The sequence below is a fragment of the Bacillus sp. RC240 genome (assembly GCF_044907945.1).
Taxonomy (GTDB): domain Bacteria; phylum Bacillota; class Bacilli; order Bacillales; family Bacillaceae_G; genus Bacillus_A; species Bacillus_A mycoides.
Genome location: NZ_JBIYCT010000003.1, coordinates 173,015 through 229,594 on the forward strand (window position 1 = coordinate 173,015; position 56,580 = coordinate 229,594).

At 34.9% G+C, this 56,580-nt stretch carries 67 protein-coding genes, 3 pseudogenes, 1 riboswitch and 1 other annotated feature (2 of these 72 only partly in view); of the genes and pseudogenes, 22 read left to right on the plus strand and 48 right to left on the minus strand.

What is annotated here, in order from left to right; genetic code table 11:
* The 3 genes from ilvB to ABH955_RS12485 all read right to left on the minus strand — a co-directional run.
* Window positions 1–128 carry the 5' end (the start) of an acetolactate synthase large subunit gene (gene ilvB / locus ABH955_RS12475; RefSeq protein WP_404447591.1) on the minus strand. 1,573 nt of this gene lie to the left of the window's left edge, so only the first 128 of its 1,701 coding nucleotides appear in the window; its start codon is at window positions 126–128; its stop codon lies beyond the left edge, outside the window.
* 73 nt (window positions 129–201) lie between these two features.
* Window positions 202–430: a binding site (T-box leader), on the minus strand.
* A 15-nt stretch (window positions 431–445) separates the two neighbouring features.
* Window positions 446–1,342 carry a branched-chain-amino-acid transaminase gene (ilvE, locus tag ABH955_RS12480; protein WP_002011723.1) on the minus strand — a complete coding sequence of 299 codons (897 nt, stop codon included), beginning with the start codon at window positions 1,340–1,342 and terminating at the stop codon, window positions 446–448.
* A 141-nt stretch (window positions 1,343–1,483) separates the two neighbouring features.
* Window positions 1,484–1,699, minus strand: coding sequence for a hypothetical protein (locus ABH955_RS12485; protein ID WP_088292768.1), 216 nt, complete (start codon window positions 1,697–1,699; stop codon window positions 1,484–1,486).
* A gap of 59 nt (window positions 1,700–1,758) precedes the next feature.
* On the opposite strand from ABH955_RS12485, the gene ABH955_RS12490 reads away from it, so the two are divergent.
* Entirely contained in the window at window positions 1,759–1,998 is a 240-nt protein-coding gene (locus ABH955_RS12490; RefSeq protein ID WP_002011724.1) for a DUF3911 family protein, read from the plus strand.
* A gap of 86 nt (window positions 1,999–2,084) precedes the next feature.
* Entirely contained in the window at window positions 2,085–2,324 is a 240-nt protein-coding gene (locus ABH955_RS12495) for a YkuS family protein (RefSeq protein WP_002011725.1), read from the plus strand.
* A 428-nt stretch (window positions 2,325–2,752) separates the two neighbouring features.
* On the opposite strand, the gene ABH955_RS12500 is transcribed toward ABH955_RS12495, so the two are convergent.
* Both ABH955_RS12500 and ytfJ read right to left on the minus strand, forming a co-directional pair.
* A complete protein-coding gene (locus ABH955_RS12500; protein WP_000608225.1) occupies window positions 2,753–2,842 on the minus strand; it encodes a hypothetical protein in 90 nt (29 codons plus the stop codon).
* 108 nt (window positions 2,843–2,950) lie between these two features.
* Window positions 2,951–3,358 carry a GerW family sporulation protein gene (gene ytfJ / locus ABH955_RS12505; RefSeq protein WP_002030645.1) on the minus strand — a complete coding sequence of 136 codons (408 nt, stop codon included), beginning with the start codon at window positions 3,356–3,358 and terminating at the stop codon, window positions 2,951–2,953.
* 307 nt (window positions 3,359–3,665) lie between these two features.
* Between ytfJ and ABH955_RS12510 the strand changes: the two genes are divergently transcribed.
* Complete coding sequence (locus ABH955_RS12510; protein ID WP_002011728.1) at window positions 3,666–4,040, plus strand: hypothetical protein; 375 nt, start codon at window positions 3,666–3,668, stop codon at window positions 4,038–4,040.
* Between the two features lie 34 nt (window positions 4,041–4,074).
* Here ABH955_RS12510 and ABH955_RS12515 read toward each other — a convergent pair whose 3' ends face one another.
* A complete protein-coding gene (locus ABH955_RS12515) occupies window positions 4,075–5,418 on the minus strand; it encodes a TrkH family potassium uptake protein (RefSeq protein WP_002011730.1) in 1,344 nt (447 codons plus the stop codon).
* A gap of 1,230 nt (window positions 5,419–6,648) precedes the next feature.
* On the opposite strand from ABH955_RS12515, the gene ABH955_RS12520 reads away from it, so the two are divergent.
* Window positions 6,649–7,884: a dicarboxylate/amino acid:cation symporter gene (locus ABH955_RS12520; protein WP_002011732.1), complete on the plus strand. Its 1,236-nt coding sequence runs from the start codon at window positions 6,649–6,651 to the stop codon at window positions 7,882–7,884.
* A 17-nt stretch (window positions 7,885–7,901) separates the two neighbouring features.
* On the opposite strand, the gene ABH955_RS12525 is transcribed toward ABH955_RS12520, so the two are convergent.
* Entirely contained in the window at window positions 7,902–8,045 is a 144-nt protein-coding gene (locus tag ABH955_RS12525; RefSeq protein ID WP_113937003.1) for an imidazoleglycerol-phosphate dehydratase, read from the minus strand.
* Window positions 8,046–8,198: 153 nt separating this feature from the next.
* The gene (locus ABH955_RS12530) at window positions 8,199–8,618 is read right to left on the minus strand and encodes a MarR family winged helix-turn-helix transcriptional regulator (RefSeq protein WP_002166098.1); all 420 of its coding nucleotides are present in this window, start codon (window positions 8,616–8,618) and stop codon (window positions 8,199–8,201) included.
* A 162-nt stretch (window positions 8,619–8,780) separates the two neighbouring features.
* Between ABH955_RS12530 and ABH955_RS12535 the strand changes: the two genes are divergently transcribed.
* Together ABH955_RS12535 and ABH955_RS12540 are read left to right on the plus strand one after the other, a co-directional pair.
* A complete protein-coding gene (locus tag ABH955_RS12535; protein ID WP_113937002.1) occupies window positions 8,781–9,212 on the plus strand; it encodes a regulatory YrvL family protein in 432 nt (143 codons plus the stop codon).
* Between the two features lie 33 nt (window positions 9,213–9,245).
* Complete coding sequence (locus ABH955_RS12540; protein ID WP_113937001.1) at window positions 9,246–9,833, plus strand: thioredoxin family protein; 588 nt, start codon at window positions 9,246–9,248, stop codon at window positions 9,831–9,833.
* Window positions 9,834–9,863: 30 nt separating this feature from the next.
* Here the strand turns inward: ABH955_RS12540 and uppP are convergent, their stop codons facing one another.
* Window positions 9,864–10,655, minus strand: coding sequence for a bacitracin resistance undecaprenyl-diphosphatase (uppP, locus tag ABH955_RS12545; RefSeq protein WP_002086752.1), 792 nt, complete (start codon window positions 10,653–10,655; stop codon window positions 9,864–9,866).
* A 182-nt stretch (window positions 10,656–10,837) separates the two neighbouring features.
* Here uppP and ABH955_RS12550 point away from each other — a divergent pair, with 182 nt between their 5' ends.
* The 3 genes from ABH955_RS12550 (at window position 10,838) to ABH955_RS12560 (ending at window position 12,614) form a co-directional block, all read left to right on the plus strand.
* Entirely contained in the window at window positions 10,838–12,196 is a 1,359-nt protein-coding gene (locus tag ABH955_RS12550; protein ID WP_404491152.1) for an MATE family efflux transporter, read from the plus strand.
* Window positions 12,197–12,272: 76 nt separating this feature from the next.
* The gene (locus tag ABH955_RS12555; RefSeq protein WP_000343684.1) at window positions 12,273–12,446 is read left to right on the plus strand and encodes a hypothetical protein; all 174 of its coding nucleotides are present in this window, start codon (window positions 12,273–12,275) and stop codon (window positions 12,444–12,446) included.
* Window positions 12,447–12,464: 18 nt separating this feature from the next.
* Complete coding sequence (locus ABH955_RS12560; protein WP_000743737.1) at window positions 12,465–12,614, plus strand: hypothetical protein; 150 nt, start codon at window positions 12,465–12,467, stop codon at window positions 12,612–12,614.
* Between the two features lie 25 nt (window positions 12,615–12,639).
* Here ABH955_RS12560 and ABH955_RS12565 read toward each other — a convergent pair whose 3' ends face one another.
* Entirely contained in the window at window positions 12,640–13,149 is a 510-nt protein-coding gene (locus tag ABH955_RS12565; protein WP_404445613.1) for a biotin transporter BioY, read from the minus strand.
* A 99-nt stretch (window positions 13,150–13,248) separates the two neighbouring features.
* On the opposite strand from ABH955_RS12565, the gene ABH955_RS12570 reads away from it, so the two are divergent.
* A complete protein-coding gene (locus tag ABH955_RS12570; RefSeq protein WP_113936998.1) occupies window positions 13,249–14,157 on the plus strand; it encodes an aminoglycoside phosphotransferase family protein in 909 nt (302 codons plus the stop codon).
* Here the strand turns inward: ABH955_RS12570 and ABH955_RS12575 are convergent.
* From ABH955_RS12575 to ABH955_RS12595, 5 genes are all read right to left on the minus strand, one after another.
* Window positions 14,154–14,315 carry a hypothetical protein gene (locus ABH955_RS12575; protein WP_000651005.1) on the minus strand — a complete coding sequence of 54 codons (162 nt, stop codon included), beginning with the start codon at window positions 14,313–14,315 and terminating at the stop codon, window positions 14,154–14,156. The genes ABH955_RS12570 and ABH955_RS12575 overlap by 4 nt on opposite strands.
* A 96-nt stretch (window positions 14,316–14,411) precedes the next feature.
* Entirely contained in the window at window positions 14,412–15,185 is a 774-nt protein-coding gene (locus tag ABH955_RS12580) for a hypothetical protein (protein ID WP_404445617.1), read from the minus strand.
* Between the two features lie 24 nt (window positions 15,186–15,209).
* Window positions 15,210–15,656 (minus strand): flavodoxin, encoded by a 447-nt coding sequence (locus ABH955_RS12585; protein WP_113936996.1) that lies wholly within the window; start codon window positions 15,654–15,656, stop codon window positions 15,210–15,212.
* Complete coding sequence (locus ABH955_RS12590) at window positions 15,649–15,813, minus strand: hypothetical protein (RefSeq protein WP_181777915.1); 165 nt, start codon at window positions 15,811–15,813, stop codon at window positions 15,649–15,651. The genes ABH955_RS12585 and ABH955_RS12590 overlap by 8 nt, the downstream gene beginning before the upstream one ends.
* A gap of 223 nt (window positions 15,814–16,036) precedes the next feature.
* Window positions 16,037–17,215: an amidohydrolase gene (locus ABH955_RS12595; protein WP_113936995.1), complete on the minus strand. Its 1,179-nt coding sequence runs from the start codon at window positions 17,213–17,215 to the stop codon at window positions 16,037–16,039.
* A 359-nt stretch (window positions 17,216–17,574) separates the two neighbouring features.
* Between ABH955_RS12595 and ABH955_RS12600 the strand changes: the two genes are divergently transcribed.
* The 5 genes from ABH955_RS12600 to dltD all read left to right on the plus strand — a co-directional run bounded on the left by ABH955_RS12600 (window position 17,575) and on the right by dltD (window position 21,891).
* Window positions 17,575–17,721 carry a teichoic acid D-Ala incorporation-associated protein DltX gene (locus ABH955_RS12600; protein WP_002011626.1) on the plus strand — a complete coding sequence of 49 codons (147 nt, stop codon included), beginning with the start codon at window positions 17,575–17,577 and terminating at the stop codon, window positions 17,719–17,721.
* 12 nt (window positions 17,722–17,733) lie between these two features.
* Complete coding sequence (dltA, locus tag ABH955_RS12605; RefSeq protein ID WP_002086765.1) at window positions 17,734–19,248, plus strand: D-alanine--poly(phosphoribitol) ligase subunit DltA; 1,515 nt, start codon at window positions 17,734–17,736, stop codon at window positions 19,246–19,248.
* Window positions 19,245–20,411, plus strand: a complete 1,167-nt coding sequence (gene dltB, locus ABH955_RS12610) for a D-alanyl-lipoteichoic acid biosynthesis protein DltB (RefSeq protein ID WP_404491153.1) — start codon at window positions 19,245–19,247, stop codon at window positions 20,409–20,411. The genes dltA and dltB overlap by 4 nt, the downstream gene beginning before the upstream one ends.
* 68 nt (window positions 20,412–20,479) lie before the next feature.
* Complete coding sequence (dltC, locus tag ABH955_RS12615; RefSeq protein WP_002011622.1) at window positions 20,480–20,719, plus strand: D-alanine--poly(phosphoribitol) ligase subunit DltC; 240 nt, start codon at window positions 20,480–20,482, stop codon at window positions 20,717–20,719.
* Window positions 20,716–21,891, plus strand: coding sequence for a D-alanyl-lipoteichoic acid biosynthesis protein DltD (gene dltD / locus ABH955_RS12620; RefSeq protein WP_113936993.1), 1,176 nt, complete (start codon window positions 20,716–20,718; stop codon window positions 21,889–21,891). Before dltC ends, dltD begins: the two co-directional genes overlap by 4 nt.
* Window positions 21,892–21,908: 17 nt before the next feature.
* On the opposite strand, the gene ABH955_RS12625 is transcribed toward dltD, so the two are convergent.
* Entirely contained in the window at window positions 21,909–23,045 is a 1,137-nt protein-coding gene (locus ABH955_RS12625; RefSeq protein ID WP_002140949.1) for an NAD(P)H-dependent flavin oxidoreductase, read from the minus strand.
* A gap of 73 nt (window positions 23,046–23,118) precedes the next feature.
* On the opposite strand from ABH955_RS12625, the gene ABH955_RS12630 reads away from it, so the two are divergent.
* The gene (locus tag ABH955_RS12630) at window positions 23,119–24,039 is read left to right on the plus strand and encodes a S66 peptidase family protein (RefSeq protein WP_002011617.1); all 921 of its coding nucleotides are present in this window, start codon (window positions 23,119–23,121) and stop codon (window positions 24,037–24,039) included.
* Window positions 24,040–24,066: 27 nt separating this feature from the next.
* On the opposite strand, the gene ABH955_RS12635 is transcribed toward ABH955_RS12630, so the two are convergent.
* From ABH955_RS12635 to ABH955_RS12645, 3 genes and pseudogenes are all read right to left on the minus strand, one after another.
* The gene (locus tag ABH955_RS12635) at window positions 24,067–24,465 is read right to left on the minus strand and encodes an SseB family protein (RefSeq protein WP_002135134.1); all 399 of its coding nucleotides are present in this window, start codon (window positions 24,463–24,465) and stop codon (window positions 24,067–24,069) included.
* A gap of 63 nt (window positions 24,466–24,528) precedes the next feature.
* Window positions 24,529–25,096: pseudogene (locus ABH955_RS12640) on the minus strand (cysteine hydrolase family protein).
* Window positions 25,097–25,109: 13 nt separating this feature from the next.
* Complete coding sequence (locus ABH955_RS12645; RefSeq protein ID WP_170935223.1) at window positions 25,110–25,523, minus strand: carboxymuconolactone decarboxylase family protein; 414 nt, start codon at window positions 25,521–25,523, stop codon at window positions 25,110–25,112.
* A gap of 123 nt (window positions 25,524–25,646) precedes the next feature.
* On the opposite strand from ABH955_RS12645, the gene ABH955_RS12650 reads away from it, so the two are divergent.
* Window positions 25,647–26,099, plus strand: a complete 453-nt coding sequence (locus ABH955_RS12650) for an Lrp/AsnC family transcriptional regulator (protein ID WP_002011610.1) — start codon at window positions 25,647–25,649, stop codon at window positions 26,097–26,099.
* Window positions 26,100–26,199: 100 nt separating this feature from the next.
* Window positions 26,200–26,382 carry a DUF3913 family protein gene (locus ABH955_RS12655; RefSeq protein ID WP_000707108.1) on the plus strand — a complete coding sequence of 61 codons (183 nt, stop codon included), beginning with the start codon at window positions 26,200–26,202 and terminating at the stop codon, window positions 26,380–26,382.
* 29 nt (window positions 26,383–26,411) lie between these two features.
* On the opposite strand, the gene ABH955_RS12660 is transcribed toward ABH955_RS12655, so the two are convergent.
* The 19 genes and pseudogenes from ABH955_RS12660 to ABH955_RS12750 all read right to left on the minus strand — a co-directional run bounded on the left by ABH955_RS12660 (window position 26,412) and on the right by ABH955_RS12750 (window position 45,743).
* Window positions 26,412–27,425, minus strand: coding sequence for a CPBP family glutamic-type intramembrane protease (locus tag ABH955_RS12660; protein WP_404457299.1), 1,014 nt, complete (start codon window positions 27,423–27,425; stop codon window positions 26,412–26,414).
* Window positions 27,426–27,738: 313 nt separating this feature from the next.
* Entirely contained in the window at window positions 27,739–28,515 is a 777-nt protein-coding gene (locus ABH955_RS12665; RefSeq protein ID WP_088038202.1) for an ABC transporter permease, read from the minus strand.
* Window positions 28,515–29,417 carry an ABC transporter ATP-binding protein gene (locus tag ABH955_RS12670; protein WP_002030591.1) on the minus strand — a complete coding sequence of 301 codons (903 nt, stop codon included), beginning with the start codon at window positions 29,415–29,417 and terminating at the stop codon, window positions 28,515–28,517. The genes ABH955_RS12665 and ABH955_RS12670 overlap by 1 nt, the downstream gene beginning before the upstream one ends.
* A gap of 14 nt (window positions 29,418–29,431) precedes the next feature.
* Window positions 29,432–30,214 carry an ABC transporter permease gene (locus ABH955_RS12675; protein WP_088038200.1) on the minus strand — a complete coding sequence of 261 codons (783 nt, stop codon included), beginning with the start codon at window positions 30,212–30,214 and terminating at the stop codon, window positions 29,432–29,434.
* The gene (locus ABH955_RS12680; RefSeq protein WP_088038198.1) at window positions 30,211–30,909 is read right to left on the minus strand and encodes an ABC transporter ATP-binding protein; all 699 of its coding nucleotides are present in this window, start codon (window positions 30,907–30,909) and stop codon (window positions 30,211–30,213) included. Before ABH955_RS12680 ends, ABH955_RS12675 begins: the two co-directional genes overlap by 4 nt.
* A complete protein-coding gene (locus ABH955_RS12685) occupies window positions 30,906–31,286 on the minus strand; it encodes a GntR family transcriptional regulator (RefSeq protein ID WP_201055843.1) in 381 nt (126 codons plus the stop codon). The genes ABH955_RS12680 and ABH955_RS12685 overlap by 4 nt, the downstream gene beginning before the upstream one ends.
* 193 nt (window positions 31,287–31,479) lie before the next feature.
* The gene (locus ABH955_RS12690) at window positions 31,480–32,853 is read right to left on the minus strand and encodes a putrescine aminotransferase (protein WP_061675927.1); all 1,374 of its coding nucleotides are present in this window, start codon (window positions 32,851–32,853) and stop codon (window positions 31,480–31,482) included.
* A complete protein-coding gene (locus tag ABH955_RS12695) occupies window positions 32,854–34,347 on the minus strand; it encodes an aldehyde dehydrogenase family protein (RefSeq protein ID WP_201055840.1) in 1,494 nt (497 codons plus the stop codon).
* 390 nt (window positions 34,348–34,737) lie between these two features.
* The gene (locus ABH955_RS12700) at window positions 34,738–36,867 is read right to left on the minus strand and encodes a sigma 54-interacting transcriptional regulator (RefSeq protein WP_404491154.1); all 2,130 of its coding nucleotides are present in this window, start codon (window positions 36,865–36,867) and stop codon (window positions 34,738–34,740) included.
* 144 nt (window positions 36,868–37,011) lie between these two features.
* Window positions 37,012–37,260, minus strand: coding sequence for a biotin/lipoyl attachment domain-containing protein (locus ABH955_RS12705; RefSeq protein ID WP_002011502.1), 249 nt, complete (start codon window positions 37,258–37,260; stop codon window positions 37,012–37,014).
* A gap of 27 nt (window positions 37,261–37,287) precedes the next feature.
* Complete coding sequence (locus ABH955_RS12710; RefSeq protein ID WP_000762559.1) at window positions 37,288–37,578, minus strand: SAV0927 family protein; 291 nt, start codon at window positions 37,576–37,578, stop codon at window positions 37,288–37,290.
* Window positions 37,579–37,596: 18 nt separating this feature from the next.
* Window positions 37,597–38,877: a Glu/Leu/Phe/Val family dehydrogenase gene (locus ABH955_RS12715; protein ID WP_113936984.1), complete on the minus strand. Its 1,281-nt coding sequence runs from the start codon at window positions 38,875–38,877 to the stop codon at window positions 37,597–37,599.
* 183 nt (window positions 38,878–39,060) lie between these two features.
* The gene (locus ABH955_RS12720) at window positions 39,061–40,410 is read right to left on the minus strand and encodes an APC family permease (protein WP_016093021.1); all 1,350 of its coding nucleotides are present in this window, start codon (window positions 40,408–40,410) and stop codon (window positions 39,061–39,063) included.
* Between the two features lie 422 nt (window positions 40,411–40,832).
* The gene (gene nrdF / locus ABH955_RS12725) at window positions 40,833–41,801 is read right to left on the minus strand and encodes a class 1b ribonucleoside-diphosphate reductase subunit beta (RefSeq protein WP_002011508.1); all 969 of its coding nucleotides are present in this window, start codon (window positions 41,799–41,801) and stop codon (window positions 40,833–40,835) included.
* A gap of 94 nt (window positions 41,802–41,895) precedes the next feature.
* Window positions 41,896–43,281, minus strand: a pseudogene (locus ABH955_RS12730) (ribonucleoside-diphosphate reductase subunit alpha); the annotation flags it as partial.
* 401 nt (window positions 43,282–43,682) lie between these two features.
* Window positions 43,683–44,381: pseudogene (locus ABH955_RS12735) on the minus strand (ribonucleotide reductase N-terminal alpha domain-containing protein); the annotation flags it as partial.
* On the minus strand, window positions 44,368–44,727 hold the full coding sequence (nrdI, locus tag ABH955_RS12740) for a class Ib ribonucleoside-diphosphate reductase assembly flavoprotein NrdI (protein ID WP_105584136.1): 360 nt from the start codon (window positions 44,725–44,727) through the stop codon (window positions 44,368–44,370). The gene nrdI and the pseudogene ABH955_RS12735, both read right to left, overlap by 14 nt.
* Window positions 44,728–45,205: 478 nt before the next feature.
* Window positions 45,206–45,523 carry a hypothetical protein gene (locus ABH955_RS12745; protein ID WP_060750618.1) on the minus strand — a complete coding sequence of 106 codons (318 nt, stop codon included), beginning with the start codon at window positions 45,521–45,523 and terminating at the stop codon, window positions 45,206–45,208.
* Between the two features lie 25 nt (window positions 45,524–45,548).
* A complete protein-coding gene (locus ABH955_RS12750) occupies window positions 45,549–45,743 on the minus strand; it encodes an abortive phage infection protein (RefSeq protein ID WP_113936983.1) in 195 nt (64 codons plus the stop codon).
* A gap of 261 nt (window positions 45,744–46,004) precedes the next feature.
* Here ABH955_RS12750 and ABH955_RS12755 point away from each other — a divergent pair, with 261 nt between their 5' ends.
* Window positions 46,005–46,583, plus strand: coding sequence for a GNAT family N-acetyltransferase (locus tag ABH955_RS12755; protein ID WP_404445654.1), 579 nt, complete (start codon window positions 46,005–46,007; stop codon window positions 46,581–46,583).
* Between the two features lie 60 nt (window positions 46,584–46,643).
* Here ABH955_RS12755 and ABH955_RS12760 read toward each other — a convergent pair whose 3' ends face one another.
* A complete protein-coding gene (locus ABH955_RS12760) occupies window positions 46,644–47,246 on the minus strand; it encodes a histidine phosphatase family protein (protein ID WP_404445657.1) in 603 nt (200 codons plus the stop codon).
* Between the two features lie 81 nt (window positions 47,247–47,327).
* Window positions 47,328–47,486, minus strand: coding sequence for a hypothetical protein (locus ABH955_RS12765; RefSeq protein WP_002086806.1), 159 nt, complete (start codon window positions 47,484–47,486; stop codon window positions 47,328–47,330).
* Between the two features lie 253 nt (window positions 47,487–47,739).
* Between ABH955_RS12765 and ABH955_RS12770 the strand changes: the two genes are divergently transcribed.
* Window positions 47,740–47,925, plus strand: coding sequence for a YkvS family protein (locus ABH955_RS12770; protein ID WP_002064385.1), 186 nt, complete (start codon window positions 47,740–47,742; stop codon window positions 47,923–47,925).
* A 50-nt stretch (window positions 47,926–47,975) separates the two neighbouring features.
* Here ABH955_RS12770 and queF read toward each other — a convergent pair whose 3' ends face one another.
* From queF to queC, 4 genes are read right to left on the minus strand one after another with little or no spacing between them, the layout of a single operon-like run.
* On the minus strand, window positions 47,976–48,473 hold the full coding sequence (gene queF, locus ABH955_RS12775) for a preQ(1) synthase (protein WP_002086808.1): 498 nt from the start codon (window positions 48,471–48,473) through the stop codon (window positions 47,976–47,978).
* A gap of 18 nt (window positions 48,474–48,491) precedes the next feature.
* Window positions 48,492–49,208, minus strand: a complete 717-nt coding sequence (gene queE, locus ABH955_RS12780; RefSeq protein ID WP_002086811.1) for a 7-carboxy-7-deazaguanine synthase QueE — start codon at window positions 49,206–49,208, stop codon at window positions 48,492–48,494.
* Window positions 49,201–49,692 (minus strand): 6-carboxytetrahydropterin synthase QueD, encoded by a 492-nt coding sequence (gene queD, locus ABH955_RS12785; protein WP_002011526.1) that lies wholly within the window; start codon window positions 49,690–49,692, stop codon window positions 49,201–49,203. Before queD ends, queE begins: the two co-directional genes overlap by 8 nt.
* Window positions 49,692–50,354 carry a 7-cyano-7-deazaguanine synthase QueC gene (queC, locus tag ABH955_RS12790; RefSeq protein ID WP_404457288.1) on the minus strand — a complete coding sequence of 221 codons (663 nt, stop codon included), beginning with the start codon at window positions 50,352–50,354 and terminating at the stop codon, window positions 49,692–49,694. The genes queD and queC overlap by 1 nt, the downstream gene beginning before the upstream one ends.
* 93 nt (window positions 50,355–50,447) lie before the next feature.
* A riboswitch (PreQ1 riboswitch) is annotated at window positions 50,448–50,491 on the minus strand.
* Between the two features lie 208 nt (window positions 50,492–50,699).
* Here queC and ABH955_RS12795 point away from each other — a divergent pair.
* Window positions 50,700–51,908 carry an ATP-binding protein gene (locus ABH955_RS12795; protein ID WP_002126178.1) on the plus strand — a complete coding sequence of 403 codons (1,209 nt, stop codon included), beginning with the start codon at window positions 50,700–50,702 and terminating at the stop codon, window positions 51,906–51,908.
* A gap of 9 nt (window positions 51,909–51,917) precedes the next feature.
* Here the strand turns inward: ABH955_RS12795 and ABH955_RS12800 are convergent, their stop codons facing one another.
* The 4 genes from ABH955_RS12800 to ABH955_RS12815 all read right to left on the minus strand — a co-directional run bounded on the left by ABH955_RS12800 (window position 51,918) and on the right by ABH955_RS12815 (window position 55,110).
* Window positions 51,918–52,034 (minus strand): DUF6254 family protein, encoded by a 117-nt coding sequence (locus ABH955_RS12800; RefSeq protein ID WP_000038354.1) that lies wholly within the window; start codon window positions 52,032–52,034, stop codon window positions 51,918–51,920.
* Window positions 52,035–52,139: 105 nt separating this feature from the next.
* A complete protein-coding gene (locus ABH955_RS12805) occupies window positions 52,140–52,673 on the minus strand; it encodes a DinB family protein (RefSeq protein ID WP_002030551.1) in 534 nt (177 codons plus the stop codon).
* Window positions 52,674–52,812: 139 nt separating this feature from the next.
* Entirely contained in the window at window positions 52,813–54,507 is a 1,695-nt protein-coding gene (locus tag ABH955_RS12810; protein ID WP_113936979.1) for a M3 family oligoendopeptidase, read from the minus strand.
* Window positions 54,508–54,663: 156 nt separating this feature from the next.
* Window positions 54,664–55,110, minus strand: a complete 447-nt coding sequence (locus tag ABH955_RS12815) for a MarR family winged helix-turn-helix transcriptional regulator (RefSeq protein WP_002011538.1) — start codon at window positions 55,108–55,110, stop codon at window positions 54,664–54,666.
* A 194-nt stretch (window positions 55,111–55,304) separates the two neighbouring features.
* Here ABH955_RS12815 and ABH955_RS12820 point away from each other — a divergent pair, with 194 nt between their 5' ends.
* Window positions 55,305–56,580 carry the 5' portion of a DUF3149 domain-containing protein gene (locus ABH955_RS12820; RefSeq protein WP_113936978.1) on the plus strand. It continues 221 nt past the right edge of the window, so the window shows 1,276 of its 1,497 coding nt (coding positions 1–1,276); the start codon lies at window positions 55,305–55,307; the stop codon falls past the right edge of the window.

Consider the following 56,580-nt stretch of genomic DNA (forward strand, 5'->3'; position numbering starts at 1 on the left):
AGCGCATCATATAGAGGTAAAACCGCACCACCTGGATAACCAAAAATCACCTCTACTCCTTCCTTTTCTAGCGCTTCTAACAATAGCTGTGCACCAGTTGCCAGTTTCTCTTCCGTTTTTGAAGACATTTTTCTTATAAGCCCCCTTTTTTAAAACATTTATAAAATAAAAAAATCCTACGTCCACACTCCAGCTATGTGCTGAAGGGACGAAAGATTTCGCGGTACCACCCTTCTTCGCAAGATTACTCTTGCCTCAGTGACTCGGGATATGAGTCTAGCTAATAACGGAGCTACCGTCTAAGCCTAAACAAACGTTTCAGCTTAGCACTCAAGGGTGATGTTCGTCGACGTGAACCATCGGTTTCCAGCAACCACCGACTCTCTGTGAGGCTTCACAGTCAACTACTCCTCCCTATCAACGCTTTATCATGTCATAAGAGCTATTATCCAACTTTATTTTCTTCGTAAATTTTCTCTCCATCTTCTACAACTAATTTACGGAATTCTTCTAATAAACGATTCGTATGTGGCCCTGTTCTACCTAAACCAATCGTTCTTCCATCTACTGTCGTAACAGCAATTACTTCAGCAGCTGTTCCTGTTAAAAATACTTCATCAGCTACATATACATCATGCCTTGTAAATAATTCTTCTCTTACGTCATATCCAAGTTTTTCGCCGATTTCTAAAATCGCGTTTCGTGTAATACCTTCTAACGCTCCAGCAGAACTTGGTGGTGTAATTAATTTATTTCCCTTCACAATAAATACATTATCTCCAGAGCCTTCAGCTACATATCCTTGGTCATTTAACATAAGTGCTTCTTGTACTCCAGCTAATTTCGCCTCAATGCGAACTAAAATATTATTTAAGTAATTTAAAGATTTTACTTGAGGCGATAAAACATCCGGGCGATTGCGACGCGTTGCAACTGTTATAATCGGAATCCCTTTTTCATAATATTCTTGCGGAAATAAAGATAATTGCTCTGCAATTACTACTACATTTGGTTTCGTACAAGAATCGGGATCTAATCCCAAGTTCCCAGGTCCTCTTGATACAACGAGGCGGATATATCCATTAGATAGTTTGTTTTGTCGAATCGTTTCAACAACGATTTTCGTTGCTTCTTCTAACGTATATGGAATCTCTAACATGATGGATTTCGCTGATTCATATAACCGGACAAGATGCTCTCTCAAACGGAAAACATTACCGCTATATACCCTAATTCCTTCGAACACTCCATCGCCATATAAATAGCCATGATCATATACTGAAACCTTTGCTTCGTCTTTTGGAACAAATTCTCCATTTAAGAAAATCCACTGCTCGTTCACTTGAAAGCGCCCCCTATGTTCTATGAGTTTTTTATTGTTTCCTAGTCTACTCTCCTTTTCAAATAAATCAAGTGAATTTTTAGAAAATTTTTAATTTTTAATCGTACGTACATCTTTGTTTATATTGATTTAATAACATTGTTAACGTTTACAAAAAGTCAAAAATTTTTTTTCGTCAAATTCTACTAAAAAAAATATTTGTTTAAAAGAAGGGTTTTCGCCAATTGATACGAATCTATTGTATTCAATAAACGGACGTCCGATTTTATAAATCCGGGAATATACAACGACTTTTGGTGAAAAAGGGGGAAAATAACAAAAATAACGCTGTCTAAAAATAACATTCATATTTTTCATTTAGTAATCATAATCCTATTTTTAAAAAACAATTTGTCAAATTGAAGGAGGAAATAAAAATGGCGTGTGTACAAATTAAAGGAACGAGACAAGAGGTAGTAGAAATGCTACAACTATTTGATCTAATGGATACGAAAGGATTTTGTAAATTCGATAATTACGTTGAAGTAGAACCAAATAGTAGGAAACATAACAACTACACAGCTTCAATCGATATTCAGTCTAATAACAGTTCAGCACAAGATACATTAAATGATCAATTCGTTAGTCAAATGCTTACTGGTGTATATAACGACTAAACAAATATTCTCTTCCTACCATCTTTTCATAAATATATGCTATGGACTTGAGCATACTAGCAACTAGATGGTAGGAGGTGAAAATTATGGCTAGAATTGGTGTTGAGAACTCTTTAACAGATGTTCAACAAGCTCTTCAGCAACAAGGACATGAAGTCGTTTCACTTAACTCTGAAAATGATGCACATGGGTGTGATTGTTGCGTTGTAACCGGGCAAGATTCTAATATGATGGGCATTGCAGATACATCGATAAAAGGATCTGTAATTAAAGCACATGGTTTAACAACAGATGAAATTTGTCAGCAAGTTGAAAACCGCACTTAATCATTTTTATCACATTATTTGTGAGCTAACATGTAAAGGGAATGGAATGGTCCCACTGATTATAGTTTCAATTTATTTATAGAAAGAGGGCTCCTTTTCAAAAGGAGCCCTCTTTTTTATATTCACCTAACGGGAAAGTAACATATACTGGATGAAAGCCCTACCTCTCTCTCATCATTACGGTTCCACTGACCGCTCCTTGATTCACTAGTATACATATAAAGCTTACATATACAATTTATAGGGTTTGTTCACAAAAGTTGTTGGTAAGACTACCCGATCTTTCGCAAACTTTTCGTATTATATTCATAAGATTTATTTACTTTACACTAGCTTTAACCGAGACACGAATTAAAACTTTAACACCAATACAATAACTTGTCAACATTTTTTACAAATTAAAAACAGACATTAACGGTTTGTCTGTTTTAGAATGGAGCTTTTTCTTTTATTACATATACAACAAAACCGCTTACTAACATACACAAGCCAACTACTAAGTTTTTGATATTAATCATAAATTCCTCTCCCTTATTCCACACATCATATATATTTACAGTTCAATTATTCCGATCGTCATAAAGCGCACTTTTTCTAATATATCATAATTCCTAAAAAATGCAAGTTCACTTTTGGCGACCATTCACAAATTTATCCACAGTGCTTGGCACAGTATTTAACGCTTTTTCAATTAAATGTGTACTACTATTGAGATGCAACACTTGCACACCGTTAGAACCAACTACTAAAAAAGCAACTGGGCTAATAGAAACCCCAGCCCCGCTTCCGCCTCCGAATGGATGACTTTGCTTGTTCTCTTTATGCTGCCCTTGTCCGCCGTTATGTTTTTCAGAAATAAAATCCCCTTTAAAGTCACTTCCACCAGCTCCAAAACCAAAAGCCACTTGAGATACTGTTAATACTACATTTCCGTCAGCTGTTGAAACCGGACTTCCAACAATCGTATTTACATCTACCATCTCTTTTAAATTTGTCATTGCTGTTTTCATTAAATTTTCAATTGGATGTTCCATTATGTACTACACCCTTTCCTCATTATTCTTTTTTATACTTTCCAAAATAGAGGAAGTCATACTAAGTTTTCCTATTTTGAAAAAACATTTTCCACTTTCCAATTGGATATTACTCCCTGTACAAGTTCGGATAAAGTGAAACTTTAATCAGTGGAGGTTTTGTTCATCCCCCACTGATTATTAGCCCACACCAATCGGGCGTTTACGAGCCGCAGGGCTCCAGCCAAATTTTGAGGTAGGAGTCTTACTGCTCGCAAATAGCGGGATAAAAACAGTAAAGAGATACATACTACTATTGAACCTTGTTATGAAAGGAGTCCTTACTTTGACTGAGAAATTTGATGAATATAAAAAAAGAGATCGAATAGATAGTGATTATAAAGAAGAATACGCAGCTGAAGTTGCACCACAGCGTATCGATTATGATGATAAAGATAACGATGATGTAAGATCGTCTGCAGCTGGATCGACTGCTGGTTTCATTGCTCTTGCCTTAGCAATATTATCATTATTCACATTCCCAACACTATTTGGTCTTGTGTCTGTTCTACTTGGTATTTACGCTTATAATCGCGGGGCTACTGTAACTGGCGGTACCGCTGCCATTGTGGGTGGTATCGCTGCACTCATTGCGATTTTATTCCGAGTGGCGCTTATTGGTTTATTGTTCTCTCTTTTTTAAAAAGAAAAAGGTATCTCGCTTTATGCGGGATACCTTATCCTGTAAATACATCTTCTGATGGATATTTAATTTTTTGTTTTGCTGGTCGTGCCAAAGAGAACACAAGTGTTAACGGTCCGATTAATCCACAAAACATAACAAACATAATAATACATTTTCCAAACGCCGATAGCTTCGCAGTAATCCCCATTGTTAACCCTACTGTACCAAACGCTGAAATTGTCTCAAATAATAACTGAATAAAACTGAAGTCTTCTGTAAGCATTAATACAAATACCGCTGTAAAAATAAGTATTTGACTAGCAACGACAATTGCTAACGCTCTCGTTACTGTCGACATTTTAATCGTACGCTGAAATAAAACAAAATCCTCTTTCTTTCTAAAGAAAGAAAGAACTGATGTAATTAAAATAACGAATGTCGTTAACTTAATTCCACCGCCTGTCGATACACTTCCCGCACCAATAAACATTAATACCATTGTAAATAGTATCGATGACTCTTCCATCCCCCCATAATCTACCGTGTTAAAACCAGCTGTACGAGGTGTAATTCCTTGGAAGAACGAAGCCCATAATTTTTCATTTAAAGATAAGTGCCCCAAAGTCTTCACATTATTATATTCCAATACAAAAATCACAATCATCGCAATAACATTAAGTGCTATCGTTCCAACAATCATGATTTTGGAGTGCAGTGATAATTTTCGGAAACTACGGCTATACCATATATCAATTAATACCGTAAAACCTAACCCTCCTATTATAATTAAAGAACAAATCCCAATATTAATAATAGGATCTCCTACATATCTTGTTAAATTATCTGGCCAAAGCGCAAAGCCGGCATTATTATATGACGCAATAACGTGAAAAATACTATAGTATAAACCTTTTCCAAAACCAAACTCTGGAATAAAGCGAATCGATAAAAAGATAACTCCAATTAGCTCAATACAAATAGAAAAAATAAAAACACGTTTTACTAATTTCACAAGACCACCAATATTTGTTTGATTAAATGCTTCTCCAATTAATAATCGGTGGCGTAAACCAATTTTTTTCCCTAATACCCAAACAATTAAAATGGCTATCGTCATAAGACCGAGACCACCCGTTTGAATTAAAAACATAATAACAATTTCACCAAACATCGTAAACGTACTCGCAGTATCTACAACACCTAAACCAGTTACAGTCGCCGCCGACGTAGCTGTAAAGAAAGCATCTACCCAACTAATATGTACTTTCGTTGCAAACGGTAACTTTAATAACAATCCTCCGACCACAATTAAACAAAAAAAGCCTAATGCTAAAATTTGTGGTGGATTCAATCGTATAAAACGATTATACAACCCTTGTTTTTTTGCTACTTCCATATCACTAACTCCCTTTATCAAGTGAAGCTTTTATCCCCTCATAAATAAAGACTCTTTAAGAGCCTACAAGTAGCGGGATAAACCTTATATTCTCATAATATAGTTGAGCATAATCCTTTTTTTCATAGATTTCAACTTTTATTTATATTCAGACTCCTATCGTTTTACAAAAGAATATTTTCTATTATATCTCCACTTATACTATAACTCTTACAACAACTATTTTATCCCTTTTCAAATTCCCATATCTTTCACTCCAAGTTCACACGAGGGTCACACCTACCTTTTATAGTATATGTATCGGAGCTGTTCCTCCCTAATTTATAAGACATTCCCCAGTGTCTTGAACAGCTTTCCATCCCTAATTAAATTGACATAAATTGTCCCCTTCCCTAGGCCATCCTATATGTGATGGTCTTATTTTTTTATTCTTTCTATCTTTTATTTGAAACTCCCTCTCTCTTTCACTCCAAGTTCACACGAGGATCACATCCACCTTTTATAGTATATGTATCGAAGCTGTTCCTCCCTAATTTATAAGACATTCCCCAGTGTCTTTGAATAGCTTCCATCCCTAATTAAATTGACATAAATTGTCCCCTTCCCTTGACCATCCTATATGTGATGGTCTTATTTTTTTATTCTCTCTTTCTTCTTACTTAAAACTCCCTCTCTCTTTCACTCTATGTTCACATCTAGGTCACATCTATCTTTTATATTGTATGTATCGGAGCTGTTCCTCCCTAATTTATAAGACATTCCCCAGTGTCTTTGAACAGCTTTCCATCCCTAATTAAATTGACATAAATTGTCCCCTTCCCTTGACCATCCTATATGTGATGGTCTTATTTTTTTATTCTCTCTTTCTTCTTACTTAAAACTCCCTCTCTCTTTCACTCTATGTTCACATCTAGACCACATCCACCTTTTATAGTATATGTATCGGAGCTGTTCCTCCCTAATTTATAAGACATTCCCCAGTGTCTTTGAATAGCTTCCATCCCTAATTAAATTGACATAAATTGTCCCCTTCCCTAGGCCATCATGTGATGGTCTATTTTTTTTTCCAAACACATAACTTAACTCTCTTCGCTTATTTCAACAAAATTGGTCTATCTATATGCAAATAGATATTTTTATACAAAATATTCAGAAAATATTGTCAAAATAGGTATTTTTTCGGTACAATTAATTTAGAAAGCAATTTTACAAAAACAAGGAGGGATTTTATTGAAACAAACAAAAGCAATCTTAATTGCATTATTTCTCGGTCTAGTCGTTGGACTCACTTTAAATTTAGCTGCTCCATCCATTTTCGAGCCATTAAATCAATATGTGTTCAATCCACTTGGTCAATTGTTTATTCGACTCATTAAAATGCTAGTTGTTCCTGTTGTATTCATTTCTATCGTACTTGGGGCTGCTGGTCTTGGAGATCCGAAACAGCTTGGAAGAATCGGCTTAAAATCAATTTCATTCTTTCTCGTAACAACAGCAGTTGCCATCTCCATTGCGGTTACATTCGCACTTATTATAAAACCAGGGGCTGGCGGTAATTTTAAAACAGAAGGGCTTAAGTATGAAGGTGCAAAAACTGAAACATCTTTCGTCGATACATTGCTGAATATTGTGCCAGATAATCCAGCAAAAGCGATGGCTGATGGGAACATGCTACAAATTATTGCCTTTGCCGCATTGATCGGACTCGGTTTAGCTGTTTTAGGAAAACGAGTTCAAGGTGTCCATTCATTACTTGAACAGGGCAACGAATTAATGATGTATCTTGTTAATCTCGTCATGAAATTAGCTCCAATCGGAACATTCGGGTTGCTCGCTTCGTCCGTTGGTAAAATGGGTCTTGCAGGCGTCGCTGCGATGTTCAAGTATATGATTGTCGTTATGTTGGTACTCATTATTCACGGTGTCTTCGTATACGGCGGCTTATTAAAGGTACTAGCCAAAGAAAGTATTATTCGTTTCTTTAAACATTTCGGTCCGGTAATGGCAATTGGGTTTAGTACATCTAGCTCTAATGCCTCCCTTCCATTTGCCATGAAAACCGCCCAAGAAAAACTTGGAGTTCCAAAAGCGATAAGCTCTTTTGTACAACCACTAGGTGCAACGATTAATATGGATGGTACCGCTATTATGCAAGGGGTAGCAACTGTATTTATCGCTCAAGTATACGGCGTTGAACTTACATTACCACAATTAGCTATGGTCGTATTAACTGCTGTACTAGCTAGTATCGGTACTGCAGGTGTACCAGGTGTTGGACTAGTGATGCTTACGATGGTTTTAAATCAAGTAAATCTACCAGTAGAAGGCATTGCTTTAATTATCGGTATTGACCGCATTCTAGATATGTCTAGAACTGCTGTAAATATTTCCGGTGATGCAATTTGTGCAATGATTGTTGCAAAATCAGAAGAAAAATATAATACGGATCAATCTGCAGCATCTTAAATCAAAAAAGGAGTGAATCATTTCACTCCTTTTTTCGAACGATATTCTTTTCCTTTATTATCATTTCCCGTTTCAAATTCAGTACTAAACTCCTGCTGGAATTGCCCTGATTTTGGTGAACCTTGATTTCCACTTCCTTGACTACCATTACGATTCGTCATATTTCCGCCTCCTTCCTTTATTAGTAGTATGGCGCTCTATCTTTTTTCATACACATTTTATTTTTTATCATCTATTACACACAGAAGAAGACCTTCCATATATGAGGAAGGTCTTCTTTTTCATCAGGTAAGCGTTTTCTTATTTGTAATTATTTAAATAAGTTTTTTAGAAATAGATATCATTATATCCATTTCATCTTCTGAAAGTGCGGAAAATCTTTCTTGTAAATATTTCTTTTTCTCACCTTCCATTTTCGCCACTAAATCTTTCCCTTGTTCTGTAATCTCTAAATATACAACTCGGCGATCTGATGTAGAACGTGAACGAGTTACAAAGCCTTTATTAATTAATTTTTCTGTAACAGCTGTAATATGACTATTCGACACATTTAACTCATTCGCTACACGTGAGACCATTTCTTTATTCGTACGGTTCAATATTCTAAGGACAATGAACTCATTCCACGGTATGTAACCACCAAATATTTTTCCAATATCATTACGCAACGTGCGAAACATTGCAAAAACATTTGTCGATAGTTCTTCCATTAATTGTTCTCGATTTTGAGACAACTTTGACAGCCCCTTTTATTTAATTTAGTTAAATAAAAACCTTATTAATAATTTTACACGAAATCTTACTTTTTGTCACCTTATTTCCCCGTAATTCGTAGTTTTTTAATAGATATTTCATGGTACAATGAAATTGATTTTCCAGAAAAAGGAGTTGGGGCAATGAGTCAAGAAGACAAACTTTCTAATCTCAGTCTAAAAGATAAGACTATTATTATTAGTGTTGTTATTCTTATTCTCATTATATTCTTTGCATTTATATTTTTTGTATATGTAGGAATCTTTCATATTACAGGTATAGAATATTCATCAAGAACAGCTCTACTACTCTTTTTTTTACTCATTCTTTTATTAGACGGTATTACATATTTTATATTCATTTTCTTTAAAGTGCTCCTACATCCAATGATGACAAGTATGCCCAATTGGCTCTCAATTGCTCTGCTCTCTATAATTGAAATTACGTTAGATTGGTTTGTCATACATACCGCCGATGACTGGATAGAGAGTGTACAAATGTCCAACATAGCTGAATTATGTGTCGCACTATTCCTTTACACACTAAATAAATTATTTAGTGATAAGAAAGAGTAAGAATACAAGCTTTTCTATATAAAAATTGGTACAATAAAAATAAATCATACTAAAGAGGTGTTACTTATGAACTTACTACAATGGGCTGATAAAGGTATGTCCTTTGATACATATGTGAATGAAATGAAAGTAAACCAATACGAGCTACTACACATTTACAATAATTTTTTAATTCCAAATGAATTACTTCCTATATTAGAAGAACGCCAAAATGATGGCTGGCGTGTTATCGTATTAACAGCTGATTGGTGCGGCGATGCTCTTTTGTGTGTACCTGTTATGAAACGAATTTCTGAAGTTGCAAATATTGATATGCGGTTATTAATTCGCGATGAAAACTTAGAATTAATGGATCAATACTTAACAAACGGAACAGCACGTGCGATTCCAATCTTTATTTTCATTGATAAAGACGGAAATGAACAAGCCGTCTTTGGACCACGAGCTCCAAAAATACAAGAATTAGTAACTTCAATGCGCGCTACATTACCTGAAAAAGAAGATCCAACATTCGAAGAGAAACAAAAAGAAATGTATGCTAATTTCCGTGCTACATTAGCTGATGATACTTCTCTTTGGGAACATGTAATGGAAAGCATGATTGAGAGAGTAGTAAAATAAAAAACCTGCCGATTTCGGCAGGTTTTTTTATTACATAATGAAGAAATAGAATACCGCAGCTAAAATGAAACGGTAGTAAGCGAACGGTGTTAGTTTTACACGACCTAATAATTTTAAGAATGAAACAATTGCAAGCATCGCAACAACGAATGCTGTAATAAATCCAGTTGCAAATAATGGTATATCAGCCGCGCTTAATATATCCCAGCTTTTAATTAAATCTAAGGCACTTGCAGCTACCATCATTGGCACCGCTAGAATAAATGTATATTCCGCTGCCGCTGTATGCGAAACACGTGCTAATAAACCACCACTTATTGTTGATCCAGAACGAGAAAATCCTGGCCAAAGTGCTAAACATTGGAACATTCCGATTGTAAATGCTTGCTTATATGTGATTTCATCTAACGTTCTTGCTGTACTTGGTTTTGAAAACTTCTCAGCAACAATCATTAAAATACCACCAGCTACTAAGCTAATAACAACCGGTCCTGGACCGAATAAAACTTCTTTAATTGCACTATGGAATAATACGCCGAGTATGCCGGCAGGAATCATCCCGATAATAATATGTAATAAATTTAACGATGGTCCATCAGTTACTTTCCCTATTCCAACTAATGACCATAGACGTTTCCAAAATATAACAACAACTGCTAAAATCGATCCCAATTGGATTACAACTTCAAAAACTTTCGCTCTATCGTCTTCAAATCCAATTAAATGTCCTGTTAAAATCATATGTCCTGTTGATGATACTGGTAAAAACTCTGTTAACCCTTCAACAGCACCCATGATTAAACCAATTAACCAATCAGCCACAAGTAGTGCCTCCTTAATAACGAATATGTAATTTTTTCACACCTTATCATAATACCTTATCCCTTTTCAAAGTGCATCCTTTTTTTATTGATTTTATTTGTTGTATACGCTTATTTCTTTTCTATTTTTTGATTAAATTGTATGATAATAAGAGTTTGTTTTTTACGTTGAAAGGGGATTTTATGAAAGAAACTACTTCATTCTCACAAAAGTTAAAGCAATTTTCATTACTCTTTTTCCCGATTTTTGTAACGCAAATGTCATTATTTGCGATGAGCTTTTTTGATACGACAATGTCAGGACATGCGAGTCCTATTGATTTAGCGGGTGTTGCTATCGGAACAAGTATATGGCTTCCCGTTAGTACCGGCTTAACCGGAATTTTAATGGCTACTACTCCTATTGTTGCACAGCTCGTTGGATCAAAGAAAAAGGAGGACGTTCCTCACATTGTCATACAAGCAGTATATTTAGCAATTTGTGCTAGTTTCGTTGTTATCCTTATCGGATTCTTCGCTGTTTCACCTATTTTAAATGGCATGCAATTAGAAGAACCCGTGGAACGTATTGCAGCACAATTTTTAAGTATTATCGCGATTGGAATTATCCCTTTATTTACTTACACCGTCTTACGTGGATTTATTGATGCATTAGGAAAAACTCGAACAACGATGATTATTACATTACTATCATTACCAATTAATGTAGTATTAAATTACTTATTAATTTTTGGTCACTTTGGCTTTCCAAAACTCGGTGGTGTTGGTGCGGCAATCGCTTCTGCAGCAACATATTGGTGTATTTTAATTATTACCGTCATTATTATTCGTACGAAAGAGCCTTTCGCTTCTTTCAATATCTTTAAACAGTTATACCGCCCTTCCTTTACGAGCTGGAAGGAATTCCTGAAACTTGGCGTCCCTATCGGATTTGCTATCTTTTTTGAGACGAGTATTTTCGCTGCGGTAACACTTATGATGAGCAATTTTAGTACGACAACAATAGCAGCACATCAAGCAGCTATGAACTTTGCTTCCTTGTTATATATGACTCCTTTAAGTTTAGCAATGGCAATGACGATAGCCGTTGGATTTGAAGTTGGAGCAAAACGATACAATAATGCGAAACAATATGGATTTATCGGAATTGGGTTAGCCCTTGCTTTCGCTCTTTTATATTCAATCCTTCTTTATTTCTTTGATGATGAAATTGCTTCTATTTATACGACAAATGCAAATGTCCATCATTTAGCTAAAGAATTTCTTATATTCGCGATTTCATTTCAAATTTCAGATGCGATTGCAACTCCAGTACAAGGAGCACTTCGTGGTTATAAAGACGTAAATGTTGCCTTAATTATGACATTAATAGCTTATTGGGTAATAGGTCTACCTCTTGGCTACATGTTAGCAACTTATACTGACTGGGCAGCAAAAGGTTATTGGATCGGTCTTATTATCGGTCTAGCATTTGGGGCAATCTTCCTGCTTATCCGTCTCTTTCAAGTACAAAGAAAATATACAACGCAAAGCAGCCGCTAATGATATAGCGGCTGTTTTCTTCATGCATATTTTTTCTTGTAACGTGTAACATAATGAAAAAGAAAGGTGGATACATATGGACGAAAAACAAAAGAAACAATCATTCGATGAAGAATTCGCCCCTGAAATTTCACCTGGATATCGGCAAGATGTACATAAGCCACCTAAATATAAAAACACTTCTTTTTTAATGGGCATTACCATTTTCGCAGCTGTATTACTCGTGCTCATCATTTTCGTCTATTTTTAAGGAAGGGTGGTCTATTATATGAAAAAACAAGATTCAAATCGTTCAAAAAGAACTGTTAAAACAGAAAAAGGATATGCAGGAGATTCTGTTCATACACTGAAACAAGTTGAGCAAGGAAATTTATACATTGCTCAAAAAGAACTTGGTCAACAAAATGAAAATCTTTAAAGTCCCTCTGCTTCTAGAGGGTTTTTTATTGTACATATTGTTTTTGTTCTAACACCATGAATAAATTATTAACCTTTACAATTTTCATGTCATAATTTAATTTCATTTCACTTCTCTTGCCATTTTCAATACCAGTAACGTACGCTACAGCATGATAGCGAAAACTCTCATCTGTCTCTTCACGTATCTCTTCGTTTGTAAATTTATACTCTAAATCCCGAAAACGGTTTGGGTAATAATTTTCTATTAGCTGTTCATACCCTCTATTTACAAATATTTCTTCACCTTTTCGTTTCACATCTTCTTTATTATTAAACTCAAACACTGCTAGTTGCGCTGTCACAAAGTGTTCTCCTACATTTTTCTTTTCTTTATGAGTTAAAGTTTCTATACTTTTGTTCTTTAATTCCTTATTTAACTCGTAGCGATCTATCGGTTTAAAAGTGGAAAAAACCTCCTCTTTATATGACCAAAACAATCCAAAAGCGATACATAGAGAAATGATTAATATTCTTTTCTTCGTAATGCACCCCACCCTCCTCCATAATGATAGTTATATTTTAACATATAGAAAGAAAATTCTGATATCATAAAGTGGAATAACCTACCTTTAACTTAGAAACGAGGAACAATTATGGACTCTTACAAACAATATATAAAAGAAGCTCTGCCCGGTCTTTCTATACATTCATATAAACAAAATGAAGAAGGTTGGGATAATATAGCGGTTATTATAAATGACGAACTACTATTTCGTTTCCCGCGAAAACTTGAATATGCACAGCGAATTCCGTTAGAAAAAGAACTGTGCACTATTCTTTCTCATTCATTACAAGAAATTGCAGTCCCTAAGTATAAACTATTGTATAAGAATAATTGTAATACCGTTCCATTTTGTAGCTATTATCCTCTCATTCACGGTGAACCGTTAACAACTGAAATAGTTACCGAGCTAGAGAAAAAAGAATTGAAAGCAATCATTACACAATTAGCCACTTTCCTTGCGGCTTTACATAGTATTCCTTTAAAACGTACTGAAACGCTAGGGTTCCCTATCGAAAAAACACTTACCTACTGGAAAGAACTACAAACAAAATTAAATCAATATCTTACTAATAGTCTTACTTCATTACAGAAATTAGCCTTAAATCGTTTATTCGAAAGTTTCTTTACCTGTATAACTAAATCTACCTTTCAAAATGCAATCATTCATGCCGACTTTACACATCATCACATTTTATTTAACAACCTGCACAAAAACATTTCAGGTGTTATCGATTTTGGAGATGCTCAAATTGGCGATCCCGCTTTTGATTTCGCTGGGCTATATTATGATTTCGGTCATGAGTTTACTACATCTGTATATGAACAATACAGTGCAGTTATTTCTCACCGCGATCCATTACTCATTCACCGCATCACTACCTTTTATCAATACAGCCCTTTACTACATAACCTTATTTATAACATTGAAACAAACAATGAAATAACATTAAAGAAGAATGAAGAACAGCTTAAAGCAATACTACAGGGACGAGATTAAATTCTCTCCCTATACTCTCTCTCCTCATACATCATTAATTTTTTATCCATTTCAACAATAACTTTATACAATTGAAACGCCTGTAAAATTTGCAGTTGAATTCCAAAAGGAGCATTCTGTTCTTTTAACCATTGAAATACTTTCATTTCATCTTTCATTGATTATTCCCCCCTTTATTAATCTGCTACAAATATACGGTAAATGATGAAAAGCTTTTCATGTCAATAACAAAAAAGGATGCAAATTTGCATCCTTTAATGTACTATATTTTTCTTCTGCTTCGCTTCTTTCTTTACTTCTTCCCTTTGGCATTCACTACGAAACGCACAACTCATACACTCATAACGAAAATGACGCTCTGTATAGTGCTCAGGTTGCTGCAACATTTCTTTCATTCTAAATAAATCATCCATTCCAGTTATAATATCTTCCTGCTTTGGAATGTACTCATACTTAGTTCCTTCTATTAAATTAATAACTTCAATTTTCCCTGGAAGAATACCGAAAGCTTTATAACTGAATACTGTCATTAGCTTCTGACAAAGAGCAAGCATTTCCTCATCCGCATCGACAACATACTTTTTAATTACAAACGATTCAGTACTCCATTCACCAACTTCAAATGTCAATGACATGTGGACACCTAACTCTTCCATATATGTTTGAAACTTCTCATATAAAAATAACGGCGGTGCCTGACTATCATCCCTTTCAACAAACTGTAATAAGTGATCAGTTAGCTTCGCTAAAACAATATAGTACTCCGCCTTTGAAGCAAACATATTAATCCTTACTTTTTTCCAATACTTTTCTATTAATATTAAAAGTACAATTTTCGTTTGTTGGCCCGCAGGTAGCGTGTAATATTCATTAATAATTTGATTCACAATCATTTGCGCTATTTGTTGCCATTCAAATGAAGAAGGTTCTCTTCTTTTTATATGACGGAAATAAAATTTTTGTGGACAACGCATAAAATCATACAAATGGTAATCTGTCATCGTTTTGATTGAGATTTTTTCATGCAATTGCTCTTCATCTCCCTTCTGCCATTAAGAAAGGTGTTTTACGAATTCAGCTCCAAACTGTAAACATTTTTCTACATCTTCATCTTCTGGCGTTAATTCTACTTTCAATCCTTCTAACACAACTGCTGCCCCGCGCTCCTGTAGCTTTTCTATTAAAATATCAACCGCTAACCCGTATTTCGGATAAGCCGAATCACAAGAACCGAATGCAGCTGCTTTTTTACCAGTTAAGTTAATAGAATCCATTGCATCATAAAAATCTAAAAAATCATCAGGAAGATCACCATCTCCCCAAGTATAAGCACCTAAAATAATACCGTCGTATTGCTCTAATATAGAAGCTTCTGGTGTATCCATAATATCAATTACTTCAATCTCATTTTCTGTTTCACGAATCGCACTCGCAATATGGTCAGCCATTTCCTCTGTATTTCCACTCATACTTGCAAAAATCATTACTAACTTACTCAACTGAACCTCTCCTTTTACCTTGTATCTCTTTTTCTGTTTGAAGTGTACTCTTCTCACCTACATATTCAGAACGAATTATATTTCGTTGCCATTCAATATGCTTATCAACATCTTTATTTTTTAATTCCCTTCGTAAAAGGTGAAATGTTTTTCTCATTAAGGTTCCTCATCTATTTTATTGATAATAATTATCAATTTCAATTATACCATTAGATTAATTGAAATTGATTATCAAAGTCAATAACTATTTTTTTAAAAATAGTTAAAATGTACAAGCTTGTCCGTTAGCTATTCATATACTATAAATGAGCATAGTTCTTTCTCAGCCCTCTCTGACGGAAGAAATAAAAGCAACTGCAATAGAGTGCAGTTGCCTTTTTTTATGCTTTATCAATTTCTAGTAGTCTTATAGTTGCCTCTAAAAATAGTTCCACTCCATTAATTAAAGCCGATTCATCCACATCAAATTTCGGATGATGATGTGGATAACAAGTATCAATATTTTTATTCCCTGTTCCTAATTTAATGAAACAACCAGGTGCTTTTCTTAAATACGCTGAAAAATCTTCCCCTCCCATAGAAGGTTCAAGATGCACAATACGCTGATTTCCGAACAATTTTATCGCACTTTTTTCTACTATTTTCGTAATGTACTCATTATTAACAACTGGATCATATCCGTAACGATACGTATATGTATAATCTCCCCCATGTGCTTCTGTAATTCCTTTTACAATTTGCTCAATTTTCTCTTTTGCTTCCTCTCTTAATGTTTGATTAAAAGATCGAACAGTTCCCATTAAAGCTGCTGCACTAGGAATGATATTATCGGCCATCCCCCCATGAAATTGTGTAACTGACACTACTCTATGCATAAAAGCACTTGTATTTCTTGATACGATATGTTGTAAATTTGTAATAATTTGTGCTCCGATAGCAATAGGATCTATCGTTTCTTCTGGTCGTGCCGCGTGACCACCCTTTCCTAAAATTTCAATTGTAAATACGTCTGGTGCTGCCATCATAGGGCCATATACAATTCCTATCTTTCCACTTTCTAATCCAGACATAACGTGCAAACCTACTACATAATCGACGCCGTCCATAACACCGGCCTCCACCATTTCTTGTCCACCACCGGGATACACTTCCTCTGCGTGCTGAAAGAACAGACGGATTTCGCCTGCAAAATCTTCCTTCATATTTGCTAGCGTCTCTGCTGTACTTAATAAAATAGCTGTATGTGCATCGTGCCCGCATGCGTGCATTACACCTTTATTAACCGATCCATATGGCTTTAGTGTCTCTTCTTGAATTGGTAATGCGTCTATATCAGCTCGAATCGCAACTACTTTTCCTTGTTGCCTTCCTCTTTTAATTGCTAGCACACTGTACTGCGTTGGTCTCGTTACTTCAAAAGAAGAAAATGAGCATAATGTTTCATATATAAATTGCGAAGTTTCTTTTTCATGAAACGATAATTCCGGATACTTATGGAAATGCCGTCTCCATTTAATGATATTTTCCTCTGAAATAACACTCCTCCACTCTCTTTTCATAATAATTACCTCCTTTTAAAAGGCTCTATACCTTGAAAATGTACTAAGTACCCAGTGATTATTAACCCACTCCAATTCAGGAATAACAAAACAAATATTATATTTTCTCGCCTTCTCACAATCCACTTTTATACATTCACACAATCCACTTCCTATTTACATGTCAAACCCATTACAAATTCATGCTGAATGTAATATAATTGCTAAGTTAGGGATTTTCTTTTTTAGTATTTAGTGCTAATATCAGAAAAGAGCCTTTTGACTTATTTTTACCTAAAATGTGGGATTTTGTTTTTTTCACAATCATGTAGGACATGATACCTACAAAGAGCTATTATTTCATTAAGCGAGGGAAAGACATGGAAAGATTAAAAGAGATATGGTCTCAACCACTCACACAATGGGTTGCAAAGACGGTTTATTACCTTGCAATTTTATTTGCATTACTTTGGTTGTATGGATTCCATGATACAAACACAAGTACATTTATTTACAATGAATTCTAGGGTGGGAACGTTATGAAGTTATTAGAACAAATTGAAAAGTGGGCTGTAGAAACGCCTGATCAAACCGCTTTTGTTTGGCGAGATGCGAAAATTACGTACAAACAATTAAAGGAAGATTCTGATGCGTTAGCACATTGGATTTCTTCTGAGTATCCAGATGATCGTTCACCAATTATGGTTTATGGCCATATGCAACCTGAAATGATTATTAACTTTTTAGGTTGTGTAAAAGCTGGACATGCTTACATTCCTGTAGATTTATCTATTCCAGCTGATCGTGTACAACGTATTGCTGAAAGTTCTGGTGCGAAATTACTGTTATCAGGGGCAGAAGTAACGGTAACGGACTTACCAGTTCGCATTACAAGTGAAGATAACTTAAAAGATATTTTCTTTACTCATAAAGGGAATACTCCAAATCCTGAACATGCGGTAAAAGGTGATGAGAACTTCTACATTATTTACACATCAGGAAGTACAGGTAATCCGAAAGGGGTTCAGATTACTTATAACTGTCTTGTTAGCTTTACAAAATGGGCTGTAGAAGATTTCAACTTACAAACAGGGCAAGTATTCTTAAACCAAGCACCTTTCTCATTCGATTTATCTGTAATGGATATTTACCCATCATTAGTAACAGGTGGTACACTTTGGGCAATCGATAAAGACATGATTGCACGTCCAAAAGACTTGTTTGCTTCTTTAGAGCAATCGGATATACAAGTATGGACTTCGACACCATCTTTCGCAGAAATGTGTTTAATGGAAGCCTCTTTCTCTGAAAGTATGCTACCAAACATGAAAACATTCTTATTCTGCGGTGAAGTGTTACCAAATGAAGTAGCTAGAAAATTAATTGAGCGTTTCCCGAAAGCAGCAATTATGAATACGTACGGTCCAACAGAAGCTACTGTTGCTGTAACAGGCATTCACGTTACAGAAGAAGTGCTTGATCAATACAAATCACTTCCAGTTGGCTACTGTAAATCAGACTGTCGCCTTCTTATTATGAAAGAAGATGGTACAATTGCACCTGACGGTGAAAAAGGTGAAATCGTAATTGTCGGTCCAAGCGTAAGCGTTGGCTATTTAGGAAGCCCTGAATTAACAGAAAAAGTATTTACCATGATTGATGGTGAGCGCGCCTATAAAACAGGTGATGCTGGCTATGTAGAAAATGGTCTTCTATTCTATAATGGTCGTCTTGATTTCCAAATTAAGCTTCATGGTTATCGAATGGAATTAGAAGAAATCGAACATCATCTTCGCGCGTGTTCTTACGTAGAAGGTGCAGTTGTTGTTCCAATTAAAAAAGGTGAAAAATATGATTACTTATTAGCGGTTGTTGTTCCTGGAGAGCATTCGTTTGAAAAAGAATTCAAATTAACATCTGCAATCAAAAAAGAACTCAATGAGCGATTACCAAATTACATGATTCCACGTAAATTCATGTATCAATCTTCTATTCCAATGACACCAAATGGAAAGGTAGATCGCAAAAAATTATTGAGTGAGGTTACAGCATGACCGCATATGGATCATTTTATTTTTTCGCTATAGTAGGCATTTTATTAATACCTACTATCATAGCTGGATTAAAAGGTAAAATGTTGCGTAAATATAATGCCGTTTTAACATTAGTAATGCTCGTTATTATCTTCTCTGATAAACCGAAGCAAGCAATCATGTTAGCCGCATTTATTATTTGGCAATATGCCCTTATTAAAGGCTATTTAATTTTAAGAAAACAAAATAATAGTACATTCACGTTTTGTATAGCTGTTATTTTATCGATTTTACCGCTTATTTTGGCAAAAATCGCACCGTTTGTACCTGAATTGCATTTTATTGTTTTCGCAGGTATGTCTTACGTAACATTTAGAGCTGTACAGATGGTCTTTGAAGTTCGTGATAATTTAATTAAAGGACTTTCCTTCTTTAATTTCTGGGAATTCGTTTTATTCTTCCCTGCGATTTCAAGTGGACCTATCGATCGTTACCGTAGATTCCAAAAAGATATTCAAAAGCCGCCTAGTGCTGAGGAATATCAAAAGTTACTATATACAGGGATTAACCGTATTTTCCAAGGTTTTCTGTATAAATTTATAATCGCGCACTTGATAACAACATATCTTGTAAAGGCAGTATTCGCCAATCAAGATACACTTTTATCTAATGTGATTTTTATGTACGCTACTAGCATGCAGTTATTCTTTGACTTTGCAGGTTATAGTGCGTTCGTAATTGGTATCAGTTACATGATGGGAATTAAAACTCCAGAAAACTTTAATAAGCCATTCCTTAGTCGTAACATTAAAGACTTCTGGAACCGCTGGCACATGAGTTTATCATTCTGGTTCCGTGATTTTATTTACATGCGTTTCGTCTTTTTTGCAACGAAGAAAAAGTTAATTAAGAACCGTTACACAATTTCGTATATCGGTGCATTTTTAAACTTTTTCATTATGGGAATTTGGCACATCCAAGGAAGCGCTGTTGCGCAGTATGTTATTTATGGTCTATATCATGCCGCACTGTTTATTTTATTCGATATTTTCGAACGAAAAAACAAGAAGCATAAGTTTTGGCCAAACAATAAATTTACACACGTCCTTGCGATTGTAATTACGTTCCACGTTGTATGTTTCGGTTTCCTGATCTTCTCTGGACACCTTAACAGATACTTTTAATGCACCCTTCTTATCCCATTAAGAAGTTGCACATATAATATATTTCGGATATAAAGGAGATTTTAAAAATGGCAGAATTCAAAGAGCAAGTATTAGATATTTTAGAAGAAGTATGTGAAAACGATATTGTGAAAGAAAACTTAGATGTTCAATTATTTGAAGAAGGTATTCTTGATTCTTTCGCTGTAGTATCTTTATTAGTAGAATTCCAAGAGCGTTTAGAGATTGAAGTTTCTATTTCTGATTTTGACCGCGATGAATGGGCTACACCAAATATGGTTATTAAAAAGTTGGAAGAAATCCGATGAACAAAGTAAAATTTGGTCCGATGCTTTTAGCATTGGCCCTTTTTGCTGTATTCTTACTTATTCCAACGCGCTTCCTACTTCCACTTTTAAGTGATGAGAAAGTAGAACAAGCTGCGACTTCTTTAAAAGAAGAAAAGATTCAAAGTATGATTTTACAGCAAAAGATGTTAGCAGACCCGAAATATCTTCCGATGTACGGTTCATCGGAATTCGCACGTATGGATGCTTTCCATCCATCGAATTATTTCAAAGTAAAGCCTGAAGGATTCACACCATTCCTACTTGGGCGCGGTGGAACACAAGACCTTGTACATGTATTAAACTTCGCATCTACAATGGATCAATTGAAAGATAAGAAAATGATATTCGTTCTTTCTCCGCAATGGTTTGTACCACAAGGTATTGATGAGACACACTTTGCACCTAACTTTTCAAAACAACAAGGTTACCACTTCATTTTCAACGATGATTTAAAACCTGAAATGAAAAAACAAATTGCAAAACGCTTATTAAACTTTGAGATTGTTAAAAAAGAAACTTTATTAAAAATTTCACTTGAAGGTATCGCCTACGATGATACAAAGTATAAAGTAAAAGCACTTGCTGCTAAACCTTTCGCTTATATTTATCGTAACATTCTAGATCGTAAAGACTTATTTACAGCTATGTTTAATATTAAGCCACATAAAGAACAGCTTGATCCATCATTGAAACAAATGAACTGGGAAGAAGCTCGTAAGCATGCTGATCAAACAGGTGCAGTAGAATCAAGCTCTAACGAATATGGTATCGAAGATGATTACTTCAATAGCAAAATTAAGAAGAAATTAAAACAACGTGAAGGTTACTTAAAAAATGATGCTTATGACCAATCACCAGAATATGAAGATTTACAAATTGTACTTGATTTATTAAAACAATCTGGCGCAAAACCGCTCTTCATTTCTGTTCCTGTAAAAGGTCCTTGGTATGATTACGCTGGCTTCCCGAAAGAAAAACGCGAATTATACTACAATAAAGTTCATGAGCAAATTAAGCAAGCTGGCTATCCAATTGCTGATTTCTCAAATCATGAATATGATAAGTACTTCTTAAAAGATCATATGCACTTAGGTTGGAAAGGCTGGGTTTACATCGACGAAGCTATCCAACAATTTTATAAAGCAAACTAACGAAAAGACCGCTTGAATTATTCAAGTGGTCTTTTTTTATATACATCTTGTAATTGTTCAATTACGTTCTCTGCTTCTTTCATGACACGTTTCACTACGTGCTGAGCTGATTCCGTTCGTGCTAATGATGATGCTTGTCCCGCCCAAAGCGACATATACTCTTCCTTATTTTGCTTCGCTGCTTCTTGACGTATTTTTGAAGTTAATACGTTTTGCACTGGATACATCGGTAAATTCTCTTCTCTTCCTTCATGTTTCTCTATAAATTCATTACGAATACCCCGTGCATATTTCCCGGAAAACGCACGGGTTACCGTTGTACTCGTATCTGTACTATGTAAAATCGCCTCTTTATACACGTCATGCGTAATACTTTCTTCACTCGTTAAAAAGGCTGATCCCATTTGAACAGCCTCTGCCCCTAACGCAAATGCCGCAACAAGCCCTTGCCCATTCATTACACCACCTGCTGCAACAATCGGGATATGAGGTACTTCCGCTACTAATTGCGGGATTAATGCAAATGTACCAATCATCGCATCTTGTTCTTTCCCAATAAACGTTCCTCTATGCCCTCCTGCCTCGCTACCTTGCCCGACAATAATATCTACCCCTAACTTAGCAAGTGCTTTCGCTTCCGCTACATGGGTAGCTGTTCCGATAACTTTTATCCCTTCCTTTTTCAAATCATCTATTTCTTCTTTTTCTAACGTTTGAAATGCAAAACTAACGACTGGTACCTTTTCCTCTAATAATACTTGTAATTGTTCTTTATAGCTTTTTGGAAGTTTTAAAGTCTTTTCTTCCTCTATACCTAATTCTCTATTCACTCCACTAAGTAATACTTTCGCCTCGTTTACCTTCTCTTCTTCTATCTGTATCTCTTTCGTTAAAAGTAAATTAACACCGAAAGGCTTATTTGTTAGTTCCCTTATTTTATAAATCGCTTCACGGATTTGTTCTGGACTCATATACCCTGCTCCAAGCGTACCTAATCCTCCGCTATTACTCACAGCTGCAACAAGTTCTGACGTTGTAATCGCTCCTGCCATACCTGCTTGAATAATCGGATACTTAATTTGTAATATATCTATTACTCGACTTGTAAACATCATTTTCCCTCCTACTTTCCCTATACCTTCTTTATATGACATGCTTTCCCCTTCTTTTACAAGGATTGAACTTTCGCTCAAGCGAATATATTGAAAGAGAAGGAGGCTGAGAACAATGATTTATCCAAATGCGTTGCAAAAAGGTGATACAGTAATGGTTATTGCACCGTCTGGCCCACCAACACTTGAGAATATATTAAAAGGTGTGAACGTATTACAAGAGATGGGATTATCCGTAATAATTGGAAAGAGTGTTTATGAAAAATATGGATATTTAGCTGGAAGTGATCAAGTTCGTCTTGATGATATACATGAAGCATTTACAAATACTGAGGTCAAAGCAGTCTTTTGTGCACGAGGTGGTTACGGCAGTGCTCGTCTCCTCCCTTACATTCAATATGAAATCATTCAACGGAATCCAAAGATTTTTTGGGGATATAGCGATATTACGGCTTTACATACTGCCTTTTCACGTTATGCGGAGCTGGTTACTTTTCATGGTCCAATGATTGAAGAATTAGGAAAAGGTATAGATTCTCTCTCCTTATCTTCTTTCAATCAACTATTCCATCCGTATTCATCTATCTTATATGCATCAGAATGTATCGTACCTACCTCTCCATGTACAGTTACAGGCACATTAGTTGGAGGGAATTTAACTGTGTTAACAAGTATAATTGGCTCGCCCTATGAAATAAATACATCAAATAAACTTTTATTGCTTGAAGATATTGGTGAAGAACCGTACCGCATTGACCGGATGTTAAATCAACTACTTTTATCTGGACAGTTTAATGAATGCAGCGGCGTTATTTTTACAAGTTGTCACGACTGCAACCCTTCTAAGCCATCTCAATCATTGCAAACAATATTATATGAATATTTCACGCCATATAATATACCTGTGTTATTCGGTTTACCGATTGGACATATAAGTCCAAATATCGGTATTCCCCTCGGAGCTACAGCAACAATAAATACAACTAACAAAACTGTTTCTATTTCTTCTGGTATAGCCACTCCATGTTCAAATTAAAAAGGAAAAGCTGCTAAGCTTTTCCTTTTACTTATAATAATTAAAAATCCGTCCAGATGAGATATCTGAAATCTCTTCTGGAATAAATGTTTTACTTATATCAGTACCAACATTTAATACAGCTGTTGCATCCTTCTCAATGCCACCAAATAATTCTTTTCCACGTATCGTAATAAGGGGCGTACCTTCTGGCAACACATCTTTTACAAATTTCAATTGTGTAAAGAACGGAACGATCCATCTACCCTCTCCTTGGAAATGACGCAAACGAAGTGTTCCTTCCGTTGCCCCGTCTTCTGCTTCAAGTGAACCAGCAACATAAAACTCCGTTGATAAGAGCAATTCATAAAATTCCTTTTGCTTTTGTTTATCCTCTCCTGCTAAAACGAGTACTTTTTCTATTTTCTTTACTGAAATTTGCTCCATATGATGCCACCCCTATTTTCAAAATGATTATACTTAGATTATACGAAATATTCTTATTTTTTTCTACATAATTCCACAATTATTTTCTTGAAATAATTTTAAAACACCTTCAATCGTAACGATTTTGGCAAATTCATCATGTAAGTTTACAAGTGTCATATTGTGAATGTCCTCTGCACTATACTCTGTCCCGTCCAGACCTTTACGATTGAATGTAGCCGTCGCATCGCTCACTAAATACGTTGTAACCTGCCATCCGTGTTGTAGTCTCCACACAATGATTTGTTGTTAATCCTACAATCACTACCGTATTACATTTTTGTTGTCTTAATTGTTCTTCCAAATTTGTCCCAATGAACGCGCTATTAACGGATTTCTGGATAATTATTTCATCTGGCATTGGTTGCACTTCTTCTTTAAAGTTTACCGTTTCCGCATGTTGATAAAACATCGATTGAACATTTTCTTTATTTACATGTTGAATATGAAAAACTGGTAGTTTTCTTTTTCTCCATTCTTCTAACAAACTTTTCATATTTTCTTCCGCCAAAAGGTTATTCCTCACGCCCCAGTATGGTAAGTTAAATGCTTCCTGTACATCAATGATTATAAGTGCTGCTTGATTAAGCATAATATCCTCCTAATTAATTGGGCTGTAATTGAAACAGAAAACCAAGTTGCTGCGAAGCAGTAATAAAACAAATATAGGCACAAAGCTCTACAATTTCTTTTTCAGTCCAATATTGTTTTAATATATGAAACATATTATCATCTATCGCCTTTTGGTCATGAACAAATGCATGTGCAAAAGTAACGGCTACGCTAATTTCTTCTATTTTTTGTATATCATCCGGCTTTCCCTTTGCCATACAGTACGGACATTCATTCCCAAACGCTAATGTTCTTCTTACTTGCTCCTTTAACTCTACGGAAAGGGCCCCTGTACTATACAGTGTATTCTCTAACGTACTCCACGAATTTAATATATCTGGATTATGACCTAATAATTTTTGAAACTTTGTATCTCCTACATTTGATAATGTAATTCTCTCCATCATTTCCCCTCCTATTTCCTTCTTTTTTATTGTAAAATAAATAAAGTTCACTTTACATTTCATATGAATCTTAATTTTTAATTTTTCTTTACAAAAATTATCATTTTACTGGAGGTATATTTACAAATGCAATTAGACCGTGTTGATCGAAAAATTTTAAATGAATTATATAATGATAGCCGCCTTTCGATGCGTGAATTAGCAAAACGAGTAAACTTATCGGCTCCGTCTACTACAGAACGTGTACGTAAACTTGAAAGTGAAGGGATTATTCAAAAATACACAATCGATATCAATTATAAAAAAGCAGGACTTGTTTTAGATTGTATTTTAGAAATCACTTTAAAAAATGGTGATACAACACGTATGCAACAGTTTATTCAGTCTTATCCATCTGCAAGTTTTTGTTACCGAGTAACAGGAAGCTTGTGCTACATTGTAAAAATCTCTGTTCCTTCACTCGTTGAACTTGAAGAATTTATCAATGATGTTTCTTCATATGCAACGACAGTTTCTCATATCGTATTATCAGAAGTAGCTCTTACTCCGGACATTGAACATATATTCCCAGAAGATTAATTCATCTTTATTCACAAAAAGAGTAAAAACCCCTTACATTAAGAATAAAAATGATATATCATGTATTAAAATACATAAAGTTCGAGAAAGGGGCTTTACATTGAAAATCTGGTTTTATGAAAAAACGGCACAATTAGATGACTTGCTTGGTATTTGGGACAATGTTCCGACCATCCCTCGAATTGGTGAAAAAGTTGAACTTCTAAAAACCGTTCGGATCGTTACAGATATTAAATATGTAAAGAACGGTAATAATTTTCGTGTAGAGATTATTACAAATTAAAAAGTAGCTCTTTAGGAGCTACTTTTTAATTATCTATTATGCGCTTTCTTTATAACAATTTTATCTTCTTCTACAGAAACTGTTACATAATCATTTTCTTCTAACCGAAGCTTATTTACAGCTTCATCAGGTAATTCTACAGCCATCAATCTATCTGTTACTATCACTTGGCTATATATTTCATTTTCTTCTGATGTATTCACTACTTTTTCTTCATTTATGAAACGAATCGGTGGCACACCAACTTCTTTTACTGTACGCCACTGGTTCCAAGTAAAAGGAATGAACCATAATAAACCGATAATCACAAGACCAATGCCGATCCATAAATTACTTTGTGCTTGTAATTCAGTAATCGAGATTGCGTCACTTCCATCTCCACCTACAAATTGCATACTCGTTGCAATCAAATTATTTAGAGCATGCACAGCAATATTCGTCCATATATTTTTTGTCTTTATGTATAGAAGGCACATAATAACACCGAACATGAAAGCACCGATAACATCAAAGTGTCCTAGTCCAAAAATAAGAGAGGATATAATAACCGCTCGTTTAATCCCCCATTTGTAAGCCATTCGCTGCAAGAAAAAACCTCTAAAAATAACCTCTTCCATTATTGGGGCTAATACACATGCTGAAATGAAAGTAAATACCGTCATGTATATGTTACTCGTATTAATTACATTTCCATCTTCTAACATGGTAACTAAGAAATCAGGTAAAGTATGTGCTAAAATATAAAATTGAATTTGGGATATACCGACTGCAAAAACCATTCCCATGATCGTTGCTAATACAATTAACCCCCAATGTAAACGTCCAGGCTTATCAAAAAAGCTTTTAAAAACAACATTATTTTTACTTGTTTTTAAATATAGCCACAATAGTGGAAATGCAAAAAATATTGATATTTGTGACAGCAACTCTATCGTATTGTCAGAAGCACCTGATAAACTTAATGGAATCATCGTCAGGAACATCCCTATAATCATCCATCCAAAAAAACTACGTAGCCTTATACGTGAAAATGCATGTTGCATATGGAACACCTCCAGAGATGATATAAAGTGAAACTTTATTCAGTATTTTATGGGTAGCCCTTCTCCACAAATGGCCGGATAACTAAATTATAATATGAATATAGTTGAAAATCTTCCTATTTTTCTCACTTTATTCCGAATAATATACGTATTAAATTACATAATAACAATCCTATTTGATATACCATATCAATGTTCTTCAACTTAGTTATAATTATGTTCCTAAGTAAATATGTATCTGCCACACTTAAAAGCTACATAAATCAAAAAAGCTGGTTAATAAAAATCCCCGTTAACACGGGGATTTTTTCTACTATAATACGTCACGTTTTTGGAATAATACACTTGATGCTACAAGTAATACAGCAAAATATGCAACCACAAGTAATAATGAAGTTGTAAACGTAAATTCTGTAAATGGTGGTTCTACTCCGCCACTTACTAATTTATTACTGTCGTAAACACTTAAATTTAAATGGAAAAACACCACAAATTTCGCTACACCTTTTGCAAACATCATTAGTACCATATTAATTGGTCCTTGTAAGAAAAATAGGAACATCGTAATAATTAATGGTAATACAGAATTTCTAAATACATTAGCTAAGCAAAATGAAAGAGTTGCAAAGAAGAACGGTGAAAGTACTTGATATAAAATGGACTTCATTACGATTCCTAACGTTACTCCTGTTTTACTACCATCCATTACAATCCCGCCAATAATCATTGCGATTAACGTGCTAGCAAATATGATAAATAATATAGTAAGTAACACTGTAATATATTTAGAGAACAAAACTGTAATTCGTTTTCTCGGACGGATTAATAACTGCTTAATTGTACCTTTTTGGAACTCATCAGTAATTGTACGAGACGCAATCGTAATTCCAAAAATTGTTGCAAATAAGGTAATTAAACCAATCTCTGAACTTACAAAATCTAAATATGATCCTTTAAACTCATTTCCTCCTCCCCATTTCAGCATCGCTAAAACTCCCAAAATCTCCAATGCTGCAATTACACCTATTAAAATGTACATACCTTTTTTCGCATGTAACTTTAAAAATTCATTTTGAATTAATTTAAACATTACGCTTTCACTCCCCCTGTAATCGCTAAGAACTCATCCTCTAACGTTTTATTTTGAACAGTAACACCGTATACGAGTACATCAGCATTCACTAACTGTTTTACAATTTGCGGAATCTCTTCTTTCATTACAGATGCCACAGCTACATTTCCTTGTACTTTACCTTTAATAATTTCGTTCGCTTTTTGAACTTGATCTACTTCAAATGCAACTACAACTGTTTCATCATGCTTCGCTTGTTCATGTAAGTTATACTCTTGTACAAACTCACCTTGCTTTATAATAACTACACGATCACACATTAATTCAATTTCACTTAATAAATGACTTGATACAATGACTGCAATATTTTCTTCTTTCGCTAATCGTTGTAAATAATCACGAATTTGGCGAATACCAGCTGGATCTAATCCATTTGTCGGTTCATCTAAAATTAAGATTTTCGGCTGATGAAGTAACGCCTGCGCAATTCCTAAACGCTGTTTCATACCAAGTGAGTATGTTTTCACCTTTTTATGAATCGCATGCTCTAATTCAACAAGCTTTACAATTTCAGCGATGCGCTCTTTACTAATTGGGGTAATCGCCATGTTCGCAAAATGCTTTAAATTTTGCATTCCAGTCATATAATCATATAGCTCGGGATTTTCTACAATCGCTCCAATTTGCTCTAGCGCCTTTTCACGCTCTGTGCGAATACTATGACCACAAATTGTAATATCGCCTTCTGTCATAGAAATAAGACCTGTCATCATACGAATTGTCGTTGTCTTACCGCTACCGTTCGGTCCAAGGAATCCGTATACCTCTCCTTCTCGAACCTCAAATGATAAGCCCCGAATAATTTCTGTTCTACCGATTTTTTTTCGGACATTTTCTAATTTCACTACTACATTTCCCAATGATGATTCCTCCTTTAAACTTCTAGTTTTTTGTCGATAATATAAGCGATTAAATAAACGATTAAAATACTAGCAATTAGCATAAAACTTATATTAAGAGCATTAAACCCATTATTATTAAACATATCTATAAGCAGATTTCCGCTTTCACTCTTATATTCATCTCTCCGCAACCATTGGAAAGTTGGGATTAATTTCCCTAACAATACGGAGACTAAAGTAAAGGCTATATTTATTACTAAAGAAATAATTACTATCAGTATATTTTGTGCCTTTTTCTTTTTAGTCAGCAATTTAACTAAAGTAACTACTAATAAAATTTGTAACACCGCAAATAAAAACTCAAATAAATCACTCATTGTATATATTAAATTATTAATAATGCCTGCTTGCAAAATCTCTTTTGCATCTATATATACATACGTCGTAGGAAATGCTAATACATAACCTACGTAGAAAAGAATCCCAACTATTCCATACCACATAGCCATCACAATATAAAAGAAGATAAGCATAGAAAACACATATTGTTTCCCAGATAGTGCTGTAAGACGTAACATTGGATTAGTCAGTAAGCGTGAATATGATTTCATTGTTTGTATAAACATATAAATGGCATAAAAAATAAATATAATCATAATGATTCCAAATATGCCCTCTTGTCTATCGATAGCCGCATCACTCTTCCTTACAATCATTTGTGAAAACAAAACAGCTTCAATTAGCACAAAAAGTAAAAAAGCGACAATGTATCTTTTCTTATTCACATTCCACAAATAGGACAATATTGACTTCACTTACTAAACACCTCCTTAAACAATTCATGAACTGCTTTTCCTCTCTGAAAACGAAGTTCTTCTACATTTTCATACAATACAATTTCTCCATCTTTTAAAAAGATTACCTCATCAAAAATATTTTCAACTTCATTTATTAAATGAGTTGAGATTAGTATGGTACAATCTTCTCTATAAAATTGTAGAATGAGATCTAATACGTGTTTTCTAGAAACAAGATCAATCCCGCCAAGTGGTTCATCTAGTACATATAACTTCGCTTTTCGAGAAAATGTTAAAATAATTTGAAGCTTTTCAATCATCCCTTTTGATAATGCTATAATTTTTTCTTCTAACGGTATTTTAAATTCTGCAATCGTATCTACTGCTCTTTGAATATCAAAGTCTTTATAAAAATCTCGATAGAAAAATAGGGCATCTTTTACAGTCATCCAATCATCAAAGACTGGCTTATCAGACATAAATGAAACGATTTCTTTCGTCTCTAACCCTACTTTTTTACCGTTAATTACTATGCTGCCTTCAGAAGGATGCTGCAATCCTGCAATCATTTTTAATAACGTCGTTTTCCCGCTTCCGTTATCTCCAACAAGCCCAACGATTTTTCCTTCTGTAATCTCTATGTTTAACTCACGGATCACTGCTTTTAATCCGTACCGCTTCCATAGATTTTCTATTTTTAATAACTCTGTCATTCGCTCTCCTCCCTTTTCTCATGTAATGAAGAACGAAGGATTGTAAGAATTTCTTCTTCTGAAAAACCTAAATTGTCCATTCCATCTATAAAAGAATGAAGTAATTCTTTCGCCATATCTTTTCGCAGCTCCATAATCTTCTCCCCTTCATTCGTTACATATCGTCCCATTCCTCTACGTGTTACTACAACTCCATCCCGCTCTAACTCTTGAAATGTACGTTGAATCGTATTTGGATTTACTTGTAATTCACTCGCTAATTCACGTACAGAGGGAATTTTATCACCAGGCGATAAATGACCCGTTACAATTTCTTTCTTTATGTATTCCATTACTTGAATGTAAATTGGTGTATTTGGAGAAAACTCGATTTTCATTTCTCCCCTCCTGTCTTAGTGTGTTAGTTAAATAGTACACTAAGACAAATTACATGTAAATACTTAAAACAAAAAATGTAATAAAAAGGCAGTGTAACTTTTCGTTACACTGCCTTCCTGTAATACAATATAAGTAAATCTATTCTAATTATAGTTTCAATCGTTTGAATTCACATATAATCTTATGCGAAATTTATTTTACTTTTACTTGAGTTAGCACAGATTTAAACGTATTAATAACTGTATCTACTTCTTCATAGCTAATTGTAAGGGATGGTTCAATACGAATTGTTTTTGAATTAATTAATGTTCCCGCAACAAGAATACCTTGATCAAACATCGCCTTTGACACTTCATAACCAATCTCGTCTTTATGGAATTCAATCCCAATCATTAAACCTTGACCACGGATTTCAAAGATTTTATCTTCATGTCCTTCTGCTGCTTGTTTCAATCCATTTAAGAAATACTCCCCAACTTCCATCGCTCGTTCCGGTAATTTCTCTTCCAATAATACATGAATTGTTGCAATTGCAGCAGCGCATGCAAGAGGATTCCCGCCAAACGTTGTTGTGTGCATAAATGGATTTTCAAACCAACTTTTGAATACTGTTTCTTTCGCAACAATAGCTCCCGCTGGCATTACACCTCCACCAAACGCCTTCGCAAGACAAATAATATCCGGCACGACATCATATAATTCTGCAGCAAACATTTTTCCTGTACGTCCCATTCCAGTTTGTACTTCATCAAAGATAAGGAGTGATCCAAACTCATCACAAAGCTCTCGTACTTGTTTCAAATAATTTTCTGGAGGTAAAATAATACCGCCCTCTCCTTGAATTGGTTCTAAAATAACTGCTGCAACATCTTCTCCCACTAATGCACATGTCTCAAATGTTTTTCTCATCATATCAATATCGCCAAACGGAACATGACGGAAACCCGGAATTAATGGTAAAAATGGCTTACGGAACATTCCTTTTGCCGTCCCAGATAAAGCACCAAGGCTCTTACCATGGAAAGCACGCGTTGTAGCAATGAAAGTTGTTCGTTCACTATACATTTTTGCTAGTTTTAATGCTGCCTCTACGCTTTCTGTTCCACTATTTGTGAAGAAGGCGTATTTCAAATCACCAGGTGTAATATCCGCTAAAATCTTTGCAAGCATTGCTCGAAGTGGATCCAGTAAATCCTGACTGTGTAATGCTTGACGTTTTAATTGATCTGTCACAGCTTTTACCACTTTCGGATTACGGTGACCAACATTATAAATTCCAAATCCACCTAAACAGTCAATATATCTTTTACCGTTAATATCCATGAAACAAGATCCTTCATCTGACCACTCTACTGCTGCAAATTGTCCATCTTTTGTTACTGTTTTTCTATAAGCAAGAAAACCAGGGTTTACATGCTCTCTAAATCCGTCTACTGTTTCTTTTTGAATCCAGTTTGCCTCTTCTTCAGTAACCTTTTCTTTTTCAATTAACTGTAGTACTTTCGTAATATACTCATTTACATTTGATTCTTTCTCATTCAATTTATTTTTCACGTTCGTTTCCATCTAATTCACTCCTACATTTTTTTTATTTGCAAACCAACCTATTGGCTCTACTTCTAGATTTATATTAATCTGCTTAATTTCTTGAAATTCTTCTAACCCAAACGTCCCTAGACTACGACCTATACCACTTTGCTTATATCCGCCCCAAGGTGCCTCATTGTATGTTGGATGATAACTATTAATCCACGTAATTCCTGCGCGAAGTTTGCGAATCACACGCATTGCTTTTGCACCATCAACTGTAAATACTCCTCCAGCCAAACCATAGTCTGTACCGTTTGCCAACTCAATTGCTTCCTGTTCGTCTTTAAACTTTTGAATTACTACAACAGGACCGAAGATTTCTTCCTGGACAATACGCATATCAGGTTTTACATTGACAAAGACTGTTGGTTCAATAAAGAAACCATCACCTTTTCCATCCTCCATTATTCGTCTACCTCCGCAAGCAACGTTTGCACCTTCGTCTTTCCCGATTTCAATGTAACGCAATACTTTTTCCATATGTTCTTGACTTACAAGTGGCCCCATTTCTGATTCTGGATTATCACCAGGCCCAACGTTAATTTGCTGTGCTCGCTCTACAAAACTATTAACAAATTTATCATAAATATTTTCTTCGACAAGGATTCTTGATCCTGCTGAACATACTTGTCCGCTACCTGCATAAATACCGAATAGAGCATAATCAATAGCGGTCTCAAAATCTGCATCTGCAAAAATAATATTTGGAGATTTCCCTCCAAGTTCTAACGAAATCTTTTTCATATTATCTGCCGCTGTTCTCATAATGTGCTTACCTGTTTTTGTTCCACCTGTAAAGGAAATCATGTCCACTTTATTACTCGCTGCAATTTCATTTCCTACTATTGGACCGGCCCCCATTACCATATTGGCAACACCTTTTGGTAGCCCTACTTTTTCAATGATTTCGAATAGTTTTGTTGCAGTGATTGGTGTCACTTCAGAAGGTTTAAACACAATGGTATTTCCAGCTGCTAAAGCAGGTGCAATTTTCCATACACTCATCAATAGCGGATAATTCCATGGAACAATTAATCCACAAACACCAACTGGCTCTCTTACAACCATCGCTTGCATCGGATCGGCTACATGATATGTTTGACCATCTGGCTTTGTAATCAATCCGGCATAATAGCGAAAACAAGCCGCTGCATCTCCAATATCTCCTTCTGCCTCACGGTACGTTTTTCCATTATCCATTGTTTCAAGGTATACTAATTCTTCCATATTTTTATCAATTTCATCTGCTATTTTAAATAAATATGATGCCCTTTCAGCAGTGGATGTTGCTGACCAAATTCCGCTATCGAAAGCCGTTCTTGCCACTTCTATCGCGTATTTTGCATCCTCAATCGTTCCCTCAGGTGCATATGCTATACCCTTGCCATTCGCAGGGTTAATAATCGTTCTTTTTTCTTGATCACTAGAGTCTCTCCATTCACCGTTTACATACATTTTTAAATCTAGCACTATATTGAATCCCCCTTCATCGATCGTTTATATATTTATAAGCAATTTCCATGCCAATATTTAAAATTCAAAAGAATCATACATAAAGTGAAACTTTAATTAGCCCTCACCAATCGGGCATTTACGGACAGCAGGGCTTCCACCTAACTTCTTTGCTCCATCTGAATTTTGAGGTGGGAGTTTTACTGCCCACAAATAGCGGGATAAACTGACTATTTTCTTAAAAACAACAAACATTTTATGCATTTCCGCATACACTATTCCATTTTGCATAAAGTGAAACTTTAATCATTTCCGCTACCGCCTTCACCACTCGGGACTTGAATCCCAGAGAATATGTACATGCTGAGCACACACAAAAAGGAGAAGTCTATGTGACCTTCTCCTTTTTTAGGAATATGAGATGATATCAGCCGCTATCTCTTTTTCACTAACAATCTTTTGATATTTGCGACTCACTGAAGATTGGCTGATTCCAAGAGCTTTTGCAGCCTTAGTCGTTGTTTTGTACTGCTTCATTGCAAGTAAAATCAATTGTTCTTCTACAGAATGTAGTGCTTCTTGTAATGGTAATACTCTTGTAATAACTGGTTTTGATTTTTTAAAGTCATAACCAGTTGTTAAAAACTTACTAACAAACTCCGCTTCAATTACTGGATCGTCTGCTGATACTACTAAACGTTCAATCATATTTTGTAATTCACGTACATTTCCTGGCCATGAGTAAAACTCTAGTAAGCTAAGCGCATCTGGAGTTAAATGATAATTTTTATTATATTTTTCATTTAACTGTTGTAAGAAATGAAAGGCAAGTACCGGAACATCTTCCATTCGCTCTCGTAGAGAAGGAACTCGCAGTGGAATTACATTTAGCCGATAAAATAAATCTTCACGGAATGTTCCAGATTCGACCATCTTTTCAAGGCTCTTATTTGTAGCAGCAATAATTTGTACATTTATTTTCATAGGTGTTGTACTTCCAATAGGAATTACTTCTTGTTCCTGCAGGACTCTAAGCAATTTTACTTGCAAATGTAAAGGCATTTCTCCAATTTCATCTAAAAATAAAATACCTTGATCCGCCCGCTTAAAATATCCTTCTTTTCCATTTTTATCGGCTCCTGTAAAAGCACCTTTCGTATAACCAAATAGTTCACTTTCTAGCAAAGTTTCTGGAATTGCACCACAATTTAATTTTAAAAATGGCTTTGAAGATCGGTTTCCAAGTTGATGAATTGCCTGAGCAATTACTTCTTTTCCGACGCCAGATTCTCCAGAAATAAGAACATTGGAAGAAAAATCTGCTATTTTTTTAGCTTGGTTAATAATTTGCTCCATTTTCGGACTACAGTAGATAAGCTTCTTAAGAAAACGATCTTTATTTTTAAAGTCATCTAACTCCTTCTTATATTGCTCTGATATCTTCTTTATTTCATGTAATTCCGTCTTCAATCTCGTTGCTTCGGTAATATCCCTGGAGGCAATAATAATACGATGAAGCTCTCCGTTTTCATTAAATACAGGGTTTCCAACTGCTAATATTTTTCTTCCGCTTTTTGTTTCTTGTACAACTGATACCTTTTTTTGTTTTTCCAACACTAATCGCGTAACCGATGGACTAAATAATCCTTTCTTTTCTAGGTCTAAAAGATTTTTCCCTAACAAGTCCTTCAAATTACTCCCCCAAAAATCATTGATAACAGTTTCACTATAACGAATTAATTCCCCTTTATGATTAACAACTAATATTTCATCATAAATGCTAGACAAAATTGCATGTAAATCTTTATTTAAATCCTTTATATATTCAATTTCCATCGCCATGTCCTCGACCATCGGCAAATCTTGCACAATAATAACCATTCCTTCAATACTTTGATCAAAGTTTGGAATTGGACTATAGTCAACTAATACACCCATCTCATTTGTGATTTGTAATTGATTCAAGATCGTTTTTCCCGTTGTAAATACGTTATTAATGTGCTCTTCGTTAAAAATCAGTTTTGCTGGTACATTCATAACTTTTTCAGGAGTCGATTTAATCATCTTCAAACCAGACTCATTGCAATTTACAATTTTCTTTTCACGATCTACTACAAAAATCCCCATTGGAATAGACGTTAAAATAATTTTTAATATATCAACACTCTGATTTTCTTGTTTAAATAGTTCTGCAAAAACATCCTCTCTTCTTATATATCCTGTTAGCTCATCCACTTCATTTTTTACTATGGCAATCGGCGCTCCAATAATTTGAAAAAGAGCTGTTAAAGAAATATCTTTACTAAGATGACATATTGTATCTAGTGAAACAGCATTTGAAAGTAATAGCTTAGAAGTTAATTCCTTACTATTTGATAGCAGATCCTTCACATGAACGTATGCAAATAATTTCTCTCCTCTTTTTAAAAATAGAAACGATTCTTTTATATTTTTAACATCTATATTCCATTCCTTTTCAGATTGATCGATAGTTAGAGAAACTATGGGTCTAATTTTTGTATGAGCGATGGAAAACATTCTGCTATTCCTCCTTTGAACTATTTAATTTGTATTGTATCATTAAAAACAGATTTTTTTAATTAATCTGAAAATAAAACATTTCTTTCTTTATTTAATAAAAAAAGGAAGATGAGTGCCTCCATCTTCCTCATAGTTCTATTATTAATCACTACCACTAACGAAAAGATCTTCTTGAATATAAGCTAATACCATACCTGGAATTACTTTATCTCCCGCTTCTACTTCTAAAGATTGAACTTCTCCACTACATCCCATCTTAATTACTTCCAGTTTACCATTCATATCTTTAATAGCGAATAATGGCTCCCATTCATAAATTCGAGAATCCTTATCGATAGACACTTTTTCAATTATTCCATAACACGGACTCGTAATAATATCATAATACATACTCAATCATCCCTTTCTTTTATTCTATTAATATTGTTCTTCTAACCTTTGTGACTGAAGAATCATATAGAAAAAGCTTTGAAACTCTTCTATGTCCTCTACCTCAATGCCTAACCTTGTTGCCCAATATTGTTCCTCTCCAATATCTTCTTGGCTTAATAAAACCATTCTCCCATTTTGAATTGAGGTAACCATTGCTTTTCCAAGAAACTGTTGCGAATACGTAACAGCTATATCGTAACGATGACTATTCGACACAATACAGTAATAACCGATTTGTTGTCTCTCCACTTCTTCTAATAAAATATCCAGTTTCATTTTAGCCCTCCCTTTAGGTTAAAAATGCAACCAACCTCTTAGACGCGATGCTTCTACAATCTTGCGAACCCCTTCCATATAAGCAGCAATTTTCATATTTACTCCAAAGCGTTTAGAAGTATCAAGTACGTTAGAAAAACTAGATGTAATTTTCTCCTTTAAACATTGATCAACATATTGCTCTGTCCAGTAATATCCTTGGTTATTTTGACACCATTCAAAATATGAAACAATCACGCCACCAGAGTTTGCTAAAATATCTGGAACAACCAAAATTCCTTTTTCTTCTAACATGGTTATCGCCTCTTTTGTTGTTGGTCCATTTGCAGCCTCAATGATAATCTTACATCCAAGCTTTCCTGCATTATGTTTTGTAATGACTCCTCCAATTGCCGCCGGAATGAGTACATCACATTCTTTTTCTAACAACTCCTGATTAGAAATTATTTTACTAAAGAGATTCGATACTACACCGAAAGAATCTCTGTTTTCTAGTAAATAAGGAACATCTAGACCGTCTGGATTATAAATTCCTCCTATAGCATCTGATACCCCGACTACTTTCACACCAATATCATATAAATATTTTGCCAAATAACCTCCAACATTCCCAAACCCTTGAATAATAACTCGCATATTTTGTAGCGGAATTTGTTTTAACTCACTTACTAACTGAAGTGTATACAATACACCTTTAGAAGTTGCTGTTTCCCGCCCTTGTGATCCTCCTAGCATTAATGGCTTCCCGGTTATAAAGCCTGGAGAGTCAAACTCCCTGATATGGTCATATTCATCTAGCATCCAAGCCATAATTTGCGCATTTGTATACATATCAGGTGCTGGAATATCTTTCGTCGGCCCCACAATTTGACTTACTGCTCTTACATACCCACGACTCAGTAACTCTAGTTCTCTAAAACTCAACTCCTGTGGATTACAAATAATCCCGCCCTTTGCGCCTCCATATGGCAGTCCTGTCACTCCACATTTCAAGCTCATCCAGCCAGCAAGTGCTTTTACTTCTTCTGCCGTAACATCTGGATGAAATCTAATACCACCTTTTGTTGGCCCTGCTGCGTCGTTATGCTGAGCGCGATACCCTTGAAATACCTTTGTTGTTCCATCATCCATTCGAACAGGAATGCTTACTTCTAAAAAACGCATCGGTTTTTTCAGAAATTCGAATACTTCGTCTGGATAACTTAAAAAATGAAGCGCCTCTTTTAATATAGCTTGAAATTCCTCTAAAGGATTTTCAACTTCAACTGTATTTGTATGTTTTTCTGATTGAATCGGCACGATAACACCCCTCTTTATATTTTTACTAATTGTACAAAGCAATAATCGTGCCAAGTGAAAATACTACGTTAATCATATCGTGTCATCCCCTTTACTTATGAATCTTTGAATGACTTATGCAATGCTGCATGATTATCAAATATAAAAAAAAGACATCGGAACTTATCCGATGCCTTTTTCTTTTTATATTTCCTGTGCTTCTTCAAAATGCATTTGCGGAGGAGCTGAACGGAACATATTTGTAACATATAGAAGGTACCCAATTCCAATAGCAGCCCAGCAAAGTCCCAAAATAAGTGAATGGATATTGAGATTAAACCATAGTACGGCTACAGTAGCAGCACCCAAAATAGGCATAACTAAGTAATTTAAGAAATCTTTTATCGTCTTATATCTTTTTTTCTTGATTATATAGTAAGAAATTACAGACAAATTAACAAATGTAAATGCAATAAGCGCTCCAAAGTTAATAAGAGATGCTGCTGTTTCTAAATCAATGAATATAGCGAAGAGCGAAATAATTCCTACAAAAATAATATTATATACTGGGGTTCTCCAGCGAGGATGAATGTATCCGAATATTTTCTTCGGAATTACATTATCTCGCCCCATTACGTATAATAACCTGGATACACTTGTTTGAGAAGCTAAACCAGACGCAAGTGTCCCCATAAGGGTTCCTACTAAAAAGAAAGCTTGAAATAATTTCCCGCCAACATATAGCGCAATTTCTGGGGATGCTGATTCTTGATTTTTAAATACAGATGTATCTGGAAACATAGATTGTGTAAAATACGTTGTAGTAATGAATAAAACTCCGCCGATTAAAGCAGTAAGAAAAATAGCTCGAGGAATTGTTTTTTTGGCGTTTGGTGTCTCTTCTGAAAATGTAGTTACTGCATCAAAACCTAAAAATGAGAAACAAAGAATTGTTGCACCTGCAACTAACGGTGATATTTGTATATCTGATTGAAAAAACGGCTGAATGGAAAAAACTTCTCCTGTTCCCTCTCCCGCTAATAAGCCTTTTATAACTAGAAAAACAAATACGGCCATTACTAACACTTGAAATATTACTAAGAACGTATTGAAATTAGCAGTAACATTTACGCTAATCATATTTATTAATGTAACCAGGAGAACAAAGCCAATGACCCATACCCAACTAGGAACACTTGGGAAAAATGCTGACATATAAATTCTCGTTAATAGTGCGTTCACCATTGGTAGAAACAAATAATCCAATAACGCGGACCATCCAACAAGAAACCCAAGCCTTGCACTAATTGTCTTCTGTGTATACGTATAAGCAGATCCTGCGGTAGGAAAAGCCTTTACCATTTTGCCGTAGCTTGCAGCGGTAAACAACATCCCCGCTAATGCAATAAGATAAGCTCCTGGAACATGACCACCCGTTTTTTCAGAAACGATTCCAAATGTATCAAACCCAACCATCGGTGTCATATACCCGACCCCTAGCATAACAATTGACCAAAGCCCTAATGAACGTTTTAAACCAACTACTTTCCCCACCTATCATTCCTCCTACGTTCTCTATCTAATTTCCATTTAAAAATCGACAATCAAAAGGAAGCGTTTTCAAATAACTATATATCACACCGAGTATTACCTCCCTTTTTGTTACTTTTTAAATATTCATGCAATTTTCAAGCCAAAATTTCTAGCATTTGAAAATTCAATACTAGAAAGAACGTATAGGTGGAGTTGGTCCTCATTTCTTCTCATTTTTTATTCATTTTGACATAAGTTATTCAATCTCTCATACGACTAAATATGAAAAATACAACTTTAATCCTTGTTTTTTCATTCTCACTTCCTAAAAAATTGGGCTTTTACAAGATTAAAATATTTCCATGAAATAATAACATTATGTAAACTATTCATAGCAAAAAAGCTGTCTTTTCTATAAAGACAGCTTTTTCTATAACACTATATTAAAAATTGAATACGAAGTCATCGTCTGCTAACTTTTCAACATTCGTTGCTTTTACGTAACCATTTCCTTTTACAGAGAAGAAGTCATGGTTTTTCGTATCTGTACGTAAACCATTTAAAACGATTGGGTTAATTTCTTCTTCCTCAAACTTCGGCTCAAGCCCTAAGTTCATAAGTCCTTTATTCGCATTGTAACGAACGAAACGATTTACATCCTCTACAAGACCGATAGAAGTGTAAATTTCTTCTGTATATGCCAATTCAATTTCATACAGTTCCATTAATAACTCTTGCGTTTCCGTTTGTACTTCTTGTTGCTCTTCTGCAGAAAGTTCTGTGAAGATTTGTTGTGCTAAAATACCAACGAATACGCCGTGAATTGACTCGTCACGAATTATTAGGTTAATAATCTCACCACTTGCCGTCAATTTACCTTGACCTGCTAAGTAAAGTGGATAGAAGAATCCACTATAGAATAAGTAACTTTCTAAGAACACACTTGCTACCATTGCCATGTATAACTCTTTTTTCGTTACTTCAGGCTTTAATAAGCGACGATAGTAACTAGTAACAATACCAGCTTTTTTCTCAAGTAATGGATGGTTATCTACCCATTCAAAAATATCATCAATTTCTTCTTCAGTAGCTAACGTTGTGAAAATATGGCTGTAACTCTTCGCATGTACTTCTTCCATAGCGCCCATGAAAGCTAATACACTTTTCGCTTGTAAATTTTCAAGATGAACAAGTACAAGTGGCATCCCTTCGCCACCTTGTTTCGTATCTAAAAGTGTTAAACCACCTAATACACGCTTATAAGCAATTTGCTCTTCTTTTGATAATTGTGCCCAAGTATTCTTGTCAGAAGACACTGCGATTTCTTCTTCTGTCCAAAACTGAGCGATGTTTTGCTTCCAAAACATTAAACTAAAATCATCTTCTTTTTTGTTCCAGTTTACCGCACGCATTAAATCGCCCCTTCTCTAAATAAACATAAAAAATTGATAACTAAGCATGAGCAGGGTTCAGAAAAACCCTGCTCATAATGTCTCACTTTTTATATTAAACGGTACAAGCCACGCACTCTTCCACGCTTAATTTACGTGTTCTCGTATAATAAAGACTCTTCAAGCCTTTTTTATGTGCATAAATGTAGTAACGTGCTAACTCACGTGTTGAAATATCACTATTAACATAAAGAATAGTACTAATTCCTTGGTCAATATGTTCTTGAACTTCTGCGATTAAATCAATTAATTTAAACTGATTCATATCGTAAGAAGATTTATAGTACCAGAACGTATCTTTTGATAAATACGGCATTGGATAATATGTTGTCGCATTCGCATACGTTCTTGATTCAATTTGACTTACGATTGGCATTACGCTTGAAGTTGCATTTTGAACGTAACTGATCGATTGTGTCGGAGCGATTGCAAGACGATATGAGTTGTATAAACCATTCTTCTGTACTTGCTCTTTTAAACTTGTCCAATCTTCTTTTGTTGGAATATGAATTCCTTCAAATAATTGCTGAACTGTTTCAGTTACTGGGCTGTAATCTGTCGTTTCATACTTTTCAAAGTATGTGCCGTTTGCATAATCAGACTTATCGAAGTCTTTAAATGTTTCACCTTTTTCTTTAGCGATCTCCATACTTTTCTCAATCGAGTAGTAATTTAACATCATAAAGAATGTACGAGCGAATTCTTTCGCTTCAGCACTTTCATAAGCCATTTTATTTTTTGCTAAATATCCATGTAAGTTCATTGCTCCAAGTCCAACTGAATGAAGCTCATCATTTGCTTTTTTCACAGTTGGGGCATTCGGAATGATCGTCATATCAGAAACAGCTGTTAAAGCTTCCATTCCCGCATGAACTGCTTCACGGATTTCTTTATTTTCCATTACGTTTACGATATTTAACGATCCTAAGTTACAGTTAATATCGCGGCGGATAATGTCTTCTGTACCGTAATCATTTATTTCAGAAGTTTCTTGTAGCTGGAAGATTTCTGTACATAAGTTCGACATCTTCACAGTTCCAATATCCTTCAGTGGATGCTGGTTATTTGCATTTGATTTAAACATTAAGTATGGGTAACCAGACTCCAGCTGAATCATAGCAATTTTAATAAGCATATCACGCGCACTAATATCTAGTGGCTTCTTCTTCACTTCCGGATTACTCATTAATTCATCGTACATTTCGTCGATATCTATATCATCTAAATGTTTTCCGTACTCTTTAAATACTGTATAAGGCGCGAAAACATGGAAAGGTTCGTTTTTCTCAGCAAGCTCAAAGAACTTACTTGGAACGATAATTCCGATTGATAGAGACTGAATACGGCTCTTCTCATCGGCATTTATTTTTTTGGTATCAAGGAATTCAATAATATCCCAATGGAAAATGTTTAAGTATACTGCACCTGCACCTTTTCGTTGCATATTGTTACTCCATATCGTCAAAACGTATGGGGGATAGTCATTTCTGCTACCCTCTCTATATCGCTATAGAGTTCAGACCATATCTTCTTCTCGCCAAATTCTTCATTTAACCATTTATCATATGTTTGATGCACATGAATATGGCATAAACTATAATAACTGTATACACCCTTTGAATTTGGTTGTTTTGAGAAGCCAGGTTCGAGCTACTTAGTCACCTACATAGCCACTTGGTCGTTGAACCTTCTCCTTATCTAATAGATTTAGGAGCTTGGCTGCTGATTTCCTGCAATCTTGGATTTTCAGGGGTCGCTACGTAATTTCTTCGTAGTATCCTACCTCGATATACTCAGGCGTTCCAGCAATTGACCCGGTTTTATAGTTGAGCCATAAAGTTAACCCAACTGATTCGCATATGAAAACGAATCTTCAAGCAATTTCATAACAGGTACTACACCACTTGCGGCGTTATCAATACCTTTAATTTGCTCACCACGTGCGCGTAGCTTAGATAAGTTTAAAGCTACTCCACCACCGATTTTCGATAATTGCATTGCAGTATTAATGTTAAAGCCGATTGAATTTAAGCTATCATCCATCTCTAACAAGAAACAAGACACCATTTCTCCTCTTCTGCTTCGTCCCGCATTTAAAAAGGTTGGTGTCGCTGGTTGGTAGTTTTGTTTTACAATCATGCTTGCGAAGTGTTTTGCCTTCGCAACATCACCGCGTCCTAAGTATAATGAAACAATTGCTACACGATCTTCATAGCTTTCTAAGTATTGTTTTTGATCATTCGTTTTTAACGCATAATCTTTATAGAACTTAGATGCTGCCATATAAGATTGGAACTCGAAGTTTTCACCATAAGCGATGTTATAAACTCCTTCTACTTCCTCCAAGCTATACTCGTCCAGAACGTTGTAATAGTAATCATGTTCTTTCATATACTCCATTCGCTCTGCCACGCTATTAAAATGAACGGTATTCTCTCTAGCTTCTTCCATAAAGACTTCTAATGCCTCTTTATCTTTATGAAGCTGATAAAAACCGTCCTGCATTTGCGTGATTTCATTATTCAGTTCAATGTGTCGCAATCTCCCGCACCCTTTCTTTAAAATATTCTACATCATTATTTGTTCCAGATAACTCAAATTTTGATACAATAGGCACTTCATATTTAGTAGAAATTTTGTCAGCACTTGCACCAAACATGTCTCCCCAATTACGATTGCCACTTGCAGATACGCCTTTTAATTTTTCATTATTGCGTTCTAAAAAGTCTAAAACACGTTCCGGTACATTGCCAAAACCTGTTGTATACGTAATAAGAATAAAGTCTTCATCTAATACTAGAGCTTCTTCAATTTGAACGGCCGGCATATTTAATTTGTGGATGAAACGCTTCACGTTTCCTGTCATAGAATCATATGCAACTAACATTTCCGACCCTCCCTCTCCAATCTATATTCTCTGTATGTCGTTTCTTGATTTCTCTATATATTGTATTACGTTTCAAAATAAGACACAAGATATATGTATAAATTCTTTCTTTTTTTAACTTTTACTTTTCGACATGACCGTCGATTTTTTTCAATACAAAGACTATGAAACAACATTCTAAAACTCATGTCAATAAAGTGCTTTTCAAAAAACTTGTCAACGAATTTAACCTTATTTTAAAAAAAGTTAACAATATTTTTTGTCATAAAACAGTAAATGCTGGAGTAATATATTTCTCCAGCATCACGCAAAAAAGAACAGACCTTAAACGATAATCTGTTCCAAAAAACGATTACATTTATCAATTTTACTTTATTAAATATTTATACATACTCTTTCGTTCCTCGTTACATACTAAAAGATAACTATTATAGAAAAAGATTATTATTATGGAACTTCAATTTATTTATGAAAAAAATCATTCAGGCTGCTCAATACGCAAAATATCTTTTACAAATATATGATGTGGATTCTCATCTTTATCGAGCATTGTACATACAGGAGCTTCTTCATCAAAGTATACGATCATTCCTTCTACGTACTGATATGTATGTTGAACTTGTACAGTTACTTTAATTTCTATTGCTTGCTCATATGCTCTTTTTATTTTCTGAAGCATTTTTGCTGAACATTTTCGTTTCTCTGGATACATAACCATTCCCATAAACCTATTCCCAGCTCTATCTTTCCACATGTAATCCCAATGTGGCAATATGCCTTGTTTAAAATCCCCCATAATTCTCCTCTCCTTTATCTTCTATTTATGAACGTGGTGTTTCTGAATATGTATAAATGACCTGTCCACCGCGCTGTGCGTTCCCGATAATATGTTTAAAATCTTCTCGATTTACAACAACTTCTCTGAACGTATAAAATACATCTTTCGTCGCAACATACTCCTTTATTTCACCATTTTTCAGCTGATCCAAAATTGTATTTGCTAATTGTTCATCCATGTATTTCACCTCTCTGCAATAGTTTATTTTATCGCATCTTCTATAGGTCGACAACGGTAAAATTATCCCGTTACTATTATGTAATTCACTTTCATTATTTTTATATCTATATCACTTTATTATATTCGCACTAAATATCATATACTAACATAGCTACTTCTCTATATCAAACTTTTTGATGCCCTGTATAACAAAGTTCCAAATCACTGTTTGATATTTTATTTTATGCTACAATATACATTTAGAACTAGGAGGGATACTATGATTCGGAAAGCAAAAAAGACAGATGCGGTAGAAGTAGCACCTTTATTGTATAACGCTCTGCACGAAATTGCTGAAAAAATCACAGGTAGCACAGTTGAAGCAAAAGTAATACTAGGACTTGAAACATGGTTCGAAAAAGAAAATAATCGATTGAGCTATGAAAACTGTTTAGTGGCTGAACAAGGTGGAAAGGTAGTTGGGGTTATTGTCGTTTATCACGGTAGTGACGCTGAACAACTTGATGCACCAATCATGCACTACTTAAGAGAACTACATGAAGACGAATCCATTACGTTAGAAAAAGAAGCTGAACTTGATGAGTATTATATTGACACGTTGTCAGTTTCAAGTATGTACAGTGGACGTGGTATTGGCTCTAAATTAATCGATGCAGCTGAACTTCATGCAACTGAAAAAGGACATGAAAAAATCGCCTTACTTGTTAATTTAGAAAACAAACGCGCTTTTTCACTATATGAAAAACTTGGTTACAAAGAAGATAAAACCGTTATGCTCGTCGGTGAACCGTATGCCCATCTAATAAAACCATTACGGTCATTGGTTTCTATATCTTAAAAGGACAATTCTTTTTTACTTGTTATGTAGAGAAAGAGGCTGCCAAAGGGACAGCCTCTTTTAAATTAATTTTGTATTTAATACATTTCCATCCATCGCCTCATGAAATGTATACGTTGTACATCCCCATGGCTTCTTATGGAAAATAGGCGAACCAGACCACCCCATTGCCCTCAGTTCAGTCCCAATCATCGCATTAAAATAACTATGACCTACAAGGGCAATATGTCCATGTACGAGCGCATAGCGGTGCAACATATTAGCGGCTTGCCTTGCTCTTTCTCGTACTTCCTTATAAGACTCAACCTCTTTACTATAACCAACTATCCATCGTGTACGTCCAATAAACATCCATACATTCGGTTTACATTTCAACCATTTTGGAGCATAAAAACTCGTTGGAACTTCAGCTTCCCTAAAAAGAGGATTTTGCACAAAAGATAGGGAATCCAATAACTCAGCCGCTGACTGTACAGCGCGCCTTTGATCACTCGTTACAACCAGTTTCGCTGATTCCATCGCCTCAATTGTTTCAATTGGTATAGGAGTTTCTTTTACTGTAGTCCCTAAATCATATTGCTTCATCCATTCACGAAATGAAATAATTGTCATTGGCTCTATAGTACTGTCCAAACGACCATGACGAATAAAAGAAATTCGCATTCTTTCCACTCCCCATTCATCACTTACGAACTATATTACGTACTATTTCTTATTGCCATCATACCATGCATAAAAAGAAAGCTATATATCCCCACCACTATCATGTGTTATCGAAGTGTGCACACCATCCAGTCCATCAAAATATGTAGTTGTTTCATGATGACGCACTTTCTTCAACTGTATATATGAAAATAAAAATAATAAAATCGCTATAAAGCTCCCCACAATTTCAAACATCATTTTCCATCCCCTAATTCCTCCCACTTTAGTAGGTCATTGTATCTTTTATTATACTCCCGTATAAAGATGTATGCATTTTCATCATTCTTCTCCTAAACAATATTTTTTACATATTTTCTTACAAAAAGTGAATATTTTTCGAATTTTTACTTTGGAAACATTTACAAAGTAGTAAATATAGTTCAAAATAAGAAGAAATAAAAAAGCCCAAATTATTCTTTTTTTGGGAAAACTGGAACAAGGAGAGTTGCTTATGCAGATCGCAGAAACTGGAGATATCATTGAATTTAAAGGTGGAATGCAAGGCCGTGTTCAAAAGGTAAATCAAAACTCCGTTATTGTTGATATAACAATTATGGAGAATTTTAGAGAACTAGATATGGAACCTCTTACAGTTGTAAGCCATAAAAACTATACTGTCATTAATCAACATGCATAATATAATAGAAAGAAAGGATCTGTATATCATACAGATCCTTTCTTTCTATATTAACGATTATCGATCTTTTCTGGATATAAATCGTGATTCATCATGCGGTAGTCTGCCATTTTCTCATACTTAGTTCCTGGGCGGCCGTAGTTACAGTAAGGATCGATTGAAATACCACCACGTGGTGTAAATTTCCCCCATACCTCAATATAGCGTGGATCCATTAATTTAATTAAATCATTCATAATAACGTTCATGCAATCTTCGTGGAAGTCACCATGATTTCGGAAGCTAAATAAATATAGCTTTAAAGATTTACTCTCTACCATTCTTTGTTCTGGAATGTAGCTAATATAAATTGTTGCAAAATCTGGTTGTCCTGTTTTCGGACATAAACTTGTAAATTCAGGACAATTGAATTTTACAAAGTAATCACGGTTTGGATGGTTATTATCAAATACCTCTAAAATTTCCGGGCTATATTCAAATAAATATTTTGTATTTTGATTTCCTAATAATGTTACATCTTTTAAATCTTCATCTAATCTTCCTGCCATTTTAAACATCCCTTCTCATTATACCCCTCGTTTATTTCCCCATACTAACGCATGAAGCTGAGGCAGTACTTTCGCATCATTCATTTCTTTACAATTCACAGCTTTTTCAATAAGCCACTCATATTTTTCTAATAGTTTTTTTATAAGCACCGCATCATCCACTGTTTTCGTATCATCATTCCCTACTTGTAAGAAAAATGGTACATTCGGATAACGCTCGTGCATCTTAACTGCATATTCAAAATCTTGATCATCGAATACTACTACTTTTAAACTAAAATCTTTCCCTGCTAGTTTATGAATAACAGAATCTAACATCTGAAAATCTGTTTTCATAGTTGAACTTGGTGGTTTTGGAGAAATCGTTACCTCATCAATTTGAAGCAACCAATCTTGCCATTTACTCCCTTGCGTTTCTACCGCTGTTCGCATTCCATTCTCCTTTAATATAGAAAGAAGAAATTGCATATTTTTCAGCAAAACAGGATTTCCACCCGAAATCGTAACATGAGAAAAATTTTCTCCACCAATTTCTACAAGCTCATTCCAAATGTCTTCCGGTGTCATTTGTTTAATTTGATCTTTGGCCGATCCATCCCATGTAAAAGCAGAATCACACCAAGCACAGCTATAATCACAGCCCGCTGTACGGATAAACATTGTCTTTTGTCCTACAACCATCCCTTCTCCTTGAATGGTTGGGCCAAATATTTCTAAGACGGGGATTTTACTCATCGAGCATCCACTCCCGTCTTACTTCCGCATAACTAGTCGGCGTCTCAAAAAGACGAACAAATTCAACACGAGCTCCCTTATATTCGTTCGCACGATTATCTTTCGTTAATGCTTCTGCCATCTTTTCATAAATCCAAACGACCATATTTTCAGCAGTCGTATTCATTTCTGGCAATGTTTCGTTTAAATAACGATGATCTAAATAAATTTCTATTTCATTTTTCCAAATCTCTTTTATATCTCCAAAGTCAATTGCAAGGCCTATTTCATTTACATATCCGCTAATTCCAAATACGACTTTATATGTGTGTCCATGTAAATTTTTACATTTCCCTTCATAGCAGTGTAAATGGTGCGCTGCGTCAAATGTAAATTCCTTGCTGACCATTACTCTTTTATTATGATATTTGAGTTGTTCACGCTGAATATCCTTGTCCATTTTTTGCAAATTTTCTACGATGCGAAATCCAAAAAAGTTATCCATTAGTTGCTCGCTCCTTCGCGTTCTTGTAGATACGTATCTAATCCCGCTTTACGAAGTTGACATGCTGGGCATTCACCGCAACCATCACCAATGATTCCGTTATAACATGTTAATGTTTTTTCTCTAACAAACTCAAATGCTCCAAGTTCATCAGATAGTTTCCATGTCTCTGCTTTATCAATCCACATAAGTGGTGTATGAATAACAAACGGATAATCCATAGATAAATTTAATGTAACGTTTAATGATTTCACAAACACGTCACGACAATCTGGATAACCACTGAAATCAGTTTCACATACACCCGTTACAATATGACGTGCTCCAACTTGTTTTGCTAATACAGCCGCAAATGATAAAAATAGTAAATTTCGTCCATCTACAAATGTTGATGGCAATTCACCTTCTTCATGTGTAATCTCCATATCCGTTCTCGTTAACGCATTTGGAGCAAGTTGATTTAATAGGCTCATATCTAGTATCGTATGTTTAATTCCTAGCTCTTTCGCAATTTCCACTGCACAATCAATTTCTAATTTATGACGTTGATTGTAGTTAAATGTTACAGCTTCCACTTCTTCAAACTGCTGTATCGCCCAAAATAAACATGTTGTACTATCTTGTCCACCACTAAAAACAATAACTGCTTTTTCTTTTTTCATTTCACTCATTCTCCTTCTCTACTACGAATAAGAAGAAAGAACGTTCTTGAACTGTCACAATAAAAAAACAAAACAATACCTAATGATATTGTTGTTTCCATAGTTTTTTATAGAGGGAGTTCGCGAACCTCTCCCATGCAGTGCACGGAATTTCTTCTTTCATTGACAAAGATTATTGTAACATATTGTATACTACCAGAAAAAATTTCTGATTTTTTCCGCTATTTCGCATTTCATTTATTTCATTTTATAGTATGATTAATTTAATGTTAGAAGAGAGGAGGCATCCCACTGGAACTCTTTATTATTTACCTCTTTTTAAATATATTATCTATTCTCGTTACAATGCTCGTATATCATTTATTTTGGAATCAGAAAGGGAAACGATCTCCTAAATTAAATTCAGCCATATTTATTGTATTGTGTTGCCTCGCTACCATACTATGTATCACTTTCGCAGCAAAAACAAATAATGGTTTTCAGTTCGACATGCGACATATCGTATTAATTGTCGGCACGTTAACGGGAGGGCCTATTGCTGGTGGTTCTATTTTAGCTGTATTAAACATTTATCGCTTTTTATTGGGAGGAATAGGTGCGTTTCCATCCTTTATCGCTTCTATTCTCCTATTTATTGTTCTACTATTAACATACAAATTTTTTAATCGAAGTTCTAATCATATAAAAATAACACTTGCTATTTTTTACAGTCTTACTTATGGATTTGGTTGGATACCATTTTTCCTTGCAAGTGTTACAAATGAGGCAGATTATATACCACATATCATTGTGTACGAACTATGTACGATGATTGGCACGATCCTTATTTTATATTTACTACACATATTACAAATGCAAGTTCGTCTCCAAAATGAACTTATGAACGCTGAGAAATTTCATTTAATCGGCGAAATGGCAGCTTCTATCTCTCATGAAATTCGTAATCCTTTAACTGCAACGAAAGGTTTTTTACAACTTTTACAGTCAGATACATGTTCTGAGAAAGAACGAAAATTATATATCGACATAGCCATTAATGGTATCGAACAAGCAAATCACGTTCTTACAGACTACTTAACTTTTGCAAAACCGAGTATTGAAAAAGAACAACAATTACAAGTAGAGGAAGAATTACTTCATGCGTTGTCTTTGATCACACCTCTCGCTAATTTAGCAAATGTTCGTATAAATTATATAAAACAAAGTACATCTTTCTTTATCGCTGGCGAAAAGCAAAAACTGAACCAATGTTTATTAAATATTTTTAAAAATTGTATTGAGGCTATGCCTACAGGTGGCGACCTTATTCTTACATTAGTTCCAGACCATAAACATATACAATTATATATAAAAGATACAGGAGTTGGTATGGATCAAGAACAAATAAAACGCCTTGGATCACCTTTCTACTCAACGAAAGAAAAAGGGACCGGACTCGGAATGATGGTCGTCTTCAGCGTCATTCAAGCAATGGATGGAAAGATTGATATTATAAGCGAAAAAGGGACAGGTACAACCTTCTTATTAACTTTCCCACTCATACAAAAAACGTGATGAACTTCATCACGTTTTTTCTGTTCCTTCAACTAATTCTGCAAAAGCTTTCACTTTCCCATGTGGCTTTTGATTTTCTTTCCGAGCTTTCCAGGCGCGCTCTTCTTCTCTCTTTTTCTTTGACATGCTTTTCAACTCCTTCTTTTCTTTTCTCCATGTAGTATTCCAAAATGAGAAAGAAAACTATGCATGAGTAAAAAAGAAAAGAAGCGGTTCCCCACTTCTTTCATTTTAACGCTGTAAAATTGCATGTTTCGCTTCTTTTAGCTGTGTAAGATGTCTTTGTTCGTGTAAATCTAGAAATTGAACCCATTGATATAAATTCAAATCATTAAAAATAGGATGTTTTAATCCATTTTCAAATAATTCTTTTTCATCTATTACACTATGAAGGGCATGTAATAATTCTTGTCGTGAATGTTCAAGTAATTGAATTCCTTGCAGTTTTTTCATTAATGTTTCTGTTGGTTTCATTTGTTGAGGAGCTTCCCTTTTATGTGTACGATCAAGCGTAAGTTGGAGGTCTTTAAATGGAGCAAGTTTTCTTTCTTTTTTTTGCAAAGCATATACAAGGGCAGATGTGACAGACTGTTCAACTAAATGCAAATGATGCAAAATTTGAATAATACTCCATTTATCACGGCGTGGCTTTACATTCACCTCCGTATCATTTAACATTTCAATTTCTGATAACAGCGTGCTTCGTGTAGACTGTAATGAGTGGACTAAAGTTTCTAAACTAACATCCATATTAGATTGAAGCATAGTGCTTTCCCCCCTTTTGTTGGTGAAAAGGGGCGCTCCCCATTAGAAACACCCCTAAAATAATTCTGAATTTTCTTTTATTATCTCATCATTTTTCTATTATGTCGATGTTAAACATAGGAAAAAAGTGCATGTTTTTTTACAATTTTGTGTCGTCAACAGCACGTAACCACGCTTCAATTTCTGTAATTACACTTTTTACACACCCTTCAGCGAATGGTGATGTTAAATTTGCAACCTCTACTAATTCTAAGAATGATTTACTTCCACCTTGTTGACAAAGATTCACATAATCTTCCCAAGCCTCTTGTCTATTATCTCTTGCACGTTTCCAAAATTGCAGTGCACAAATTTGAGCTAACGTGTAGTCAATATAGTAGAAAGGTGAGCTATAAATATGACCTTGACGTTGCCAGAAACCACCACGCTCTAAATAATCATTATCTTCATAATCACGATGTGGTAAATACTTCTTCTCTATGTTACGCCATGCTGACTTACGTTCTGCTGGCGATGCTTCTGGATTTTCATATACATAATGTTGATATTCATCTACAGATACACCGTACGGTAAAAATAGAAGTGCTGAACTTAAGTGTGAGAAATAATATTTATCCGCATCTTCTTCAAAGAATAACTTCATCCATGGCCATGTAAAGAATTCCATACTCATTGAATGGATTTCACACGCTTCATATGTTGGCCAATTATATTCTGGAATTTCATACTTACGACTTTCATATACTTGGAAAGCATGGCCTGCTTCATGTGTTAGCACATCAATGTCACCAGACGTTCCATTAAAGTTTGAGAAGATGAATGGCGCTTTATAATTCTCGATATATGTACAATATCCACCACCAGCTTTTCCTTTTTTCGCAACTAAATCTAATAAATCATTATCGAGCATGAAATTAAAAAATTCATCTGTTTCAGCTGATAATTCTTTATACATCGTTTTCCCGTGATTAATAATCCAATCGGCATCGCCTTTTGGAGTTGGATTACCTGTAGCAAACTCAAAGTTTTCATCATAATAAGCGAGCTTTTCTACACCAATGCGTGCTTTTTGTCTATTTCTTAACTCGGTTGCAACCGGAACGATATAATCTAATACTTGCTGACGATAGTTCGCTACCATTTCAGCATTATAATCTGTACGATACATTCTTGCATATCCTAATTCAACAAAGTTTTTAAAACCAAGTGTTTTTGCGATTTTCGTTCTCACTTTAACAAGCTCATCATAAATGCGATCTAACTCTTCCTCTTTCTCAGCTAAAAATCCGTAGTATGCTTCACTTGCTGCTTTACGTTCACTTCTTTCTTTTCCTTGCATAAATGGAATAAGTTGCGATAACGTTCTTTCTTCTCCTGCAAAGTCAATTTTTGCAGATGCTAATAACTGTGTATATTGTGAAGACAGTTTATTCTCTAATTGTAAATCTTTCACGACTTCATCAGAATATGTTTTCAAATCACACTCCGCAAGAGCAAATAATTGCTTTCCATAATACGCCTCTAATTCTTCGCGGAATGGAGAATGAATTAACGCATTATAATACTTTGTACCATACCCTTGTACAACTGGAGAGAATTCATCAAAGAAATCCTGCTCATCCTTATAAAAGGCATCTGTCGTATCAACAGAATGACGAATGTAACAAAGGTTCCCCATTGTACCAAAGTCATTACGAATTTCGTTAATTGAATTGATAACTTGTTTTTGTTCTTCTACAGTTTTTGCGTTATCAAATTTCTCTAAAGCAACAGTAAATTTCCCTTTTAATTCTTCAATATTTGGCCGTTTATATTCATAGTCTTTAAATGACATGAACAAGCCCCCTCTCCGTTATGTATACCTTTACTATAATTCAATACTTATTCCCAAATCCCCTCTTAGTTTTCAACAAAATTCGGCAGCTTCCATCTTGCTTATATGCAAAAAAGCCTTGGATTTCTTTATCCAAAGCTCCTTTGGAACATATCATCATTTTTCATACTTTCCAATTTTTTTCAATAGCTCGAGTAATTCATCCTTCTCATCCTTCGTTAACATTTCAAAAGACTGATATATAACTTGCTCATGACCTGGAAAAATAGAAGCAATAAAGCTCTCTCCAGACTCCGTTAATTGTGCATAAATAACACGCCTGTCATTTGGACATGGAATTCGTTTTACAAGCCCTTTTTTCTCTAGCTTATCTACAACGTATGTAATGCTGCCACTAGCTATTAAAATACGCTCACCGATTTGCTGAAGTGGTTGGCCTCCTTTATGATATAGTAATTCTAATACAGCAAACTCAGTTGGATTTAATCCGTTACTTTGTATGGATTTATTTGTAGTATCCATAACAGAACGATGTACACGGGATAATGCAATAAATACTTTTAAAGATTGAGAAATGTCTTCTCGCTCATTATTTGATGTCATATCATTTCAACCCTTCACTTAAATTCTCCGCAACAAAAAGAAAAGCAACGTAGCACCTCATTACAACTTCCGAATGAATATTCACTCATTCCTTTTCCTTTCCCTAATGTAATGCAAATGATTCTTGAATAAAAACATGACAATTTTAACATAGTTTATATATAATGATAATAAAAAAAGAAGGAGTACCAAATTTGAAAGTCAAATTACAAAGCATAGTTTTTTACATACTGCTTGTTATACTGCCAACGATAGGGATTGGTGCCACATTTTTTTCATATCACACTTATCAAATGAAACAGGCAAACAAACTATCTGCTCACACTGTTCTCTTTTTATATAGAGACTATTTAGACCATCACCTTGGTGAAGCTATATCTGCCTTAGAAATGCTCGCAAAAGTCGTAGGGACCGAAACTGGCAACATCAATGGGATTAAACAGATTGTACATGATACCGATGGAAATGATCAACGTTTTTCCGGTCTATATTACGCTACGACAGATGGGATGATTACACTCGCATCCCAAGGCGATTCGCCGCCTATTGACGTTTCTGACCGCCAATACATCCAAGATGCATTGCAATCTAAGAAAACAACTGTATCATCAGTTATTACAGATCGCGTTCTTGGACATCAAGCTATTATGATTGCGTCTCCAATATTTAATAGACAAAAGGAACTCTCAGGATTATTATTAGCAAGTTTACGCTTTGACTACATTTCAGCCTCTTTAAATGCTATTAAACCACAATATCATTTCGAAGTGACTGATAAACATGATGTAGTTTTTCTAACCGATGATAATAACGAAACAAGCGATGGGCATTCTAACATGCTTACTACCCCACTCCAAAGATTAAATTGGAAAGTCTCTGTTTCTCCGTTACCTATTCATCAACAAACTTTATACCAGTTAGTTTCAATAGAGTGTATAGCTACTTTATTTTTAATGTCTATTTTATTTTTACTTGCTCAATATATGTTATTAAAACGTCAAACAAAACTAGAAAGACAACAAAATGAACTACAAAAAATTGAATTGGTTGGAACTTTTGCAGCTAGTACAGCTCATGAAATCCGTAACCCTCTTACTGGAATTAAAGGACTCGTTGCTCTGTTAAAAGAGAAATATAAAGATGAACAGGATCAGTTCTACTTTTCCGTAATCGAACAAGAAATAGAACGGATTAATGAAATTGTAAGCGAATTTCTTATTCTTGGAAAACCAACTGCCATCACTGAACAAACATATGATGTAAGAACGATTCTTAATGAGGTATCATTAATTATCCAATCTGAAGCGAATCTACATAACATTGTATTTCATTTACATTTGCCAGACCACCCTGTTCATATACGTTGCTCAAAAGACCATATGAAACAAGTGGTTTTAAACATTACAAAAAATGCAATTGAAGCCATGGCTTCTGGTGATACATTAACCATTGTAGTAACAAACAACGAAA

Coding starts and splice junctions, on each gene's coding strand:
- ABH955_RS12485 (WP_088292768.1), bottom strand. CDS start 1,699: ATGAAAAATATGAATGTTATTTTTAGACAGCGTTATTTTTGTTATTTT.
- ABH955_RS12490 (WP_002011724.1), top strand. CDS start 1,759: ATGGCGTGTGTACAAATTAAAGGAACGAGACAAGAGGTAGTAGAAATG.
- ABH955_RS12495 (WP_002011725.1), top strand. CDS start 2,085: ATGGCTAGAATTGGTGTTGAGAACTCTTTAACAGATGTTCAACAAGCT.
- ABH955_RS12500 (WP_000608225.1), bottom strand. CDS start 2,842: ATGATTAATATCAAAAACTTAGTAGTTGGCTTGTGTATGTTAGTAAGC.
- ytfJ (WP_002030645.1), bottom strand. CDS start 3,358: ATGGAACATCCAATTGAAAATTTAATGAAAACAGCAATGACAAATTTA.
- ABH955_RS12510 (WP_002011728.1), top strand. CDS start 3,666: ATGAAAGGAGTCCTTACTTTGACTGAGAAATTTGATGAATATAAAAAA.
- ABH955_RS12515 (WP_002011730.1), bottom strand. CDS start 5,418: ATGGAAGTAGCAAAAAAACAAGGGTTGTATAATCGTTTTATACGATTG.
- ABH955_RS12525 (WP_113937003.1), bottom strand. CDS start 8,045: ATGACGAATCGTAATGGTAGTCAAGGAAGTGGAAATCAAGGTTCACCA.
- ABH955_RS12535 (WP_113937002.1), top strand. CDS start 8,781: ATGAGTCAAGAAGACAAACTTTCTAATCTCAGTCTAAAAGATAAGACT.
- ABH955_RS12550 (WP_404491152.1), top strand. CDS start 10,838: ATGAAAGAAACTACTTCATTCTCACAAAAGTTAAAGCAATTTTCATTA.
- ABH955_RS12555 (WP_000343684.1), top strand. CDS start 12,273: ATGGACGAAAAACAAAAGAAACAATCATTCGATGAAGAATTCGCCCCT.
- ABH955_RS12560 (WP_000743737.1), top strand. CDS start 12,465: ATGAAAAAACAAGATTCAAATCGTTCAAAAAGAACTGTTAAAACAGAA.
- ABH955_RS12570 (WP_113936998.1), top strand. CDS start 13,249: ATGGACTCTTACAAACAATATATAAAAGAAGCTCTGCCCGGTCTTTCT.
- ABH955_RS12575 (WP_000651005.1), bottom strand. CDS start 14,315: ATGAAAGATGAAATGAAAGTATTTCAATGGTTAAAAGAACAGAATGCT.
- ABH955_RS12590 (WP_181777915.1), bottom strand. CDS start 15,813: ATGAGAAAAACATTTCACCTTTTACGAAGGGAATTAAAAAATAAAGAT.
- ABH955_RS12595 (WP_113936995.1), bottom strand. CDS start 17,215: ATGAAAAGAGAGTGGAGGAGTGTTATTTCAGAGGAAAATATCATTAAA.
- ABH955_RS12600 (WP_002011626.1), top strand. CDS start 17,575: ATGGAAAGATTAAAAGAGATATGGTCTCAACCACTCACACAATGGGTT.
- dltA (WP_002086765.1), top strand. CDS start 17,734: ATGAAGTTATTAGAACAAATTGAAAAGTGGGCTGTAGAAACGCCTGAT.
- dltB (WP_404491153.1), top strand. CDS start 19,245: ATGACCGCATATGGATCATTTTATTTTTTCGCTATAGTAGGCATTTTA.
- dltC (WP_002011622.1), top strand. CDS start 20,480: ATGGCAGAATTCAAAGAGCAAGTATTAGATATTTTAGAAGAAGTATGT.
- dltD (WP_113936993.1), top strand. CDS start 20,716: ATGAACAAAGTAAAATTTGGTCCGATGCTTTTAGCATTGGCCCTTTTT.
- ABH955_RS12625 (WP_002140949.1), bottom strand. CDS start 23,045: ATGTCATATAAAGAAGGTATAGGGAAAGTAGGAGGGAAAATGATGTTT.
- ABH955_RS12630 (WP_002011617.1), top strand. CDS start 23,119: ATGATTTATCCAAATGCGTTGCAAAAAGGTGATACAGTAATGGTTATT.
- ABH955_RS12635 (WP_002135134.1), bottom strand. CDS start 24,465: ATGGAGCAAATTTCAGTAAAGAAAATAGAAAAAGTACTCGTTTTAGCA.
- ABH955_RS12645 (WP_170935223.1), bottom strand. CDS start 25,523: ATGATGGAGAGAATTACATTATCAAATGTAGGAGATACAAAGTTTCAA.
- ABH955_RS12650 (WP_002011610.1), top strand. CDS start 25,647: ATGCAATTAGACCGTGTTGATCGAAAAATTTTAAATGAATTATATAAT.
- ABH955_RS12660 (WP_404457299.1), bottom strand. CDS start 27,425: ATGCAACATGCATTTTCACGTATAAGGCTACGTAGTTTTTTTGGATGG.
- ABH955_RS12665 (WP_088038202.1), bottom strand. CDS start 28,515: ATGTTTAAATTAATTCAAAATGAATTTTTAAAGTTACATGCGAAAAAA.
- ABH955_RS12680 (WP_088038198.1), bottom strand. CDS start 30,909: ATGACAGAGTTATTAAAAATAGAAAATCTATGGAAGCGGTACGGATTA.
- ABH955_RS12685 (WP_201055843.1), bottom strand. CDS start 31,286: ATGAAAATCGAGTTTTCTCCAAATACACCAATTTACATTCAAGTAATG.
- ABH955_RS12690 (WP_061675927.1), bottom strand. CDS start 32,853: ATGGAAACGAACGTGAAAAATAAATTGAATGAGAAAGAATCAAATGTA.
- ABH955_RS12700 (WP_404491154.1), bottom strand. CDS start 36,867: ATGTTTTCCATCGCTCATACAAAAATTAGACCCATAGTTTCTCTAACT.
- ABH955_RS12705 (WP_002011502.1), bottom strand. CDS start 37,260: ATGTATTATGATATTATTACGAGTCCGTGTTATGGAATAATTGAAAAA.
- ABH955_RS12710 (WP_000762559.1), bottom strand. CDS start 37,578: ATGAAACTGGATATTTTATTAGAAGAAGTGGAGAGACAACAAATCGGT.
- nrdF (WP_002011508.1), bottom strand. CDS start 41,801: ATGCGTGCGGTAAACTGGAACAAAAAAGAAGATGATTTTAGTTTAATG.
- nrdI (WP_105584136.1), bottom strand. CDS start 44,727: ATGTTAGTTGCATATGATTCTATGACAGGAAACGTGAAGCGTTTCATC.
- ABH955_RS12745 (WP_060750618.1), bottom strand. CDS start 45,523: ATGGGGGATTTTAAACAAGGCATATTGCCACATTGGGATTACATGTGG.
- ABH955_RS12750 (WP_113936983.1), bottom strand. CDS start 45,743: ATGGATGAACAATTAGCAAATACAATTTTGGATCAGCTGAAAAATGGT.
- ABH955_RS12755 (WP_404445654.1), top strand. CDS start 46,005: ATGATTCGGAAAGCAAAAAAGACAGATGCGGTAGAAGTAGCACCTTTA.
- ABH955_RS12760 (WP_404445657.1), bottom strand. CDS start 47,246: ATGCGAATTTCTTTTATTCGTCATGGTCGTTTGGACAGTACTATAGAG.
- ABH955_RS12765 (WP_002086806.1), bottom strand. CDS start 47,486: ATGATGTTTGAAATTGTGGGGAGCTTTATAGCGATTTTATTATTTTTA.
- ABH955_RS12770 (WP_002064385.1), top strand. CDS start 47,740: ATGCAGATCGCAGAAACTGGAGATATCATTGAATTTAAAGGTGGAATG.
- queF (WP_002086808.1), bottom strand. CDS start 48,473: ATGGCAGGAAGATTAGATGAAGATTTAAAAGATGTAACATTATTAGGA.
- queE (WP_002086811.1), bottom strand. CDS start 49,208: ATGAGTAAAATCCCCGTCTTAGAAATATTTGGCCCAACCATTCAAGGA.
- queD (WP_002011526.1), bottom strand. CDS start 49,692: ATGGATAACTTTTTTGGATTTCGCATCGTAGAAAATTTGCAAAAAATG.
- queC (WP_404457288.1), bottom strand. CDS start 50,354: ATGAAAAAAGAAAAAGCAGTTATTGTTTTTAGTGGTGGACAAGATAGT.
- ABH955_RS12795 (WP_002126178.1), top strand. CDS start 50,700: ATGCTCGTATATCATTTATTTTGGAATCAGAAAGGGAAACGATCTCCT.
- ABH955_RS12800 (WP_000038354.1), bottom strand. CDS start 52,034: ATGTCAAAGAAAAAGAGAGAAGAAGAGCGCGCCTGGAAAGCTCGGAAA.
- ABH955_RS12805 (WP_002030551.1), bottom strand. CDS start 52,673: ATGCTTCAATCTAATATGGATGTTAGTTTAGAAACTTTAGTCCACTCA.
- ABH955_RS12810 (WP_113936979.1), bottom strand. CDS start 54,507: ATGTCATTTAAAGACTATGAATATAAACGGCCAAATATTGAAGAATTA.
- ABH955_RS12815 (WP_002011538.1), bottom strand. CDS start 55,110: ATGACATCAAATAATGAGCGAGAAGACATTTCTCAATCTTTAAAAGTA.